Raw genomic sequence first — 57,671 nt, forward strand, 5'->3', positions numbered from 1 at the left:
CAGGCTGTCAATTACTTTCTTTTAAAATTTAATTTTATTTTCCATAGGGTCAAATTCTTCATTAAAAATCTAATCTTGAATTTGATTTCTTTCTAACCAAATGATTTTAAAATCCTTTAAGTAAATTTTGCATTTTCGAAGAAGTCTTTTTGGCAGAAAAAATCTTATTCCCCACCTCTAACATCATTTTTCAATGTAGGTTTGACAATAGATTCGCCATAGACATTGCATTCCAATTCTTTATGCCGCCCACACGTAGATTGATAGAAATATTAAACGCTATTATTTAAAAATCTCCTGAATGAGAGAAACTGATAATTCCATGCCCTTCCTCAACAAGGGGAAAGCCTTCGATGTTCAAACACCCAACCGATCCAAAATAGGTCAGGAGTAGACTCAAAAAAGGAAAAAAAGAATTCCCTTTGCTACAAAAAATCCACTCAATTTCATGTTCCAGGGTAATGAGCCAACTGCATTACCAAGAGACCGAAGAATTGGAAGAATGAGGAGGGTTAAAAAACCTGACGTGAGGATGCTTGAAAAATCCAATCAAAATCATTCCAACAAGAAATCCACCGATGTGCGCAAAAAAAGCGACTCCACCACCTTGATTTCCAAGACTCATGCCGCCACTTAAGACCTGCATAAAGAACCATAAACCCAATACCATAGCCGCTGGAACATTAAAGGTGCCGATAAATCCAAAAGGAATCAAAACCAAAACCCGCGCATGAGGATACAGCAATAAATACGCCCCTAAAATCCCTGAAATTGCCCCGCTAGCACCAACCATTGGTATGGTTGATTCGGGATCAATTAACGCATGACTGAAGGCAGCCAATACCCCGCAAATTAAATAGAACAAGACAAACTTTGTATGGCCCATCACATCTTCGATGTTATTTCCAAAAACCCACAGATAGAGCATATTCCCGATTAAATGCATCCAGCCCCCGTGGAGAAACATACTTGAGAGAAGCGTTCCATAGGCTGGGAGACTCACCAGCTCGGATGGTAATTGAGCATGCCCCAACACGACTGCAGGAATCGCCCCATACATATAGAAAAATGCTTCATTGCGTGCCATCGGGAGAGAGAGTTCATACAGGAATACCAGGGAACAGGAGACAATAAACGCCACAGTCACCACAGGCGTAATTTCAGTAGGATTGTCATCCCGAAGTGGGATCATGGATTCACCCTCAAGAAGCTTCTATTGAATTGTCAGAACTGAGCAGAGGCAGGAGAACAATCAGCCAGACCCAAAACGGGGTTAAGAAAATCCTGAGGATCATCGTCTAAAGGGATCGAGAAACCAGCAGCATGGGTGTGCCCACCTCCACCATATTTCGCCGCAATATCAGACACAGAAATCCCTCCGGTTTTTGACCGAAGTGAAAAATACCGGCGGCCATCTTTTTGATGCCAAATGAGGCAAAATGGATGTCTTTCAGAAAGATGCTCACCAATCTGGCTAGTTAAAACAGCTGAGTGAACAGCGGGAACCAGATGCCCTTCAAACGACACCATGGTGACTTCGTTTGCCATCTTTTCAACTAATGCCTTTTCGGATCGCAAAATACCTGTGCCCTCAACTTTTAATGTTTCAAATTGAAGAGATTCCCACCGTTCAAATCCAAACGGGTATGACGCCAGCGCCGCACTAATTTCCCGACTACAGGGAAGTTGCCACTGCCATAAATCCTTATCCTGCACATATTGAAGAAGCCAGGGAACCGGTTCCGTGTGAGCCCATTCCCATGCCAGGACCGCGCCACTGCGATTCATATCGAAATACGCAAAAGGCAAATCCTTCAGAGAATCCTGCGCGGTAATGTGATGATCTAAAATGTACAGACTGGCCACTTGATCCGCCAACTCCAATATGGTTTCGCGGTGATAACTAAAATCAACCATCACCACATGCTGGTTTTGCAATCCGTCCGGAGGGGGATTCCCATGCTTGACCGCCACGTAGCGAGCCTGTGGAAACCGTTTCCAGAGAGCCCACGCTGCCCCAAATCCATCCATGCAATCGGCGTGATACAACACCACGTCCGGTGGGTTCTGATTGGGCAATTCGTCAAATTTTATCATCATCACGCCTCTTGGACTGAGCTTATCAGTTTTCAATAAATCCGGACAAACCTTCAGCACACTTCACAAAATAACTATATGGCTGTTGCTCGCGCATTGAGCCAATCAATGCAGTGCCGAAGACGTCCCAACTCTTTCCAATTGAAATGTAACACCAGACGTGACAAGTGAGAAAGGTGGGGTTCATCCTTTTCCTCGGGCAACGCCGCAACTTGCCGAAACTCTCCATCGGTCAAGAGGTCCGAAAATTCCTGGTTTAACTGAATCATCTCCGCCTGCGTGAGCTGTTGATGAATTCGGATAACCATCATATCTCTCACCATCCGCAAAGAATGATACACCCGGAAAAATTGCTGAATTTCCTCAACCGCTTCCTCTGCCGAATACACGACTTTGAAGAGCGCTAAATCGGATCGATGAATAAACCCACGAGACAAGAGTTGTTGCTCCAAAAACTTCATCATTCTTTTCCAGTAATTACCACCAGGGGATTCGATACACACGACGGGAATCGGGTGGGTTTTCCCCGTTTGAATCAGTGTTAAAACTTCAAACGCCTCATCTAACGTCCCAAATCCTCCAGGGAAAAGGGCGACGGCATGGCTTTCCTTCACCAACAACAATTTTCGCGTAAAAAAATACTTGAGATGCACAAGCTTTTTATCATCCGCAATCATCGCATTCGGGGCTTGCTCAAAAGGCAGCATTATATTCACCCCAAAACTATTCTCCCGACCAGCCCCCTCATTCCCGGCTAGCATAATCCCTGGCCCGCCACCAGTGATCACCATAAAGCCACGTTGACTGAGGAGTTTCCCAAATCGGGATGCCAGCTTATAGTTGGGATCATCCACTGGGGTCCTGGCTGAACCAAAAATACTGACTTTTTTCACCTCGCGATATTGCCGAAATACCCGGAAGGCGTAGCGAAGCTCTTTTAAGGCTCGATGAAGAATCTTGACATCTATGACATCCGTATCTAAATCACGTAGCCTAACCACACTTCCTAGCATTTCTTTTAATAAGGCCGTCCGCACATCATTGTCAGGTCCTGTCCAAAGAGATTTGATTTCGCGTACAATCTCCTCTTCCATCACATTTATTTTTGCGCAATGGTTCACATCAGATGGCATTTCCAAAAATGTATTTTTACGTAATGACATCCACTACCCTCCAAATTCATCAACGACAAAAACAAGTATGTACCAACTGGGCTTTTCCAGAAGCTTCCCGTCAATGGTCGGTCGGCTGTATAAGAAGTAAAGGTGTAAGATTTAAAGGAACACCTAGACGTTTTCGGTAAAATAACCTCAGAACTCAAGCATCCGATTTCATTCGCACAGCTCATGACTCACTCCCCGCAAACCGTTTCCACACTATGGCGGTCCCTCCCTCAACCAATTATTGGATTGGCCCCCATGGATGGCGTCACTGATTCGGCCTTCCGCCATATCGTGGCAATACACGGGAAACCTGATGTGGTCTTTACGGAATTTACCAATGTCCATGACATCTGTTCCGGGAAACTTAAGGCCCTCGACAGCCTGCGATACTCGGAAGCGGAACGTCCCGTCATTGCCCAAATTTATGGGAAGGAACCTGCCTTATTTTACCAAGCGGCCCATGTGGTCTGTGAATTGGGGTTTGATGGGTTGGATATCAACATGGGCTGCCCTTCGAAAAATGTCGCTTCCTCGGGAAGTGGCGCCGGATTGATCCGCACGCCAAATCTGGCACTGGAACTGATAGAGATGGCCAGAAAAGGCGTCCAGGATTGGGCCGCTGGCCAGACCCTGGCCCAAATCGGGCTGAAGGCCAAAGCCTTGGAAGCCATCGGCCAGCTTCAGAGCGAGCTACACCACTCCTCAATTCGCAAAACCATTCCGTTATCCGTCAAAACCCGCATTGGCTTCGACCGGAATATGATCGAAGAATGGAGCTCCTGTCTTATCCAGGGACGCCCAGAGGTCATCTCCATTCACGGCCGTACGCTATCACAAATGTACCGGGGGCAATCCGATTGGGAGGCGATCGCCCTCGCCGCAAGCCGAATCCAGCCGCACGGCATTCTTGTCATGGGTAATGGCGATATTCAGAGTCTGGGAGAATCTGCTGTCCGCATTCGGGGATCCGGCGTTAACGGCGTGTTGATTGGCCGTGGCTCACTCGGCAATCCATGGGTTTTTCAGGGGATTCCAAAGATACGAGAAATGTTGCGGATCGGACAAGCCTGCATTCCACCACAGCATGCTCCAACCCTGGAAGAAAAATTCAGGATCATGATCCAACATGCCTCCCTGTTTGAACGGGTCCATGGGCCAGAGCGTTTCGTACGCATGCGCAAACACCTAGGCTGGTATTGCTCCGGCTTTCCCTACGCCGCAGCGATGCGCGCACAACTCGTTCGTACCCATTCCACAACAGATGTGGTCAATTTGGTCAACCAGTACCAAGCCCGTACTCTGGCCAACCAGAACCTGGAAATACCGGCCACCATCCCCGCCTCCTAAATGCCCGATCCTCACCTCATCCTGGCCTCCTCGTCGCCTCGTCGAAAAGAATTGCTGACCCTCTTGGGAATTCCCTTTGAGATCATTCCGCCCGAAATCAATGAAGAAGTCCTCGGCCAAGAAACACCCGCCAATCATGTCCGACGCCTGGCCCTTGAAAAAGCCCAATCCGTGGCGAGTCACTATCCGAACAGCCTCGTCATCGGCAGTGACACCGTCATTGAATTGGATGGCCAGATCCTTGGCAAACCGGCAGACCTCGAAGATGCCCACCACATGCTGACCCGCTTGCGCGGCCGATGCCATCTCGTCCATACCGGTTTGGTTTTGGTAGGCAAGGCTAAACAGATAGAGGAAACATGGGTAGAAACCGTCAAAGTCTTGATCAAGAACTTCTCACATGCCGACTTGCAGGCATACCTGGCGACACAAGATAGCCTGGGGAAAGCCGGTGCCTATTCCATTCAAGGAAAAGGAGCACATCTTATCGAAAAAATTGACGGAGATTATCCCACGGTCGTGGGATTACCACTTGGGAAGCTAGCTCAACTTCTAGAGCATGCTGGAGTTGAACTTCCCGTGAAGGCAGAAGCCATTTACCGAACAAAGCCATACGCGAATTGGAAGGATTTTGCTTAATCTTTATGCTGGGTTACGTCCCCGAGCAAGGGTGTCCTTTTGCCGAAACAAAAGGACCTCGTCGGCAGGAGCGAAACCCCGCACATTTTTGAAATGTAAGACAAGACTGGATTTCCACTTTCGTGGGAATAACAAAAAAGGCGACTCCTTTTCAGGAGCCGCCTTTGTGAAAACACAAATATCAATCGAGATTTACATAAATTTCATAAACTTTTCTTTGGCTTCTTCCATGACTTCAGCTGTAATTTCCGACTGTCCCCGCTCCTTGACCAGACGTTCGATTTCCCGCCGCGCCATGGGGCGAATAAAGTCGGGAATATTATCCAACCGCTGTTGCGCCTCCGGCGTCCACTTTATCCCCTCCGTAGAGGCATTCTTGGAATCGTCCATCACCTGAAGAGTCACGGTGGTAAAACCGCTCTTCCGGGCATAAGTCTCTACGCTGCTTTTGACCATCGGCTGCACAAACGATGGCAGTTTGGCCAGCTTCTCTTGGGCATCCGGCGACCAGATCAATTGCACTCCAGCCGAAGGGGCTGGGGTGCCTGTGGCGTCCGTTGAGCCCAGACCCATTTGGGCGACCATTGCCGAAAAGGGACATCCGCCGCCTTCCGAAGTAGTACCTGGTGCTCCGGCACTAGCCGGGGCGGCAGAAGCGGCTGGGGTCGAGGGAGCCGCGGCCGGTTGGCCACCTTGAATTTTTTCGTTCAAATAGGCGGCCATCTGTCCCATGCCAGCCGAAACATTGTCCTCTAACCCGCCCCGAGTCATTTCTAACGGTTTGGGCGCTTCGGTTCTCCCGCCCAACTGAACACCCAAAGAGGAGACCATCTGGGTCTCGCCGGGATTGGTCACCATCGAAAACCGCGATTGGCAGGAAGGGCATTCAAAAAACACCCCCAATGAGCCTTCAGCAGGTTTTTCGACTTTTTCAAAAGTCATATAGGTTTCGCATTTGAGACAAACAAACTTCATATCGTTTCCCTTCTGAACGTCGGCGAAGGCCAACGATCGCTTCGAGACGTTACACTTTCCCGTCTAAAACATGTTGATAATCCAACAATGTATGAACCTTTTTGGCAATGTCCTGATATTTCGCCGCAGTGGGATTGCCTCCATCCAGGATCGGTTCCCCCTTATCAAAGGTGCGGGCAAAATTCCGATCAAAGGGAATGCGTCCTAAGAGAGGCAAACCCAAGGCCTCACACATGGAATCGGTATCCCCCTCAAACAAGGGACTTTCTTCCCCGCAGGAGGGACAGCGGTACTGGCTCATATTCTCGACCACCCCCAAAATCTCAATACCCAGCTCCTGGGCATAGGCAATGGATTTTTGGACGACATTCGAAGCCACCTCGGAAGGCGTCGTCACCACCACCGCCCCCGCTAAATCAGGAATGAGTCCGGCCAGGAGGGGTGGCTTATCGGCTGCCGCCCCTGGGGGCAGGTCGGCCAACAAATAGTCCAATTCTCCCCAGACCATGTCGGAGAGAAATTCCCGAATCACATTCATTTCGGTCATGCCCAACCAAACCGGGCTGAGGTCCATGGGACCTTTCCACCGCACCGGAGCGTTTTCTTGTAGGAGAAAATCCATCGACGCCACTTTAATATTTAACGGACCGGTCGGCGGCACCGCCCCTTCCGGGGTATCCAATAAGCCCTTCCCGCGCATGCCCAACATTTGCGGCACACAAGGCCCATTAATATCCACATCCAGTAATCCCACCCGTTGCCCCATCCGCGCGAAGGCCAACGCCAGATTCACGGTGGTCATACTTTTCCCTACCCCGCCTTTGCCGCTCATCACCACCACCTTGCGGCGAATCCCCTTCATTCGTGCCATGACCAGTTTGGTCTGGGCCGAAATCTGCGCCACCACCTTGGCATCGTCGGAATAATGAAGTTTATTCAAAATCGTTTTTAGGTCATTTTGTTGACTCATTGTCGGTACCTTACTGTGACAGGCAATAGGTAGAAACCAGCAACCACGGTACCACAGCATTTTTTCCAGCGTCAAACCAGCCAAAACCATTTCCATGAAAGTCAGAAGTCCTAAATTGTCCAGAAAGGGAGCTCATTTAGGTTGCAACGGGAAAAGGGGCAGGAAGAGCGAAAAAAAGCAAAATTAGATTTAAGAAAAATCTTGTAGAAGGGTCACGCCAAGAAATTGCAAACGTCTGAAATATTCACTCGTGGCTTCATTTAGGTCAGGGACGAGAGATTCCAGCTCAGTAAGACAATCACGTAAGATTTCAATCCGTGCTTCATCAAGATGATGCTCATCAAGGTAATAGGTCAAACATCCTCCAATGACTGTATCCAACGTCATGAGTTGCCCTTCATCACCCCCTAACCCGTCCGGCCAATCCATAGATTGATGAACCTGCCAGGTATCGTACAGCTTTTCTCGATCAATATCTTTCATATGCCCTCAATATCATGATGCTTTTGGCATAGCCGCATCAGATTGCTCTTATCATTTCAACAACCTAGGGTCCTTTGCCCCAGCCCAACGCATCTAAGAGCAAGACAGAAAGGGTACATAACGCCAGGCCCCAGATGCGATAATCGATCAGCTCCCGCTCTAAGCACCATTTGACGATCCGTAACCGCCAACGATCCGATCCGGCATACAGGAAAATGCCCTTCGCAACCATACTCAAACCCACGACGATCCAAAGAGGTTGGTAGGGGATGCCTCTGGTTCCGAATAACAGAAGGATTCCCAATAGGGCTGCAACGCCGCCCCATTTTATAAACCCTGGTGCCACAACCAGCGACTGTCGCAAGGTGGCAATCATGCGTTCCGGGGCAATCAACAAGGCCACACCATCGGCCATCCACAACCCTGCAATAAAGAAAAGGAAAATGACGACCATGATTCAACCAAACAGATATAAAGCAATCTTCTCCGGCAAATGATGACTTGAAATTGCGCTTTAGAGATTTCAACAAGGCGCTCTAGCTCAATTACAAATATCGATGGTCGGTTACCTCCCCAGATGTGGCCAATTCATACCATAATGGCGCACCCGTCGGAATATTCAATTCAAGCACAGCTTCTTTTGATAATTGCTCCAATTGCATAACTAATGACCGCAAACTATTGCCATGGGCCACGATTAAAACCGTTTTATCTCCCAATAGAGCCGGCCGGATTCGATTTTCATAATAGGGAAGGACTCGTTCAGCGGTATCCTTCAGACTTTCACCACCAGGGGGAGGCACATCAAAGCTTCGCCGCCAAATTTTCACCTGTTGGTCGCCATATTTTTGTGCCGTTTCTGTTTTGTTGAGCCCCTGCAGCTCTCCATACATCCGCTCATTCAGCGCCTTGTTTTCCTCAATGGGAATCGTCGTCTGTCCAATTTCTTCCAGAACCAATCGGAGGGTTTCCTTGGCGCGCATCAACACCGAGGTAAATGCACAATCAAACTGAAAGGACTTAAGTTTCTTACCAGCATCGCGGGCTTCCTGTTCTCCTTTAGGAGTTAATGGGACATCGACCCAGCCCGTAAAACGGTTTTCCAAATTCCACTGAGATTCGCCATGACGAATTAACACCAACTGAGCCATCTAGTTTTCCTCCCTCGCTCCCTTTCGTGGTTGCCTCTTTAACATTGTTCAGTGACCTATTCTTGCTTGCATTGCTTGGCACCGAATCGTACCATGACCAGAAAATTTTTTCCCTGCTTTCGATACGATATGGTCTCTGACGAACATAAATTGGAACAATTCGCACGCTGGTGGACCGCATTGGCTGGCCGACATGGCGTCGCAGAACGAACAGAACAGTTTTTCCGCCAAGGCCTTGGGCCGCAAAACGCCTTGGATCGAGCGGCTGACGAAGGCGGTGATCTGGACTATATCCTATTTACACTCATCCGGCATTGGATTCCCGCAGTCCTTCCCCCGGCAGGACAAGAACGAACGGCCAAAAATGATTCTGACTATTGGTTGGAGTCGGAACGTATCCTCAAGGCTGCAGTCGGTCGCCTCAGAGAACTCAAGCCCGTCATTGATATGCTCACAACACCGAGTCCGCTAGCCATGCCTGCGGACTCCCCTCGATCGGAAGTTGAGGTCGAATTGGCCAACATGTTAGAGGGTATTGCAGAATTGGTGGGAGAGTATGGAGGCCCCGATTATACCTCAATCATCAAAAACTTTGACCCGATTCCCCTTCGCCAAACACAACCATTTAAACACAACAAGAAACACAGTGCGGAATTATGGGTAGTCTTTTTATTACGGGAACATTTTCGAAATTTGGGTTTGGGAAAAGATCGAGCGTGGAAGCTCATCGCCCAGATTGTTGATGCCGCAGATATTTTTCAGTCAGACGATCAGCCCTCCTCACCGGAAGCCCTCAAATCCTGGTGGACAAAAAATTGGCCCAGAACCTACACCCTCTTGACTGAAAAAGGCAAACAGGGGGACGCCAAATCTACCGCCTACCAATCTGATTATGATTGGTTTCGAGCCTGGTTCAATTGGCAGACCGCCTCAAATCAATCCCAGGGCCATCCAGCCATCAAGAATCCCGATTCTCTCTCTTAAAAGAATTTTTGAACAGGACGTCCTTCCGTTCCACCAAGAGGATCCTCAACCGGAGGCCCTTGAACAAGGGTCGCCGCCAGTAAACCAAGCATCAGCATATGCAGCACCACCCCCAACCAGAGGACATAAGGTTGTACTCCACCTTCCTCCTGAATCAGGTGAGCACGACCAGTATCATCAAGACCGGGCATCGCCATAATTCTCTGTACCTTGTCTTTCACATGCCAATAGTACAAGTAATTCGCGCTGGCCCCTGCCAATATTCTTGACACAATTCCCACCATCACATCCCCAGTCATAAATATGGCCAGAGCCGGGGCTACAGCGTATAACAACGCAAACAGGTACATCTTTCGATATAAAAACCAAAGAAACGAATCAAACAGGGCGGCGGGCCAGTTCCAACTTAACGCAAATCGTGGACCTTGAGGGGTTTCAATGCTTTCAAATTTTTCTTTGTAGTACAAAAAAGCCGACCGCCACACCCACCCGGTCTTGACGGAAAATTGAATGGATTTACTTGGACCGATGAACGTTTCCCACAATTGGGATTGAGTTGGAGGCGTCCTGGCCCCAGGTTCCTCAGAATTGACCTCTGGGGCAGTCTCTGAAGATGGGGAACCAAGCGCTTTTCCGCACTGCAAACAAAAGTTCGCGGTATCTGGATTCTCCTGTGAACAGGAAGGGCAGAGGAGCATAGTGGTCGGTTATAGCATCCCAACTACACCCACACAAGTTCTGCCTAACGGCAAAAGATCACTGGACAGCACCTGAATCCTCTTCCCCCACAATGAAAACTTCGCATTGAACGTTTCGACTCATTCTTACTTTTCGATCAAGCATGCCATACACCATGCGCTTAAGGTCACCAAGGGGCATTTCTGTATAGTCGAGCTCATGTATGCTCCAGGATAGGCCACAGTTATGACATTGCGGTGGAACACCTGAATCCTGAACACGAACCCTCCCCACCAATCGCTTCAAACACCTCCGACAAAATGGTCCCTGCACCATGGCTTGAACTTGATCATCTTCTACATCTTCGTTCGACACCACTCCTGCATGGAACCAAATGGAATCGCTGAGGGTAAAGCGAAGACCTTTCCACATGATCGACCTGGATCGGGGGACGGGTCCGTCCATGACAGAGAGTGAGTCATCAATGGGTTCGAGGCAATCAACAGGGGAGTCCACTTTTTGAAAACATTCTTGAAAATGTTGGTCGAATTTTTCGCCCGTCGTCTCTGGAATCTTCCTAATATGGTCACGCTGCTCAAGACGATAAAAACTTTCTTGAATGTCCTTCAGCTCTCTAACGCCTACCACTCCCAAGCCAGATCGAATACGATCAGGAAGTTCCTTCAGAATCTGCAGAAATGACCCATGCGCTTTCCACAACACCCACAGTTGATAGCCTAATAGCGCCACCACCGTCCATAAAACAAAAATGGTTAATTCCATCTCACATCACCACATGTTTAATTTTTGTGATATCCGCCAATAAAAAATTTTGGAACATCCTTCGATCATTTTTCATGCCCAAAGCGCAGGAGTATTTGTATACCATATTGATGTTTCCATGGTCCCTCCAGACCCGCTTTTTGGACTGGACCCTTGTTGTCAATTTCGCTAAGGTTTCATTGTGACCTGCATCCCATGGATCCCTGTCAATTCATTTTTCATTTTCTGTTGTCTTTTCAAGGCATCTCTTTATGGCATCAATTGAAGACCGTCCCTTGCAGCCTCCTCTCAACGAAGTTGAAGATGACCGGGCCCTTCTTCTCCACACCCATCAGAATTGGAGACGCTCCCAGCAGGCTGGAATCAAAAAAGACAAACAATCCGAGCACGAACAGTCTACCCACACAGCTCCACCAAGTTCCCAAGATTTTTTTCAGATTGACCTTCGCGAGGCCGATTTCCGCCACCAGGATCTTCGGAATGCCAATTTTCAGGAAGCCTACCTCCCTGGGGCAAATTTTGAGGGGGCGAACCTGCGCGGCGCAAATTTTCAAGGCGCGAATCTGCGAAGTGTCCGTTTCAGGGGTGCCCAGTTAGCCTGGGCAAATTTTTCACAAGCCGATCTTATATGGGCGGATTTCCAGCATGCGAACCTTCAAGGAACCGAGTTCCAGCATGCGACACTTCGCGGCGCCACATTCGTCCGTGCTCAAATTCGGGATGGAAACTTTTTTTGCTCGGACTGCGCTTGGGCAGATTTTCAGGACACTGACCTGTATGGAAGCGATTTTCAGCAGGCCAATCTTAATGGAACGACCTTCCTCAATGCCCAGACAGCGGGTGCTAATTTCAAAAGTAGTCTGGGTCACCACGAATCTTCAACGACTGAATCCTCCCCACCTCTCGGTGATTCGCTTTTTCCTTAATGGCCTTTCCTAGATTGTACCATTCTGAAATCAACCACCTTTGTGGTTCGACATAGCACGTTCACAAAAAGAATCGGCCTATCCTAGGGCTGGACCGGATGGTTGAAAAAAATTACGCAAGACCACATTTCGTTGGGGTTCACGCAATTTGGCTAACGCCCGTTCCTCAATTTGTCGAATCCGCTCTCGGGTCACAGAGAATTCAATGCCGATCTCTTCAAGAGTGGCATCCTCAAGCTCTCCAATTCCAAAGCGTCGCCGAATAATATGTGCCTCCCGAGGGGTTAAAGTCCCTAATAAGGTAGTCACTTTTTCCTGTAGATCCACCCGTTCAGCAGAATAACATGGAGAAACTGCGGCATGGTCTTGCAAGAGATCAGAAAGAGGCGACCCGTCTTCATCGCCCATAGGAGTCTCCAGCGACAGAGTACCTTTTGTCGCTTCCAACATGGTGGATAGTTTATCCAGAGGAATATCCACAGCGCCGCTGAGCTCCTCCAATTTCGGCTCACGCCCCAATTGTACCGCTAAACGTTCCATCGTTCGTCGCACTCGAGTAAGCACATCACACACATGCACCGGAATCCGTACGGTCCTTGATTGATCAGCCAATGCCCGGGTTACCGCCTGTCGAATCCACCACGTCGCATAGGTGCTGAACTTATAGCCTCGTTGATACTCAAAACGATCTACCGCACGCATCAGGCCAATATTGCCTTCCTGTATAAGGTCCAGCAAATCGAGACCTCTATTCACATATCGTTTGGCCACACTAACAACCAGACGTAAGTTTGCCTCCAACATCGCCTCCTTGGCGAAATGCAAACGGATCTTGGCTTGGTCTAATTGCCCAACCCGTGCGAGAAAGTCGGAAAAGCACATGCGCAAAACTTCTTGCTCCAAATATATGAGGTGTTCTCCTGCTTCCAGGGCCAAGCGATGGGAACTTGAGGTGGCCTCAATGACAGTGTTTCTGGCAGAGAAAGATTCCCGACCCATCCCCTGTGTTGTCTTGCCACTATTAAAGATATCTTGGGAGGATATTCCTAACCGTTTCAACACCTCTGCAAGTTGACGTTCGGTTGCGCGTATGCGGCTTTCTACCTGTTTCGTAAACGCTGGATGCCAATTCACTCCTTCAAGACTTTGCCATAATTTTTTTCTTGCTTGCACAGAGGTCGAAGCGCCATGCTTGGCTGTGGAGTCATTGTCCTTCGTCATCATGAATTCAACGCAGTGACAAAGATGACTCAGTTGCTGAATGACCCGTTGACGAAATTCTTCATCTTCTAGCTGCTCGGCTTGGATGTCTGGAATCTCAGGTTCTTCCTCCGATTCGGCCTCTACATACTCCTCTTTCTCCTTTTGAACAATGTGTTTAGCCACGATTTCGCCATTCATCAACCGCATGCGTTGCTCTTGAAGATAGCTCAACGTCATAGGAAGGGAATAAAGAATATCCAGCATACTTCGCCGGGCTTCCTCAATTTTCTTACACAGACGAACTTCACCATCACGGTCCAGTAATGACACTTGCCCTATTTCCCTTAGGTATAGGGGAAGTTGCTTGTCACTTATTCCTGACGACCTGTCCACATCAGGGGAGCCACCGCCGGACAAGACAGGGTGACGGTCCTGCTTTTTCACCCGTTTAATGGAACCATTCCAGGAAGGCTTCTGTTCCGATACCGATGGGCTCATAGCTGGTCTCCCTTCTATTGAACGTTCTCAGGTCATCTGACCTTCTGGTTAAGAGGCATTGATGCCCCATGAACCGCATTGGTCACTTACGACCAATCAGCAAAGGGAGTGCCACTAAAAAAGCTTTTTCACATGCAGCACTTTGATAATCGTTAATGCTGCCTCCTCTCCAATACTGAGGACGATCTTCCCTCTAAAGAGAAAAGCCTCATTGAAAACGTCGATGCACTTTACGACCTCTGAGGTACATCATGAAAAAGTATGGCAGCATCTAAGTTTTCCAAGGTTTTCTCTGTAATGTTTTGTTAAGGAATCTGACAAAACTTTCAGCAGTCTTTTTCATGCCTTTACCAAAACAGACGAGAAAGGCCTGAATCCTATCACTAGTCACAGGTCTTTCGAGAAGTGGGGACGAGGAAAGAGATTGTTGGCTTGGGTAAGGGATTTTGTTACAGTCCGCTCGGTTTATCCCTGAAATAATTGAAGTTATTCTGTATTACTGGTTTATTTTAAAGTTCTAATCACTAGATGAAGTGGACTGGTTCCACCTACATCTTCAAAAAGAAGCTTTTGGCATGAGAGGAGAAACGATGCGATTGTCCATCTGGGTGATACTATGCCTTACCGTAGGACTTAGTGGATGTGCAGGAAATGCCAAATCCACCAAGACCCAGGGTGGCATGGAATCAGAGCCGGCTATTCAAATGGTTGAATTTGAGGACGGACTCGACTCGGAGGGCGAGGAGAAAGAAACTGAATTTTTTGATCCCTTTGATGAATCCGATCAAGCCCAGGGCAAGGACTATGACCCTCTAGAACCTGTTAATTCCGCCGTCTTTGAATTTAATTACCGACTGGACAAATATGTGGTGAAGCCGGCTGCCAAAGTTTATAATTTCTTTATCCCTCCCGACGTTCAGCAAAGCTTCTCTAACGTGTTTCAAAATATTCGATTTGTGCCGAGACTTTTCAACAACCTTTTCCAGGCAAAGTTTCAGGGCGCCGGCATTGAGCTGAGCCGGTTCCTCATCAATTCCACCCTTGGGGTGGGAGGGTTGTTTGATCCGGCGAAAATCATGTTTGATTTGGATACCCCCCAAGAGGACATGGGACAAACCTTAGGATCCTATGGAGTGGGGCCGGGACCCTTCCTCATGATTCCATTTCTGGGACCCTTCACATTGCGGGATGGGATTGGTTTTATCGGCGACTCCTTCCTTGACCCTTTTAATTGGCTGGTCCTTCCCTTTATTGAAATCGCTGATGCCCCAAGATTGGTCCAACACGATCCGACCGTCACATTTTCACGGCTTGGAATGGTTGCTGGCGAAACCGTGAATCTCCGGGCACTCACACTTGAAAAATTTCAAGGCGTTGAGGAAGGCACGCTCGATTTATATGGAGCCGTCCGGAATGCATATCTCCAGCAACGAAGGAAGGCCATTCAGGAATAGCCCTCAAGCCCCTCATCCTGGACTCCGCCCCAACCACAACTCTAAGAGCATAGAGCCTCTTGAAATTTCATTTTCCCGCTGCCTCCTTTTCATAGCACCAACAACTGTTCTCGAAGACAGGGAAGGAAAGAAACGGGTATCATACCTGAAAAATGGAAGGGTTTTTCAGGATTCAATTTTCAATTATGCCCAAACCAGCAGAAAACTCAACCACTGACTTCCACCCATCTCCCAATTGGGCCATTCTTGCTAACTCCCCCAACATTTGTCATTGTTGTGGATGGGATACGGACGGCAGAGCCTATCCTCGCCCCCCTTATTGTATCGATTTTTCTTGCCATTATTATGGCATCACCACTGGCGATGTTTGGTGTCGTCCTGAGAGTTTTTGGGCTCGGGGTTGTGTTTCTGTCCTTAGTGTTTTGGAGGTAGGTGTGAGGACCGGTTGGAATATTTCTTTCCTTTCCCATGACCATGGTGGTGAAAATTGCCAATCTCATGAGACTCAACTGCATGCTTCTCCTTCTGAGTCACACCAGGTAGGTGCGGTTTCACTCCATTCCTAACTCAAATATGGTGAGCATGCCCGGTGTTTCCTATTTTCCTTGGCTCGACCAAACACCATGCAATTAGCGATTTTTCACCCAATAGAAAACATCACTTCCTACACCCACACAACAGTCAAATCAGTCATGATCGTAGGTCAACTCCGTCCTTGCATAGTCACCACATCCTAAGAATGTCACCGATTCAGATTCCAAAATAGCTCCAGTCATGAATTCGAGAGCCGCATCAAAGATTTTATTAATCCAGGCGCTGGAACAATCAGACCCGCAGGCACGTTACATCTCACATTCCACCAGACAATGGGCCACCCAACAAGCAAAAGCACGCTCGTCTCACCAGCCAAACCCATCTACTGAAAGCTCAATACAATTTCTCATAAATCGGGCTGAATCCCTCTGGAATTTTCTCTCCACTTCTTACCCCATCATCACGGAGTCATTTCGAGGTGTTCAGGTCACGATTCCATTCACTTTCGTGGCGATACCGGCCTTAGCTGCCGGCCTTCTCATCAATGGACTAGGAACATCTCAACAAGTCAATCTCTTAAATTTTCCACTCTTGTTTCTGCTTTTATGGAACATTGGGACCTATACCGGTAACATTCTGCTGCCGCTCCTTGGAAACGACCCAAGCGGGCCACTTCTCCGGCACCTGTCCAAAGGATTGGCCACCACAAACAAATGGTTGGGGAAAGGACCATGGCCAAAGATTGCTTTACCTGAAGGTGCCGGCAGAGAGTGGATCCCTCAGTCTACCGAACGATTTATGAACCTATGGTGGAAACACTGTCATCCCATCATTATCAGTCGCGTTCGTCATCTGCTGCATATTGGATCAGCCTGTCTGGCGCTGGGCATCATCCTCAGTATGTACGTTCGTGGACTAGTTTTAGATTATCAAGCCACCTGGGAAAGCACCTTCTTATCAGCGACACAGGTGCATACGGTCTTACACCTACTCTTGGGACCTGCAGCCTGGCTTCTGGGTTTTCCCTTTCCATCAACTATAGACTTTGCAGATCTTCAAGCTCCCAACCATGGCTCTGCTGCTCCGTGGATGCATATGTGGGCACTGACGGCCTTTGTGGGAATCGTCATACCTCGGGTAATCCTGGCCTGGCTATCCGCACGTTTTGCACATAAAGCCGCGGAATCCATCCCGCTCAATCTCAATGAGCCGTACTATCTGCAGTTGCTGAGTACTGAACGCGGACAAGGCATCCAAATTGACATTCTGCCGTACAGTTATCAACCCTCCCCGGCCACTTTGGATTTCTTGGGACAATGCCTCCTGGACCTCCTTGGCAATCAGGCGACTTTGCATTGGAGAGACCCGCTTCCTTATGGACAGACAAGTGTTCCCTGGTTGCAGACAAACTCCTCACCCCAAACGATGGTTCTCGTTTGTAATCTGGCGCAAACCCCGGAAGCGGAGGTGCACGGTGAACTATTCCATATGCTTCAAACCTCAATCGAACCCTGTAACGGACAACATCACTTACTCCTTGTTCTGGACCAGGAACCCTATCGCCACTTGGCTGATCAGGCACAAATGACAGGACGGCAACAAACCTGGCAACGACTCGCCAACGACCACCACCTGCAAATCGTGATGTTCGATGCAAAGAACACCCTCCGCGACCAGCTTCTTGAGAAAGCACAAGCTGCTCTTTGGCCCCCAAAAGGTGAGATGACATGACGGCGCCTTCCTCCATCACTCTTTCACTCATTTCCCACACGAATATCGGGAAGACCACCTTGGCCCGCACTCTGTTGCGTCGCGACATCGGACAGGTGCTCGATCAGGCCCATGTCACACTTCAAAATGAACACTTTGTTTTGCTGGAGACTTCTGATGGCTCACAGCTCAACCTGTGGGATACCCCAGGTTTTGGAAATAGCCACAAGCTCTTGGGCCGACTTCAAGGACTCACCAACCCGATTGGGTGGATGGTGTCTCAAGTCTGGGACCGTATAGCAGACAAACCGTTTTGGTGCAGTCAGCAAGCGATCCGAAACGTCAGGGATGAAGCTGACGTCGTGTTATACCTCGTCAACGCTGCAGAGGACCCGTCCATGGCGGGCTATCTTCAGCCTGAACTAGATCTTCTCACGTGGCTCGATAAGCCCGTCATTGTGCTAGTGAATCAAACCGGCCTGATCCATCCACAAGAACAGCGACAATTGGAATCCCTTTGGAGGCAACATTGGGTCAATCATCGCGTCATTAAAGACGTGATGAGCTTGGACGCCTTTACGCGTTGCTGGGTTCAAGAAGGTGTTTTATGGGATCACGTCACTCAGGCCTTGCCCCCGGAAAAACATCACACGATGAAAAAATTAGAAAAGGCCTGGTATGCCACCCACCGGCAGATCTTTGATGCATCCATGACCCGTCTCGCTCAACTCTTAGCCGAGACCGCCCTGGATGGAGAACGCCTTTCCCAAGAGCCGACGGGGCTCTCAAAAAAGCCGCAAATCAAAAATGCCATTCACGCCCTGGACCAACGATTAGCCCAACGTATCTCAGCCGTCACGGCAGACCTGATCGAGTTACATGGGTTAACCGGCAATGTCCCACACACACTCAAGTCCAGGATTGAAGATGTGACCGTGCCGGGTGAAAGAAAACCATGGGAAGAAGAAACGTTCTGGGGAGCACTAGCCAGCGGAGCCGCCGCCGGATTGGCTTCAGACTTAGCCACCGGAGGACTCTCTCATGGCGCCTTTACCATTGGTGGAGCCATCCTTGGAGCATTAGCCGAACGGACCTATGCCAAAAGTCAGGAAACAGAAGATTCCAATCGAATATCCTGGGTTCCTGCCTTTCTCGACCGGCAAACACGCGATGCGTTGCTACGCTATTTAGCGGTGACCCATTGCGGGAGGGGAAAGGGTGACTACACTGACCCAAGAGAGTTTCCCCTCTTTTGGCAACGCGCCACGGAAAAAGCTCTTGAACAACGAAAGGACGATCTTCACCAACTCTGGAAACTGACCCAATCTCCACAACCCTTAACCGGAATTACCGATCGCATCCGGACTAACCTCGCTCCTCTACTCTCAGGGATGAGCCAAGAAATTCTAGGCCAATTTTACCCGGAAGCCAAAGGCTGGTTAATACAACAAGCTCGCTAATCTGCACTCATTCCACGATCGAGTTGGGAAAACCTAAGCCCAATCTCAAATGGGGGAGTTTCCAGTTCCAAACTTAAAATCAGCTTGGTAGAGTGGACTCCCGTGAATCCAGATCAAATCGAGCGAGACTATCAACAAGCTCTTCGGCGCATAGGAGAGGCCAAAGACACCCTGGCCGCGTCGCTGGACCTGTCCTGCCTCATCTGGGATCGACTCCCGCCGGAGCTCTTCGAGCTGACCTGGCTGGAAGAGCTAGCCCTGCAACAGAGTGTGGAATCTTGGAAGGGTCCAAAGGGAACCATTCCTCTTCTTCCGCAGGAATTTGCCCAGCTTCCAGGGTTGCGCCACGGAATATTAGTAAGGTAGGCGTTCAATACCTGGCACCCCTGACCGCCATGGAACAGTTGACTACCCTCCACTGCAGCAACAATCGGCTCACCGACCTTACACTGCTCGCACCACTGAGTCTGGACGGAAGGGATTTTGTGGCGCTTGCGGTTTTGGAGCAAGCCCGGCAAAAGGGAAAGCCGCAGGTGATTTCCCGTGCACAAGACATTGTGGAGGGTCGGCCCTATCATGGGTTTCTCCAGTTACCGGAGCTTGATATGGATCAGAAAATCTTTCCCGACCCGTCCCGCCCGACCCGGCGCGGGCGGGTCTTCATTTCCTATCCCCACAAGAATCAAGATCCCTATTTGGAACGGATGAAAGTGTGTTTGAAAATTTTAAAACGAAGTTTTTCCCCTCGAGTTCGGGCACGACCGGCAATTGTATCCCGGCGAGCCTTGGGAGGCGAAAATCCTCCAACAATTAGAACAGGCCGATCTGGTCTGTTTGTTGATTGGTCCGGATTTCATCGCCTCGGATTATTGTTTCTCCAAGGAAATGGAAAAGGCGCCTTTCAGGGGAAAAATCCTTCCGGTGAGAACCGCAGGATGAAATTCCGGTTAGCTTTATTCGGAGCCAAAATATGGTCGGCGTTGGCGTCAGAATTTTGTATGAAGAATTTCTTTTTATCCATCGACATTTCGAAGCATAACCCAAGGCCATCCCGATACTAGACAGTGGTTAGAGACAGACTTCATTTCTGAAGAAAATGTATCCGGCTCCACATCAACTCCGGTTCACACTTCAGGGTGGGTTTGGGAGATTACCGCCGCCGTCTGCTGTTGAACGCCATGGTTGTGGGTTCGGTCGCATGCACAAACATGGCCATTCGACGGGGACTCAAATACACTAGGGCATTCAAGGGTACATCCTTGACATGGAGAGCTTGCTTGATTTCCAACTCAGGCTCTTGCGCCAAATTGACCAACATTCCATCACTTCGGCAAATCCAAGGCGCATACAACAACACTGTCGGTCTTGTGGGGTGATGAATATTGATCCGAGCCACGACCCCGAGAAATCCGTCCGTTAATTCTACCAGGCTCCCTGGCGGATAGACCCCAATGGCCTGCACCAGGGCTTGCACCACCTCCGGACAGAATCTGGACAATTCTTCCTTCATGACGACGTGGCGAAAGAGACGGGACAGGGCCGCATGGGGAGTGAGACTCGTTTGCAGATCAGGGGCATTGCAGAGTTCATCATAATGATCTGCCACCATGACAATTTTGGTCGGCAACGAGAGGGCACCTGCCCTCATGCCTTTGGGAAACCCCGAACCATCCAGTCGTTCATGATGGTGACCAATCATTTCCAATACTGCCGGACTGGTATCCGGGAAGGCCGCCATGAGCTGTCGCCCTACCTCCGTATGACGTTTCCCCAACTCCGGATCCGATTCGATTTTCATGCCACCCGCACTAAATCGTACGTTCATTGGTAACGCGCGATAACCCACATCATGGAAGAGGGCTCCACGCCCGAGATCAAGCAATCCTTCGGCTTCCAAACCCAATTGACGGCCAATGAGTAGGGACAAGGTGCACACGTTGAGGGCATGTTCGGACAAGCCCCACGTGGCACCGTTACTACCGACAACATCAATTAAAGACATTGCCGTGTGGGGATGTTGTATGGCGGTAACAATACTGGTGATCATCGCATCCGCGGTTTTACGTCCAGACGGTCGGCGTTCACTCAGTTGCCGAAACAATTCATTGCCCTGTCCAAGGGATTTTTGATACGCCCCTTCGACCTTACGCAAATGATCCTGAAATTCATGGTAATCCTCCCGCCGATCCAGGATTGTCGATAGAGAAGATTCTTTAATAAGTGGTCCGCTGTCTGCAGGAGGATCCAATTCTGATTCAAAAATGGCCTCCGTATCTTCCTCCCTGCTTGCATCCTCCTCGAAATTCAAGGGCCGCCGGTTTTGATCTGAATCCTCCTCAGCCTCTAGCAAGGCGGACCGGTCGGGATCTTGGAGAATGACGACATTTTTGAGGGCTTGAATGGTGGCCAGATCATCAGAGGATTTGATTTGAAAGGTGTTCGTGGGAAAAGGATGGCTGAACCAGGACCCTTCCAGTTTGACAAACGTCCCGACACAAAGATCCCGGGTATCTTCAACTTTAAAGAACGGCATAGAACAATCCCTTTTTTAAGAAAAAAACAAAATAACCAGTTAGGGAGCGACCGCAAAACACCAGGCGCCTAAATAGAAATCTCCTGGCTTTTTCGGATTTTTTTGCTTTTTTGTTAAGCTTTTGTAGCCTGGTGTGTATTAAATCTTCGCTCTTCCTGCTGAGTAATATTCATCACAACAATCTGCCGCTTTTTTAGAGTCGGTTTCCGCTACCCAAGTCTTGTCTTGGAACCATGCCCCCATTCGGGTAGACTTGCTTTTGCATCTTTTCTTGGCATCCCTTTTAGGAGACTCAAACGATGCAGGCTCCTCTCATCGCTCCCACTCACCTTCCAGATACGATTCCTGAGGCGTTTTTCGCACTCTCGGCAATCGCCGCCGATCATGTGGTCCTGCAAATAAAAGAAGGGGATGACTATCGACAACAGACCTACGGGGAAGTGTCGAAGCTTGTTCGGGGACTGGCAAGCAGTCTTCATGAGCATGGACTTCATCCGGGGCATCGCGTCGCCATTGTGGCTGAAAATTGTCCGGAATGGGTGATCGCTCATCTCAGCATTCTCACCGTCGGCGCCACAGCCGTTCCCCTGGATATTCAGATGCCACAGGAGCAACTTCTGTCCTTCCTCACCACGTCCAACAGTCGGTTTGTCTTCGTGAGCTCAAAAACCGTAGACCTGATCCGAAACCTTCCAGCCACCATCACCGTCGTGAACATGGATTCCCTTACAGAATCTCACCACCTGTCCATGAAGGACCTCATGGAACAAGGACAGGAAAAACCCTCCGTTGACCTGCGAGTGAATCCGGACGACGTGGCTTCGTTACTTTATACCTCTGGCACAACCAAAAAACCTAAAGGCGTGCTACTCACTCACCGGAATTTTATGGCCAACGCCAAAGACATTATTGGAAAAGACTTAGCGGGGCCGGAAGATAACTTCCTAGTGATGCTCCCGCTACACCATGCCTATCCCTTCATGATCGCCTACCTCGTTCCCATATTCCTGGGTGCAAGAATGACCTTCCTATCATCACTCAAGGGGCCGGATCTGGTGCAATGTATTCATGAGACCGGGATCACGATCGCCGTAGGGGTCCCACAAATTTTTACCATGATTCGTCGATCGATTTTTGAAGAACTCGACCGACGTCCGGGATTGGTCCGTTGGATCATCAGGCTTCTACTCAGCCTGTCGGATTTTGTGAGAACCCATACCAGATGGAATCCCGGACGACGGTTTTTTGCTCCTGTTCACCGCCGGTTTGGGCCCTCGCTTCACCTTTTATGCAGCGGCGGAGCCAAACTCGATCCACAAATTTCGAAGGATTTAGGCAATCTGGGATTTACGGTTCGTGAAGGGTACGGGCTCACGGAAACGGCGCCCGTGGTTGCCTTCAGTTCCTTGTCTCGCCTGAAACCGGGCTCCGTCGGCCCACCACTCGCCAGCGTCGAGGTGCGAATCGATCAGCCGAACGAATCAGGAATTGGCGAAGTGGTGGTACGAGGACCCAATTTGATGAAGGGCTACGACCAAGCACCAGCTGAAACAGCCGAGGCTATTCGTGATGGCTGGTTTCATACCGGAGATCTAGGCTATCTGGACTCAGACGGATACCTGTTTCTCACCGGACGAATCAAGGAACTGATCGTCACACCTGGAGGGAAAAACATTCTTCCCGAAGAATTGGAAGAAGCCTACAAACAGAATCCTGCAATTACCGAACTCTGCATCCTTGGGCTCCCCCGTGCTGGTGGGGAAGGCGAACATCTTCATGCCGTGGTCGTACCAAATTTTGATTATTTACGAGAACACAAAATCCATGACTCCGCCACCTACATCAAAGATGCACTCAATAGTGTCGCCGCAACCCTTCCCCCATACAAACGGATTAGTGGTGTGACCTTCATCAAAGATCCCCTCCCCCGTACACGTTTAGGGAAAATCCAACGGCATCTTGTTCTTGCCATGACTCAAACAAAACAGACTGCAGTTGAACCCGCACCGGAGCAGGAACCTGAGACGGACCAGGAGATTCGCGAAACAACCATAGGCCAAGCGGTTATTCAAACGCTTAACAGACTGATTTCGGCAGACCGCGCCCTACGATTGGACGATCACCTGGATCTGGACTTGGGATTCGACTCGTTGAAACGCGTCGAATTTCAAGCCGCCCTCGAAAGCCGGTTGGGGCCGGTCCCGGAAACGTTCATGGGAGAAATCGTCACGGTGCGTGATGTTATTACCAAGCTCATGGCCCTCCAGCAAATTCCCGCCGCACAGACAGAAACCACCTCCTCCTGGCATCAAATCTTTGAAACCCCACTCCCTCCAGCCCTGACAAAAACAGTCCTCGCTCCGCTTTCCAGAGGGAATAAAATCATCGGACAAATAGGAATGGCTATCGTAGGAAGCTTCTCCCGCATAGTCTTTCCATTGACTGTCAAAGGCCTCACACATCTACCCAAAGAGGGACCTTTTATCCTGGCGGCCAACCATCTGAGTTTTATTGATCCCTTTATTATTTTGGGGACTGTGCCACCATCCACCTTTTCACAACTTTACACTCTTGGCTGGGAACCCTTTTTTCGATCACCGTTTCGTCGATGGGTCGCACGCGTGGGTCATGTGATTCCCGTGGGGCCGGAGACGCCCATGGTGACAGTTCTCAAGGCCTCAGTCGCCCTTCTCCGGAAGGGAAAAAGTCTCCTTATTTTTCCGGAAGGAGAGCGAAGCCTTGATGGACGACTCCTACCCTTTAAAAAAGGTCTCGGGGTTCTTGCCTGTGAATTACACATCCCCATTATCCCGGTCAAAATTGATGGAAGTTTTGAGGTCTGGCCCCCAGATGCTAAGACCCCTAAGCGTCATCCCATCACTCTCACCTTTGGGCAAAGCCTATGCATTACACCATCCATGGTTGAAACATGGACAACCAGAGGGGAAGACCCTCACCTTCGCGCAACAACACAAATCCGGGATGCCGTGGCATCTCTTTAACAATAGAGGGGAATCATTCAACCTGGTCTTGCCCGAACATGACTTCTGCCTCCAAACATCAGGCAACAGAAAGAGACAACCACGCAACACATGAGCCAGAGTAAAAGGGCAGCACCTGTCCTTAATCACTCAAGAAAAGAGAGCCACTTGAGATTTTTCCTCCTCAACTTTGATGTGCGACCGGCCAGGGAGAGCGCGGGTTTCGTAGCCGAAACAACATGCTTCTACTTGAGAAGCGAAGGAAGCTCGAAATAACCTCCATCCAGAGCAGACGGCTTTTTATCTGAAAGAGGCTTGGCCAATAGCCCGTGCAACCGGGAAATGGGTAGATTCCAATCAGCCTTTAAATCCGCAGATTCCTGGTACAGGAGGCGCGCTTTCTGTAGCTCTCCCTTCCGTTCTTCAAACAGCCCGAGATGATATGCAACCCGCCATCGAGGGGCCCCGAGTTGTTCGGCCACCGCCAATTGAGTCCTGGCTTCTTCAAGTCGCCCGGAAAGAAACAGGGTGGCCGCATACACCTCCCGGAGCTGAGCATGGTCAGGAGACAGCTCCATGCGCTGTTTCAGGAAGGTAAGGGCGAACGGAAGATTCCCTTCTTCCAGAGCAATCCGTGCCCGTAACACCGCGGCATCCGGATGCACTTTGACCAAATCCAAAATGGATGTGAGCCGTTCCCCGGCTTTCCCCAAGTCCCTGTCCTCATAGGCCAGAACAGCCGTCGTCATCAAAGAAGGAATGTGGTTTGGACAAACAAACGCAATTCTTTCAATTTCACCGCGCAGCGCACGGCAACGATCCATTCCGCGGGCATCGCGGTCGCATCCGCCAGAGGTCGATCGGGCTTCCTCCAGCAAGTCCCACGCTTCGGCCAGTTGAAGATCGGGTAACGTGCAGGCCGTTTCGTATTGATTTCGAAGATAAGGGGCATCGGCGCACGCCGAACAGACAAGCAGACCAACTATCAACCCAGAGGCAGCCCACAACTTCACGTCGACTCCTCTGCTGTGTAGGGCCTCACAGGCCAGACCATTACCGAATCCCTCCCGTCATCCCGCTCACAAGGTTCACCAGTTGATGTAACGAGGGACCGAGCGTGGACACGAATATTCCCGGGAGAAAGCAAAGAATGAGCGGAACCACCAATTTGACGGGAAGGGCTTGAGCAAGCATCAAAGCCTGCTCTCGGCGACGGTTCCGGAGATCGTCGGCCTGACGGCGAAGCGTCGTGGCAATACTTGCCCCTACTTGTTCGCTTTGAATCAATGCGGAAATCAGGAACGAGACGGAAGTCACTTCCAAACGGTAGGCCAGCCGTCGAAGACCCTGCAATCTGGACACACCCAGCTGCAGTTCTCGATGGTAGGTACGAAACTCCTGCGACAAAGGCCTGGTGCGAAACTGGGCCCCGAGTATTTTATTCAGGGCCGCATCAAAACTCAGTCCCCCTTCTGTCAGCGTGGCCAGCAATTCCAGCATCAAAGGAAGGTCATGGTCGACATCCATGACCCGTTGGCGACGGGACGCACGAACCACCAGCAATGGAATGCTGGCTAACAGGGAAAGCACGATCCAGGGGCCCGCATAGGCCACGGAAATAAAAGCCTCCCCGATTCCTCCTGGAATACCCTGCAGTGGCACCACCATCACATCGACCACTCCAGACCGGTTCATGATATATGCACTCGCGATTCCCAGAGCTAGCGCTCCTCCGGTAAGTCCCATAAAGATCACGGGCGCCAATCGCCCTCGAAACCCCGACAAAAACAACCACCGGCGCAGCCACCACTCGGAGCGTGCCCGTCCAAGTTCCAGAACAGAACGTTCCGACTCCAGAGTGTCCCGCACCCGCTCAACACTCCGGTGACGACTTGCCCAAGAAACCATTCCGAACAACAGCAGAAGAAGCGCGACAAACATACCCGCCCAGGGCGTCAACATGACTGATGCCACAATCGCGACAATAATCAGGCCGAAATACCACATTTGATTCATGACGACCTCACCTAAAATTTGACCTGACTGATCCGGTTAATCCACACGATGCCCAACGCTTGCAATCCGATAGCTGCTCCCGCCAGCAAGGATCCGATGTCACTATTGAAAAAATTCTCTAACGGGCGGGGATTCGCCCTCCACATGATGAACGTCAACACATAGGATATGGCCAACACCCCGATCACCGAGGCTTTAGCCTCTACGGCTTGGGTCCGAATACGCCGGGAGAGTTCAATCCGGTCCCGAATCGTTCTTCCCACAACGGACAAGGTGGGGGCCAAACTCCCTCCTGTCCACCACTGGGCCGAGAGCGTCAGCGAAAACAGTTGAAAGGTTTCCAACGGAACCCGCTCTCCCAATTCTCGAACTGCAGTTGCGGGGTTTTCTCCCAGACGGATTTTTCGCACAAGGTTATCCAAATACGGCCGTAGAGGCGCGACAGACTCCTGTCGAGCAGTATCCAGCGCCTTGGGGAGTGATAACCCCGCCTGTAAGGCCCCCACCATTAGATCGATCGAATCGGCCAATTGGGTTTCAATGCGGCTCAAGCGCTTGCCGGCAATAATAGACTCCAGTAAAAATCCTAACACTCCAAGCATCAGCCCTGCGGCTCCGGCAAACGGGGGAGAGAACTCCACGAAATAAAATAGGCCAACACTTGCCCCCACTCCTAGACACGCGGGAATGATACGATAACGGGGAGGGAATACGCGCCGGACCGACCGACCGGTCTGAGGGGATTCCCGCCCTGCCCCATCCTGCGCAAGCCTGGCCTGAGTGGCCACCCGAAAAGAGAAGTTTCTCCACCACCAAACGGACAGCCCGACAATCAGACCAATCGCCATCAACCCCGCAAATTCACGAAAACCCATGGAGATCTCTTCCTCCGGTAAACAGGGACAGGGGAATGTCGATATGCTGTTCACGCAATTCTTCAACCACTCTTGGAACGATACCGGTCGGCACAAATTCTCCGGCCACACGCTTTCCCCGAAACCCGCGCCGCCGGAACTGAAAGATGTCCTGCATGAGAGGGGTCAGGCCCTCCATGCCGGTCATTTCCGCAATCGTTTCGATCCGGCGCACGCCGTCTTCATACCGCCGGACCTGAATAATAAGATGAAGGGCAGAAACCATTTGCTCTCGAATGGCGCGGGAAGGCAATTCCGTGCCCGCAAAAAGCACCATGGTTTCCAACCGCGACAACGCATCACGGGGGGAATTGGCGTGAACCGTGCTCATGCTGCCTTCATGACCGGTATTCATAGCTTGCAACATATCCAGGGATTCCGGTCCACGAACTTCCCCGACGATGATCCGGTCCGGCCGCATCCGTAAGGCATTCACCACCAGATCCCTAGCCAAAATCCGCCCTTTGCCCTCGATATTCGGCTGGCGGGTTTCCATCCGGACCACATGTTCCTGATCCAGGTGTAATTCCGCGGTATCTTCAATCGTAATGATGCGCTCGTGAAAGGGAATAGCCTCCGACAACGCCCCCAACAAGGTGGATTTCCCGGCCCCCGTTCCACCTGAAATCAGAAGATTTTTCTTGCCACGAACCACAAGCTCCAGAAACGTCGCCATATCCGGCGACAGCGTTCCCAGTCCCAGGAGATCATTCCGCCGGAGCCGACGGACGCCAAACCGCCGAATGGAGAGGGTCGGCCCATCGATCGTCGCCGGAGGCAGGGTGGCATTAACCCGCGTGCCATCCGCCAGGCGTAGATCCACCATTGGAGAGGCCGTATCCACCCTCCGGCCCATTTGCGCCGCAATCCGCTCGATCACCCGAATCACATGATCGTCGTCCAGAAACTGAACGTCAGTTTTTTCCAACCGGCCATACCGCTCCACATAGACTGACTGGTGGCCGTTGACAAGAATATCCGTCACAGCCGGATCGGCCAACAGCGGAGTCAAGGGCCCCAAACCAATGGCTTCCTCGGTCAATTCTTCGGCCAGCCGTCCCTGCTCCGCCTGATTCAAGGGAATGTGCTCCGATTCTAAAATCCGCGCGGTAAACTCCTTCACTACGGCCGATACATCCTCATGATTGAGTCCAGCGGCCAAATGTTCTCCGATTTCATTCAGGAGTCGCTCCTGAAGGGCGCTTTTTATCGACAGAAAATCGGCATGCTTGACTCGCGCCAGTGGATCATCCAGCAATGCTTCGTCTTTGACCACGTTCATCGCCGGACGTTTCAGCGCAGCCTTGAGCCTCGAGGCCGTATCCGCACTTAATGATTTTCCAAACGGAACGGGCGGCCGGCTCTCTGATGACGAAGGTAATGGAAAATCCTGTTCGCTCATGGTAATGGAACGGTCAGGCCGGCTCCTCGTTCATCAGTTTCGCCAAGTGATCAATTTCCGCGGCAACCGCCCGGTCCGCTAACTGCTCAATTTCCCCAACCAACAGATAGGCGCTACGTCCGAACCCGAAGTATCGGGTAGTTTGGAGAATATACGGTTCCCCGAGATTGGCGCAGGTTAACAGTTTCTTTTGATAGGGAAAGGCATAATGAAATTCTCTCATCAACCGCTCCTCAATCTCCGTTTGCGTCAAATTTCCGGCAAAATTCCGGTAGTTCTGATTCAGAACCAAACGCTGACGCTCGACCGGACATCCAAGCCCCTCCAAAATTGGAAGCAGTTTGGCCGTGCCAATGACATTGGGCGCCGTTCCCTGCATCACGACATAGGTAAAGGTGGACAGATCCAACACCGTCATCACGACACTATCCAACATGGGGAACGTATCAACCACCACGTACATGAACGTTCGCCGCGCTAAGTTCAAAATACGATACATGGATTCCTCATCCACCTCAGACGCTTCGGCCGCATCCCCCGGCGCGGCCAGAAGCGCCAACCCGCACGGATGAGACACGGTCAATTCGCGAAGCAACGTCTCATCAAGACGTCCTTTTTCACGAACGGCGTCCACAATGGTCGTTCGGGGATTCAGATCAAGCATCACTGCGGCAACGCCCAACTGCAAAGACGCATCCACCAGCAACACCTGGCCGGGATGGCGACTGGCCAGCAAACACGCCATATTGACTGAAATCGTCGATTTCCCCACTCCCCCTTTGTTGCTGACAAACGAGACGATATGGCCGAGCGGGGACAGGCTGGATTTGGTCTTTCCCTGCACAAAAACCCGGTCGAGGACCTGTCGAATTTCGGTGCTGGAGAGCGGGTGCCGGAGGAAATCCTGAATACGCGCCCGGACGCCTTCAAGAATAAATGCGCTTTCCGATTGATCGGATTCAAAAAGATCGGGCTTGTACAAGCCGGCGATAGCGGTTCCCGGCAACATCTGAGACACATCAATCGTAAACTCCTTCATGCCGCGAAGATCTCCATTCATCTCGACACAAATCAATTGAGGCCGGCGGTTCCTGGCTAGCTCTTCCGCATGACGGAATGACTCGGCATAGACCGTGACGCATCGGTAACTGCCCACACCCTGAAGCGCGGAATCAAATTCCGCGCGGAGTCCAGGGGATTTCCCTACCACGAGGATATGGAGATTCGTTTCCATTGCACGTTTGCTCCTTAACGAACCAGCGCCGGAGCCAGCAGGGCTCCCTCTTTCTGAATGTCACGATTAACATAAAGCAACAATGCCAATTCGGGTTCCGGCAGAAGGGGAAACGCAGGCAGGAGAGAGACGGTGGCATTTTCTACAGCCACTTGACCCGGTCGCCTGATAATCTGTACCGAACCGGGCGCGGTGCCGGTCATTTCAACCCGCGCAAATCCCACCACCCGTTCCGTCCCCAAAAAATCTTCGTAGAGAGGCGCATACCCGTCGATCGTCACCCGTCCTCCCTCAGGGAATCGAGCATGAACAGGTTCGCCAATGCTCGTGACCGGAAAGAGAAACCGACCGACAACTGTGGACCCAACCTCCACGACGCCTGAAACATTCACAGTGCCCGAACTGGGAACATCCACCACCAGAGAATCCCGCCAGGCTGCACGGGCAAGCGCAAACGGGGCAACACCCAGACGGGGAGGCTCGGACAAACTATCCGGCAGACCCACTCCTCGAACAGGGCGGGCATCGGCAATGGCTGTCGCCCGCACGGTTAGGCCCGTAAAACGAATTCCAGGCGAATCGATTTGGGCCTGGAGAGGTGAGCCAAGTCCTAACACCAGCGGCAGGGTCGGGCCGGCCGAACTCACTCCCGGCACATTATCGACGCCGGCCGGACCTTGAAAGGGTTCCGGTTTTATGGAGCGCCGCAATCGCACGAGAAAGGCATCGGCCATCGGACTGGCGTTCACTTCAGCCGGGACGAAATCGATCCGGGTATAATTTGCACATTCCCGGCGCGGGGCTTCCACCGAACAACCGGGATCGGGAATCCCAAACGTCCCGCTGACCATATCGCCATGTCGGGCATTGGCTTCATCATTCCATTGCAATACCGGTTTGTAGACGGGGGCCGGCGGGACGTCTAATGTCTGCATCGCATTGAGGTCGGTTTGTCCTCCAGTCAGGAACACATCAGGCCCCGCACCAAACTGCAGGAGATCGTCGGTCAGATCAAAGTCATCATCATATGTCCATGCGGCCAGCTGGCTCACCGCCACCCGGCGGTTGAGATCACTGGCAACCGGATCCTCTGGGGCCACATCACGCAGACGCAAGCCTTCCCCCGCCGCAGCATCTGCAACATTTTGCATTTGCACTCTGGTGAGATTGACATACCCCCAATCGATCACTAAGGAGCCAATACCCAGCATTCCCCAAACCAGCAAGACGAACAGCACCAACATAGCCTGACATTCCTAAAGAGTACCGTGTCGCGTTCAAGCATGAACGCGCATCGTGTATAACATCGCACTATTTCTCCTGATCCGACGCAACAGGCACGGTAATTAACTCCCGTTCTCCCGATCCGTTCAAGGTTTCCACAAACGTGAGCGAAGATTCCGTATTTCCATTTTTTGAAATCCCGCCAGACGACTTCCCTAAAGCCAACGTATTCCCAAAGGGGCTCCAGGGTTGGGATTCCGGTGTCTCGCTGTCCCCGGGATCGTCCGGATGTCCTGAACGAGGAATGGTCGTAATCTCGGCCTTCACAGCCACGGCTTCGGTCAATGAAGCCACTTCTTCCGGGTCCACCGCGATGACGATTTCTTGAACAGGCTTCTTTTTGACCACAAGACCCTGGGTCAGCGTATTCATCGAGAGAGGAATTTCCCGGGTCGTCAACGGTTGAACCAGCACACCGTTTTGCACCAGCACCCGCACGGTGGCTTGTTTGGCCCAATTATGTAAATTCGCCTGGAGCGCTAATTGTTGACCATAGACTCCTCCCATGGTCAATGAGTTGTCCTTCCCATCCGCGTCGATCGGCAATGTCGCGATCAGGTCGAAGCGATCTCCGGGATTCAGGCCATATAACCCGCTGACCTGACCGGCTTCGACCCGCACCGCCCGCTTCCCTGGGGGAATCCCCCCGACTAACCCAGGACGGGAACCACGCGGCAGAAAATCGACTTCCGTGAAAACATATCCGGCAGGCTTCTCTCGCCCAAGGACACGACCGAGAATGTCCGTTAAATTGGTTTTCATTGCCTCGGTCACCTGTTCCGGGGGAAGCAGCACGACAGCCGGCTGCCCTTTTCCGGCATTCCACACATGTTGACGGTTCAATTGGGTGAACGCCGGAATCGTTTGCGCGCTGACCGGAACGGCAACCAGCCCCTCCGTGGAAGGCCCGCAATTCACTCCGAACCAGCAAGGGTTCACCAGGCCGGACACCCACAATCCCCCTAGAATCACGACAAGCATGCCCGCCAAAAAAAACGGGGACGACACGAATCTGACCCACGGCGATCGCGGATGAAACCCGGCAGTTTTCATAAGAACACCTCCCGCCTGGAAATGGCTTGAGCGGAAAGAAGCTTCCTGTAGGGCCTGAGCGTTTCACCGCCAAAAGCCAATTGTCCTCCAAGGCCAAAACGTCCGCCGTACACGCCTACTTCAGGCAAGTCACCAACCCCAAATGGAGTCCCCCGTGGCGGAGCATTTATGGAATCGTCTACGCTTTCATCGTCCGCTTGAATGCGATTGTCCAGGTTCGGTTCAAACGGGCCTCCCGGACCTTGCTGAAACCCGCTCAACATCGCCGCTTGAAACGGATAATTGATGCGAACCGCCACCAGACCCCGTTGAGGAGGCGGATTCTCGGGGTCAAGTGGCACCAGACTGAAAGAGCCGTTCGTGATTTCTTCAAGAACCGGAACCCATCGAATGGCTTCCACGCCATCCGCCCCGCGGGATTCCACCCGTGGAATTCCCACTCCCAGACCACTCGGGGCCGAAGGATCATTCAACAGCGCACCGGGAAACCTCAGCAATCGACGGCTGGAACCTTGTATTTCAGCCTGTTCGAAAATCATGAGCGGTCTCAACATTTTATTGACCATGGGCAACTGATCCAGAAACGCTTGAAACGCCACATCGTCATCGCCAAACGTGTCGAGATCGATGACCAGCAAGGCCGGATCGAATACCTGAGCCAGGACCGTTGGATCCTCCAACGCTTGCTCAAAGGTCATGGCGGCGGGAAGGGGGACCAATGCCAATTCGCGGGCGGCCACACGGGCAGCATCCTGGAGCACTTGAGCGGCAAATACCATTCTTCCGATGTCCACAACCAACGCAACCAGCACATAGAACACCAACGACAGAAAGGCAAATTCAATGAGTACCCCGCCACGTTGTGATGCCACCGGACCGAAGGATGGATGAGCCTTTGTCATCAAGGCTTTTACACTCCACTTCACAAGCCTTTCTCCTCAGGTGCCGGCCATGACTTGAATTCCCAAGCCGGTCGATAGTCGGTGAGAGCGGGAAAAGCCCAGAGGCCCACCTCGGGAATCGGCTCCCTCATAATGACAGGATGAATGACAATAACCAGTTCAACCTCTTCGTCGTTTTGCGTAAACCGTCGAAACAACCAACCCAACCCCGGGATGTCACGAACTCCAGGAATAAAGTCCTGCTGATCTGATTTGTCACGCGAGAGGAGGCCTCCAATCAGGATGGCCTGGCCATCCTGCATGCGTGCACTCGTCTGCATGGACCGGTTTTTGAATGCTGTCGTGGGTTGATTGGTTCCCGTGGCCTCTTCAATGCCCGCCGTCAAGGTCAAATCAGGTGTCACCACTTGCGGAACCGCATCGATTGTGAGATCCCCGTCTTCCCCCACCAGCGCGCGAACACGGAGGGAGATCCCGAATTCACGAAACGTGACAAACTGAAAAACCCCTGCCGCACCAGTGATATCTCCACCGCCGAAAAACGGGGAAAATGCCTGCTCGATCGGGACTTCTCCTCCAACCAGAAAGGCGGCAATTTCTCCAGACAGCACGGTGAGCGAAGGAGAAGCCAGGCTTCGCGCCAAATCCAGACTCTCCAAATAGGTGAAGACTGATCGAATGGCAAACTCGCCGCTTCGAATAAACGTGTCGGCTACAAGCGTACCGGTCAGAAAGCCCAAAATGTTTCGGGCCCCGGACTCGGGGGCTGACCCGAAATTGTCAAAGGTCCCGACAAAATCCGAGCCATAGGATCGCAGTTTTGTCCGATTGACTTCATAGAGTTTAATGTTGACCCGAATTTGCGGAAGATCCCTCACATGAAGAAAAGAAATAATGCGCCCATTGGCCGCTTCGATCACTTTGGCCCGGCCCAGATTCGATTGCACCAGGTTACTGACGCGCCCCGACCTACCTGCCCCTCCAAACAGCTGGCCAATTCCACCGCCGCCCCCACCAATCATCATTCGCCCTTGCTGCCCTTGCTGCCCCCCTTGCTGTTGTCCCAATCGACCGGCCAACGCCCCCGCTTCATCACCCACCACGCGAATACTATGTCGCGTGGCGCCGTGGCCGGTCAGCATTCGGGAACCCACCTCCAGCACACGCAAGAGGGCCACTTGATTTTTCACCGACCCCTCCAGGACAAAGACATCCTGCTCATCATCACGCACAATACCTCGTTTGACTCGCCGCACCGTCACCTGCTCACCCCCAAGATTCCGAATTGCCTCTTGCATGCGCTCCTCGGGAGTAGCCGGCAACGTATCCAATTGAATCAGATTGATAATGGTGCCGCCGACCGGGATGGCCTCCGCGACTTCAATGTGGGCGGAGGAATCGCTTGATGGGGATTCTCCATCCCCCTCATCATCGGAAGAAGAGCTGGATGATCCCGAGGATTGACTCGAACTTCCGGGCTGAGATTGATTTGCCCGCTGCCCGTCGGAACTTTTCACAAAGGGCCCTTGACCTGCCTTTCTTTCTCCCGTTCTGGCATTCACATATTTCTGCGCGATTCCCTCCGCCGCCTGAGAATAGGTCACATCAGGAACCTTTCCGGTCAGGATCAAGGCGTCACGGTCCGGAGCGCTGGTCACACCGATGCTGGGATGAACGTTATGCAAAGCCGCATGCAGAACGGAAAGATCCAACTGCACATTGCATTGATAATGACGAATCGCTCCTGACTGAAGCCAGACAATGACCGAGGTGCGTCCGGGCCGCTGACCAAGAAACAAGATTTCCTTATTGTTAATCAACTGAGCCGAAACGATGGACGTATCGCCCACCGCAACCCGCTGCACCGGATCATCAATCAACACACGTCGGTGTTGGGCCACAATCACGGGCAAAGGGGTAGGAGACTCCGGGGATTTTTTAAGAACTATTGTCGTTGGGGATAGCTTCGAAGAGGGCGTTTGGGCTATTGCGGTGGGAAGAAGAAGCAGAAAAATCCCGCTCACCAGGAGGCTCATGCGCCGGATATTCTGATAGCCCAGAGTGACAGGCTTTGGCAATCCAGCTGGATTATCTTTCATTTTATTCGTTATACCCTCGTTCATCTACACACCGGTTCTATCTTGCTCCAGGCCCAATCCGCTCTTCCCCCACATGTCCTGCAAGGGCTTGTATGGTCCGACTGTAAAGGTCTTATAGGAGATTGCTTCGCTCGCCCACGAGGTGATTCTTCTGGACTGTCAGAGTCATCCAATGAACGGCTATTTTTTACCAATGGACGGCTCAAACAAAAAGCCTTCCCGGCCTGACTCGACCGGGAAGGCTTTTCACTCGCGTGCATACACAAACCCTTGGGAGCTTACTCAGCTTGAGCTTCGACAACCAATGTCGAAATACTCGTAGTGGTCCCAAGATTATTTCCTAGCCGTTCGGTGCCGGCGTTGGCAACAATGCCGCCAATATCCAAGGCAATGGCATCGCCACCGGGTCCACCATCTACACTGGTTTCAATGATTTTTCCTGCGACAATCGGGGCATTATCGTCAGCATGTGCCCCGGGCAACACCGCAGCGACCGCGGCCATCATATCCGAGGTTTTGTGGCCGAATACCGACACGGCGGCAGCTCCGATCAAGGCAATTCCCGCGACGAGAAGGCTATATTCCACCAACGCCGCGCCCGCTTGACTACGTAACTTTTTAAACATACGAAAACCCTCCTTGTAAGTGATATTGACGCCTTAAGGACCCTGGAGGGTCAAAGAGGACCAATCCTCCTTCAAGCGTCCGGGCGCTCGCCCAAGACCCGGTAATCCGGAATTAGTTTTTGACTGAATGGGTTAATGGAATTTTAGAAGGCACCCTTATCTGTTCACTTATAAGGTCGCCATCTCATGCATTCCACTTTCTTTTTTTGAACAGTTACATTCATGTCATGAGCAGTTAATGGCCTATATGACTGGATTGAAGTGGTGGAGGGGAAAACCGGTGAGAGAGCGAAGAACAGTGTAGGTCTCTTACAAACTCTGGGTTTGCCCAACAAAACGGGACTGGTTAACGCTAGCCCTAAGCAATTGGTATGTAACCCGGGTGGGGTGACGTATCACCCTCATATGCTTACAACATTCGGATTGGCCTGAGTTGTGGGCGTTAGTCATTTGGTTGTTGAATCATCTCTCAGGGCAACCTGAATGTCGCTACATGCTCCGCGATCCCATAACCCTACCGATATGGACCCGTTTGAGGCAGATTACGGAACAACTATTTTTGCATGCTGAAAGCGACAGAGGGAGCAAAGTTTCAAACGACAGAGATGACGCAAGCAGGATGCTCAGAATTGCCCCGTTTTGGCTCGTCCACCACGACTTGGTTGGCGCGCCTTTCGTTCTGCGGCGCAGGCTAGGAACGCCGTCTGAGGACTTCTCCGGGATCCTATTAGTGCCTCGAGACGACTTCACTATCATTAATTGTCAAAATGACTTGCATCCCCAACCTTTTGAATGTGCTCGACAGACAACAAAAAGCCTTCCCGGCCTGACTCGACCGGGAAGGCTTTTTACTCGCATGCATGTACAAACCCTAGGGAGCTTACTCGGATTGAGCTTCGACAACCAATGTCGAAATACTCGTAGTGGTCCCAAAGCTATTTCCTAGCCGTTCGGTGCCGGCGTTGGCAACAATGCCGCCAATATCCAAGGCAATGGCATTTCCACCAGGTCCTTGACCATCTGCGGTTTCAATAATCTTACCGCTGACAATGGGGCCATTATCGTCAGCATGCGCCCCGGGCAACACCGCAGCGACCGCGGCCATCATATCCGAGGTTTTGTGGCCGAATACCGCCACGGCGGCCGCTCCGATTAAGGCAATTCCCGCGACGAGGAGACTATATTCCACCAACGCCGCGCCTGCTTGACTACGTAACTTTTTAAACATGGGAAAACCCTCCTTTGAGTAAAGTTGACACCTCATGCACCCTTCTGGGGCCAAAGAGGACCAATCCTCCTTCGAGCGTCCGGGCACTCGCCTGAGACTTACGATTTCCGGAAACCTGTCACTGAACGGACTACACGGCTTTCCATAAACTTTCATTTCGAATACCAGTCAATTTATAAAGGCGGGATGCGCGTAATCCACAGTCTTTTTTTATGAACGGTCATATAATTTCATGAGCGGTTGATTGGCCTGAATGAATGGATTACGGCAGAGGGGGAAGGGAGAACCGGCAAGGGACCGGTCCTCAAGGCAGGCTTCTTATAACCTCAAGATTTGGTGCCGTAAAAAACGTGACTGACTGCGACTGACTCTGAGTTGTTGGGTATTGGTCAAGGTGACGACATACGACCCTCCCGGCATAGTAGCCACCCGGCATATCGACTCCACATTGACCAAAGTCCCGCGACCCAAACGCACGAATCGTCTGGGATCCAGTCTGGCCTCAAGAGCCTTGAGCCGATGGCTGATGGTATGACGTTCCTTTCGAATCGTGGTGATATGCATCAACTCTCCATCCGAGACGATAGAGGCAATCTGATTGACCGGCAGGAAAATGATCTCTTCCTTCTTTTTGATCGGGAGACGGTCCATGTAATCCGAATCCTCCGGAGGGCTCCCCTCCTGGCCGCGCGGTCGAGCTTCCAATTCATTCGCCATGACATCATCCCGTTCCAAACGCTCCTTTGCCCGTTTGATGGTTTTTCGCAGTCGCAAGCGATCGACCGGTTTCAACAAGTAGTCGATGGCCTCGATATCAAACGCTTCAATGGCATATTCATTGTGAGCAGTGACAAACGCAATCAACGGAATATGCCCCTTTTTAATGGCCTTGACCATAGAGAGGCCATCCATTCCAGGCATTTGGAGATCCAGCAATGCCAGATCGGGTTGTTCCCGTTGAATGAGGCTGATCGCGTCCTCACCGTTCTCCGCTTCGCCCACAATGTCGACATCATCCAGGGTCTTCAAGGTTGTCGCCAGAAATGACCGTGCCGGCCGCTCATCATCAACAACAATGACCCGGATTTTTCCGCTCATTCTTTCGCTCCCTGGACGGAATGAAGACATTCGGATTCTTCTGCCAGGAGATCGCTCGAACGAACAAGAGGAATACGGATGTGGACAATCGTGCCAAGCTTCGGGTTTCGATGCATGGATAACGTGGCATGATCGCCATAATGTAATTGCAAACGTTTCTTGATATTGGCCAACCCGATCCCAGCTCCCCAGGCAGCCTCCTGCCCCTTCCCTGACAGACCATGTCCCGTATCCTGCACCGTAATTACGAGCTCAGGAGTTATCCATGCTCCGTGATCATTTTCGTTTTTCCGCTGTTCCACTTCGGCCTCGATTTTAATGACCCCTCCCTTGGCACACTTTTGAATACCGTGTTTCACCGCATTTTCCACCAGTGGTTGCAACACCAGAGCCGGCACCCGTAGATCCCGTAAATTTGACGGCACATTGACTTGATAGGCCAACCGCCGTTCGAAACGTGCCTGTTCAATCATGAGATAAGCCTGGACCAAATCCACTTCCTGGCCCAAGGTGGAAAAATCCCCCTCAAGATGCTTCAACACGCCTCTCAGCAACTCCGTCAGCCGCATGAGCGTGTCCAGCGCCCGCGCCGGTGCCGTTTGAATAAGATAGCCAATGGTGGTTAAGGCATTAAATAAAAAGTGAGGATTCAATTGGGTGCGCAGAGCCCGGAGTTCCGCCTCAATGGTCAGTTTTCTCATTTCCTGCTCTCGAATGGCGACGGCACAGCGCTCGTGGGCCGAACGCACCGCATCGATCCTTCTGGCAATGATATGGGCCACGGCTTCCAACAGGACCAGATCGTCCGAAAGCAATCGCCTTCGATGGAAAAACCCCTGGATCACCAGAACGTATTGAGGCAATTCCATCGTTGGAATAACCACGAGGAACTCTTCTCCGCAAGGCGTGGCCAAAGAAGACCCTCTGCTCCCTTTTCTGACCAGGCTTCCAACGGAGACCGCTCCACTGGCCAGAGATTCTTCCTCCCGATCCCCGTCAAAGGAGCCGACCTGGCCCGGCCATTCAGACCCGGCCTCGCCGTCCAGTCTCCAAGGCCTCCAGGTAATCTGTCTGGCCAACAGAGCTGGCTGGAGTAACGCGCCGACATGGGACAAAATCCGTTCGGGCTCTTCCTCCTGATTAACCTCGATCGCCACCTCCTGCCTGAGCTGATCGTAGTCCGGACGCCGCAACACAACGACATCCACCAGCCAGATCACCGCTTTTCGCAAATGGGGATAGGCCAACGCAGTGATGATCCAAAGTGCAAAAAAAACACCAAGCCGGGATAGGTTGACCATTTCATTGTCCGGGTCGAGCCGTAACACCGGAATCCCAACGGTGATCAACGCACCAAGCGTCACCAGGGCCAACACCAAAAACGATAACGCCCGCTTCAAGAAAAGGTCTCCCAGAGCAAAGCGGTAGTCCTGATAGAGAATGGCCAAGGCCAACAGGAGGTTGGCGTGATGACCGACAACCTCCATGCCCCAGGAATATTCCCCGGTCTCATGCTGACTAAAGGGAAGGACCGCAATGGCCAATCCGGAGAGCACCACGATTCCCCCCATATAATCCCACCCCTCAGCCCTTAACCTGACAGCAAGAAGCCAGATCAAAAGCACGAGAAAGCCCCAGACCATGGCCTGGAGCGCTGCTCCGGACATGCTCCCCGATTCCCCGCTTAGAGCAGCATGCAGGTGCATCAGGGATGCCCACCCGCTTAACACAAATCCGGATGCAGAAATCAATCGACGAATCCAGGCAGGCAGGCCAATGGGCTGCGTTTTAACCATAGCCAGAACAACGACAGCGGGAAGAAACCCCAAGGCGGAGACCGCCAGCGCATACAACACCGGAAGCGGTTCGGTCAGGTGTAGATTCGGAAGCAGAAAGGCCAGCAGGGCTCCAACATTCCACAGCAAGCCTAAAATTGCCGTCCAACATGCAAGCCATCTGGGTGATTGGGCAGAGGGTTCGCTCTGACCCTTTTGGGTCGATTCCTGCAACGCTTGGAAAACCAGCCACAACAACATGGCATACAAAATCATGCCGATGGCGTACCCGCTGACATGCGCGATAAACGAGACAGAGAAATCGGACACTTCAGTCAACATGGCATCGTTCCATGACATCCATTTCCTTTCCTTCCCAAAATTGGCGCCTCATCATAGAGCCGATAGATTATTTCCACGAAGCTAACCTGACGAGTGGTCGTTTTAACCAATCAGTGGTCGTTTAATCCCGGTATTGTGGCCAGGGTTTTTCCGGATCAATCTCTTTGTCCACTCTCAAGCTAGGCCCAGATTCGGCCGAACATATCAATATGTCCTCAGCCATCGCCTCTACAGACCAACCCATGAGAACACACACGACAATGACTGTTTTTCTGACAATGCTGCTCATCTTTTCTATCGTGAAGCCGGCCCTTGCCTGTGGAATGGTCGGCATCGTCTTTATTCACACCAGCCTCCACTTACGCCGGCTCCGGCACCTGTCATCCTCTTATCTGGATCGTCAACTATCTGCCTAATAGCCTAAATCTCGCGAGGCGGGATGAAGACGCAAGCTAGAGCAGAGACGCCCGAGATCCCGATATCGACAGAACGAAGATCCGCGTCTGTCCAAGATTCCTGAAGGAACTCAGGGGTAGTTTCAGCTTTTCGAAATACGGGTTGAGAAATTCTGGAAATTACGATTGGGGAGGAGCTCGAGGTGAACAGGAGGAAATAACCGGCTGGTTATTGAAACATGAGGGTGCTTGGACCACCACATCGCCGGATCGAGACAAACAAAGCCATGAAGAATTCACATCGAACGACAGGGAACCTGTCGTCTGAATATGTACCCAATCACAGAGATCGAAATCCGAGTGGGCATGGCCGCCGAGGTCTGCCCCGGCCAGGACATGCTGGACGCCCAATGCCGAAGAAAGAGGCAGGATAGCCAGGATGACGGCAAGAAGAAATCCAATAATTTGGTGTTGTGTTTTCATGCCAAATTCAATAATAGAACAATAGAAGCACTTTAACCAAGGCACATGGAGTATTTCAATTCATCGGCGCCTGTATCTAGGGGCGGATCCGACCCTCTCCACCTGATGCGTGGTACTGCTTGGCAGATAGTAAGAACAGCCGCGGCTTTGGGGAATATGCTCAAGGAATCCGACGCAGTTCTTTTTCGAGCGTATGTTATAACCAGCTGTATGTGGCAGGGTCTTTGCGAAGGGCTTATTCCCCGCTGGATTTACCATAATGCTCCGCATGGTTCTTAATCCTCTCGTTCTCTGGTTGCCGGCACCCTGACCCAAAAGGACACAATTCCCGCATAGAAACCGTGCCCTGTGTTTATACTCCTGTTAAGGGCACCCTATGCAACGGCAGAGCCGCCGGTTCCAAAATCCAGCCCATGCGATAACACTTGCCCCCGTAATATCCAGGGCGATCTCTCCGAGACTTTGGTGATCCATCCACACACGCGAGATCAACAACAACCCCACACCGATTCCGGATACGCAAGCAGGCCGCTTGTCACGATGAACGGAATAGGTGGTCAACAATCCGAATCCTGCCAGAAGCCCGATCGTTCCAAAGAACAGCCATTCTGTACGTTCACCAAACATCATTTCCAGAATCCCATTCCATTCCCCGGACGAATGCGCAAGAATGAAGGGCAAACTTAACAGCACTATCGGCGTGAGGGCACAATGGATGGCGCAAACCAAAGAGGCCAAAGACCCGATCTTTGAAAGATGAAGACCAAGGGATTTCATGGCTTCATTGACAGTCGGGGCACAAGCCGTTGAATTCTAAAGACTGGTCATTCACCAGGAAACTGGTCTTACTTTTAATAAGGGATTTGAGTCGTTTCAACGAGGGAAGACAAAGCGATTCAATTCTTCCGCATTTCTGACAACGCACATGGTAGGAGAGAGCACGCCCATCCCGCCATTCGTAGCGGAATTGCCCCTCCTGGGCAAACGCCAATTGCGCCACCAATCCCAACCGGGACAGGACCGCTAAAATCCGGTATACCGTGACCCGATCGATAGATACATCATCTCCCTGCAATCGCCTAAACACCTCCAAGGCACTCAAAGGATGGTCGGCTCTTTGTAGCACCTGCAGGACCGCCTGCCTCGGGCGGGTAAACCGGTAACCCGCTGTCCGTAAGGCTTCCTTATACGTTTTTGGTAGTCGGCTCACTTGCATCGCATTCAATTGACGGCTTTCCTCCCATCGATTCATAAAAACGGAAGCCTAATGAAAAAAATTTTCATCTGCATGAAAATAAAAATGGATGGTCATTTACGGCCGACCATCTGCCAATCCACCTCACTTTCCAACGACATGAACCAGCGATATATGCCAGAGCCGGATCAAGTCCGTCACAGAGGACCCGATATCATGTAAAGATGGGGAGAGCAACGTTAAATCATGTTTTCATCCTGCTCAGGCAAACCATTCCCTAATGTGAAACCCGTCCTGCCGTGATCATGAGGTAAACCTACGCTTTTCTCACACAGGAACAATTGATGAACACACTCGAAGACAAACTTGCGCGCGCGGGAATGACCGCCTCATTCATTTGTGCCATCGAATGCTCATTGACGCCTTTCGCAGTCTTAGTTCTTCCTCTTGTCGTCGGATCACAGCCTGAAATCTCAGCCCGCTTCCTTCCGGAGACCTCGCATATATTCGACTGGATTCTTATGGGAATCGTGGGTTGCCTGGCCCTGGGAAGCCAAATACTCACCATCCCTCTCCATCGAAATCCGGCCCCGCTCATCCTGTCCGGAATAGGATTCCTCCTAATGATATATGGTCGCGTTGGGTGGGAAGATGGTCAGGCTGGCGAATCCCTGTTCGTGATCAGCGGCGCAGTTGTGTTGATTGGAGCGGGGTGGCTGAATCGACGATTGCATCACCAGGGCTGCAGACTTCATACACACACCTGTTCGACCGCGGACAAGCCTGCGTCACACCGGCCTCTTTCTGTGCTCCACACCCACACGTCAAACGGTGACTTCCTTGGCCAAGGAAAGAATGAGTGTTCATAAATGGCCCTGATTCGTCAGGTTGAAGAAAAAGAAAGATTCGCTCCGCAGTAAAGTTCTTAAACCAGCTATATTTCGCGTAAGACATACATTTGTTTATGGCAAATGTCTGACTCCACGCAAAAGCGCTTATGACGGCAATAAAAAACCCATCTCTCTCCCGCGTAAATCATCCAAATCACAAAAATCCCCGAATTCGGAAAGTTCCGTTTCCAGGCCCTTTTCAGACAACGTAGAAGAGTGGCAAGGGTTCTATCAACTTGCTAAAGCCTCATTCAGCAGGGCATTCCGCTGATTTTATGTTGACTTTTGACTTTAAGAGCATCCCTCTTTTTTAAGGTTGATGGTCCGTTCGACAATCATGGCCACAACCCTGAATCCCCAATCCCCCTCCAAAGATATTTTGTTGGGTAGCGGGAGGAGCTTGCGATTCCGCTGGAGGATTGGCAGCGGCATGACCATACGCCAGGATATCCGCTGCCGCAGAAAATGTGGACATCACCCGCTCCAGTGGGGCTCCGCATTCCTGACATTCGGAAACGGGAGGGTCAGACATGTTCTGCCAAAAGGAGAACCTCTTGGTACAGAATAGCGATTGAAGACAATAGGAAGCTTGATATTCATAAATGGGCATGAAGTCTCTCCTTATCAGTCAATTACCGTTCCTCCCGAAAGTACTTCTTGCCGGTTAGGTTTACCTCAGATTTCAAATCCCGTGCGCCACCCAGAAAACATCGGAGGACCGCAAGAAAAATGGCAAACGAACATTCGCGGTCAGCTTACTCGTAACTCGATTTCAACCAGTCATCAACAGAAATCCCATGAAATGATTGAGTAAGCCATGTGTAGTCAGCCACGACGAATGACGGGGCATAACTCTTTCTACACATCCGGCCTCGCCATGACCTTTAAACAACATGCGCCTTTTTCTCCTTAAGAGAAGACTCTACCAACGAAAGCAAAAGCAGCTCATTGTGATTGCTGATCCGACACCTGAAAAACAAGGGTGCCCATGGGCGACAAATCCTTTGACAATCCTTCCAGGTTTTTCTAAGGTGGGATGTGAAATTTCTCTGGAATTACGGGTTCACCGCAAATAAAAGGAGGCATCATGAGCGACCATCGTATTCATGACGAACATCCCCACACACACGGTCCCGATTGTGGCCATACCCTTATCCGACACGCGGACCATCAGGATTACCTTCATGATGGACATCTGCATTTCCCGCACGATGAACATGTGGATGAACACACCTTATCTGTAGGGACTGCGAATCCCGCCGATTGTACGCCCAACCACGATTGCGAGGCACATGAGTCATCTCATCGCCATGGACCTTCGTGCGGGCATCAATCGATTCCGCACGGCGACCATATCGACTATCTGGTTGACGGCCATTTGCATTTTCCGCATGGTGCCCATTGCGACAACCACGGCATGGTCCAAGTGGGTTAATTTCTTCACCGAATCAGTTCCGCCTGCCCGATAAAGCAGGCGGGACTCACACGCACCAGACGTCCGAACAACAATTGTGTCACCACCGTCTTCTCGTTTGACGTGGGCATCGCGTGGCATTATGGGCCATTTTGACGGCATGTTCATACGCCTGAATGACAGCCTCTTCACCATTCATGACAAATCCTCGAAGAAACGGTCATATGTAAATACGAACTCTAATACTTTAATCGGGCTTCATGCTTTCTCAGCCGCACACTCCATCCAAAAAATGGCAGAACGACCGGTTTGCTACCTGCAGGATGTATAGAGCGAAGAAAGAAACCCCTTTCATTGAAGTTTTCTGAATGTGAAGGAACCCAATATAGTGACTTGGGAATCAGCCGCAATCGAATTTTGATGAACTGTCCACATTCGCTCCCATTCTGATTTTGACATACGGTGGATGGCATGCGGAGCGGTGAGGCGGCGTCAAAACAACAGGTAAAGGAGCGCGCCCACGCACATTGTTGCTGAACACACCTTTCGATCATGAGATTTCTGATGACGGGTCTGCACAAAATATTGATGGGAGTGTGATGAAAGAAGACAATCTGAAAACAGGGATTTCAGATTTCACCACAATTCTGGCGAGTAAACTCCCCACACACCAAACAGAATCCGGAAGCAATTTCACACCACCCAGAACGACAAAGTCACATTCGGCACGTCATGAATCAAGAACATCCCGAAGAGTCCGCGCTAGATCCTTGATCAACAGCGGCTTTAAAAGGAAAGCACGAATGCCCATGGCTTTGGCCTTTTCCTGGGTCATACTGTGACTAAACCCCGTACACAGAATAATAGGCACGTCGGGTCTGAGTTCTAACAATTGACGGGCAAGAGCTTCGCCGGTGATATGAGGCATCGTTTGATCGGTTACAACCGCATCAAATCGATGGGGATCAGCCCGAAAGACTTCCAGAGCTTCAACGCTGCTCGTGCGTACCATGACTTCATACCCCAACCCCTTCATGGCCTCCTCCCCAAGCCTGGCGAGCGGCTCCTCATCTTCCACAAAAAGAATATGCCCTCGGCCCATAAACACTTCCTGTTGCAATGGCGTATCTTCCCCCGGATAACTCGCCGCCTCCATCTCCGGGAAATACAGGCTGAAAATTGCTCCCTGTCCAGGTTGACTCTCCACCTTCATGACACCCCCATGACTAATGACGATTCCATGGACCACAGCTAATCCCATTCCCGTCCCTTCACCAACCTCCTTCGTGGTAAAGAAGGGATCAAAGATGCGCTGGACCACCTCCGGCGTCATACCCGATCCGGAATCTCGAACGGTCAGGCATACATAGGAACTTCCCTGTAGATCAGGATGTGTGCCGATCCCATCAGGTTCACCAGTCACATGCTCCAACTGCAATTCAAGAATACCTCCGCTTCCCCGCATCGCGTACTCGGCATTGGCACACAGGTTCATCAACACTTGGTGCATTTGGATAGGATCTCCTAATATGATCGAGGTGGCCCCACTGAATTTTTGCCGAATGTCGATGGTCGCCGGGAATGTCGCTCGGAGGAATTTGCACACTTCTTTGACCACCAATTGAAGATCTAACGGCTGCCGGCTCTGCTCGGTTTGACGACTAAATGCCAATATCTGCTGGACCAATTCCTTGGCGCGCTGCCCGGCGACCAACACCTCATCAAGATTCTTTTGGGCACTGACATTTTCCCTGGCGCTCTGTTTAGCCAGTTCCGTATAGCCAATGATTGCCATAAGAATGTTATTGAAATCATGGGCAATACCTCCTGCCAGTGTCCCAATCGCCTCCATTTTTTGGGATTGTCGAACCTGATTTTCCAACTCTTTCAATTGAGTGATATCGGTATTCGTCCCAAACCATTTCACGACCTGATCATGTTGATCGAAAATGGGTAGGGCTCGACCCAAAAACCATCGAAATGTTTTATCTTTTGCTCTCAGGAGTCGAAATTCAATTTCATACGCTTGGCGGGTATTTCGAGCTTCCTCCCAGCGTTCCAGACATCCAGGCAGATCCTCCGGATGTAGAAACCGCTGCCACCCATCCCCGATCATCTCCTCAAAGGGACAGCCAAAGTATTCGATAACACGTTGATTGACATAATCAAGGGAACCATCAGCCCGAGCCGTCCAGACCTGCTGCGGAATGGCCTCATTGAGGAGCCTAAAACGCTCTTCACTTTCTTGAAGAACTTTTTCCGCTTGCTTGCGTTGGGTGATATCTTGAAACGCGACGACGGTCCCTTCCAGCTTTCCCTGATCATTTTGGATAGGGGTCGTGACATATTCGACCGGGAAGCTCGATCCATCTTTTCGCCAAAATACCTCTGTGTCGATATGATAGACGGAGCCATCCCTTAAGGAGTTATGGATTAGGCATTCTTCCTGGGAATAGGGGGCGCCATTGGGCTTTGAGTGATGGAGAAGCACATGCGTGGAGTGCCCAAGCAGTTCGTTCTCCTCATACCCCGTCATTTCTAACACCGCCGGATTCACAAAAGTCGCATTTCCATCAAGATCCAAACCATAGATTCCTTCTTCCATTGATGCCAAAAGGCGCTGTTGGAACAGTGCAAGTTTATTCTTTTCATCTTTTGTGACCTGACGTTCAAGAGCTACGGTAATACGATCCGCAACCATCCCCAAACTTTTGAGCGTGAACTCCGTCAACGGGTGCCGAGCAAATAACCCCATCACTCCTAGCACCTCCTGATTGCTTACCAATGGGTAGCCAGCGAAAGCCATCATCCCTTCTTGCTTGGCCCACTCCTGGTCGGGGACGCGTGGATCACCGATGACCATATTGGTCAGTATGGGTTTGCGCTCAGCGGCGATGAGGCCGATTTTGAATTTCCCCATTGGCACACGGCTGTGCGGCCCGTCTAAATGGGTATATAGCCCGGAGCTTGCGCACAATTTCAATACCCGGTCTGATTCATCAAGGCACCAAATACGGGCAAATGCTGCACCAAGATGTCTTACCAGAGCGTCGGTACAGCCCTGAAGAAGGTCCGGGATGGTTTCCTTTTGGTTGATGACGGTGGTCACTTCAATATCCAACTCAAGCAGGCGATTGCGCTCCATCAGATCCAATTCGGCCTGTTTACGTTTCGTAATGTCGTGTGTGACAGCTAAATGTTCCACTTCGTTCGTGATGGGATTCTTGAATGGCACCGCATACGTTTCTATCCAAATTCTGGTGCCTTTGATGCTCTGGACCTCAAATTGAAGAGTCCGTTTCTTCCCCTGTATCACCTCCTGATGCATTTGCTTAAAGGCATCCAAATGCTCAGGGACGACGAGGTCAAAGACGGAATGTCCCAGCACCTCGCTTGCATGTTCCGCATCGATTAAATCCAATCCCGCAGGGTTGATGTGGAGCAGGGTCCCATCCGCGGCGACCCGTTTTATGCAACCAGGTCCTGTCTCGAAAATGAGATGTAACAGGATTTCTCGTTCTCTGCGCTCCAACTCCGCCTGTTTCTGCGCAGTAATGTCATCGGAGATCCCTAGGAGATAGAGCGGATCACCGTTGGCATCCAGAAGCGGAATTTTTTTGGTATGCAGATATCTGGTCCCGTGTGATTTGGTATGAATAACTTCCTCAGGAACATCCAGCAGGGTTTTGCTTGCCAAGACTTCTCGATCTTTTCCTGTAAAGAAGTCGGCTTCCGATTTGGAGAAAAAATCGTAATCCGTCTTTCCAATCAACGCCTCGGTAGGATAGCCAACGAGTGCCTCTCCAGCTTTATTAAAGCGAAGATATCGAAGGTCTTTGGCCTCTTTGACAAAAATCGTATAAGGAATATTTTCCACAATGGAGTTTAAAAACAGTTCACTGTTCCGCAATTCGATATCTGCCTGTTTCCGTATGGTGATATCCTGAACAGTGCCAAGCATTCGCTGCGGATGTCCTTGCTGATGTTCAACAACCTGTCCCTTGCAAGCGACCCATCGGACCTCCCCTGTCGGCCACACAACACGATGCTCGACTTCGTAGGGCGCATCGTTCTCTAACGTTCTTCGAATGGATTCCCCCAACAACAACCGATCCTCAAGATGAACACAATTCATATACGCTTCATTTGTCCCATCAAATTTCCCTGAACCCAACCCAAAAATCCGAGAGACTTCCTCGGACCAGATGAGGTGATTGGTTGGGATATGCCAATCCCAAATCCCCATATTCCCTGCCTTCAAGGCCAGATTGAGTCGCCGTTCACTTTCCGAAAGCAACGTGTGGGTACGTTGCTGTTCGACCTGACGTTGAGCTTCACTTGACGTGAGCGCCTCTTCCGCCTGCACGGCTTTCCAAGCCAGATGTTTGACCGCTACCGCCCTATGCACCATTTCGACCACCTCATGCCGGTCATAGGGCTTGATCAGATGGGCAAAGGCATGATGTTGCAAAGTGGCGATTTTTTCCTTTTGATCGCCATGCGCAGTGAGAATGATGACGGGGAGTGTGGCATCCTGACTATATAACCGCTGCAGGACGATCAGGCCATCAAGGTCCGGCAGACCTAAATCCAGAATAACCGCGCTGTAGGGATGAGGAAGGAGTGCACGACGGAGGGCTTCGTTTCCGGTCTCCACCGAATCCACCTGATAGCCTTCGTTGCCCAGTAAATCGCTTAGGGCCAGACAAATATCCGTCTCGTCATCCACAACAAGGATAGTTGGTGGGGTGGTCCTCGCAGCTTCCATATTTCTTCCTTTATTGTCCTACTCATTCCGTTAAAAAGACGCATTTTAAACGGAGGATTTTTGACGGAATCAGAGAAGGTATTCTACCCCTTTTAGAAAAAGGTTCAAACCACAGGTCAACGACTAGGATGCTCCTACATTCTTTCTCAATCATTTCTCCTTTTATTTTGAGGACCAACTTGCCGAGGCAAGAGGCATTCTTTGCCCAACGCCCTTCTCAAGGTTCCCAAACATTCACAAAATTTCCATTATTCTATGAGTTTCTACTTGGTTTAATGACGGCACGAAACTTGAGACTGCCGTATCTCATTTGGACAATCAACAACTCTGCCATGCATAAGCCGTGGACAATACTTACTGAAAGGCTGAGGACAAGGTGACCTCAACGTTTGGTCTATGGGAGTTTTTGAGCCGTGACGTGACCTTCCTGGGAGGCCCGCACAGCCCCCTGCTGAGTTGGCTGGGGTCTGGTGGGATTCTGCTTTTTTTTCTGTGGCACCTCCTCAAGATGCGAAGGGAGACGGCTTCGGTTCAACGGGCGTTCGAGCGAATCCATCCAAAGTTACAGACTCTGGCCAATGAACGAAGGAAGATGGATCGCGATCGCTTCACTCACCACCACGGAAAGGGGTACTCAACCCATGCTGACCGGGCTGCATCTTCTTCAAACCGGCTGGACAGTGAGGACATCCAAACGCTCGATGCGGGAATGCAACAGGAACCCATCTTTCGCAGCCCGTGGGCGCAATATCGAATGACTCTGATTCTGGAACAGGTCCCTTGGTTCGTGGACCCGCGTATATTCAGCACCAAACCTGCTGCAGAGGTATTTACCCAAGAAACCCTCATCGCCAAGCACGTAAATCTTACTTTCTATAGGCAATTTCCTTCACTTGTCAGCAGCCTCGGGCTTCTCCTGACCTTCCTCGCTTTGTTTATCGGCCTTGGCAAGCTTCATGCGGATGGGAGTGAAATTGTAGGAATTCAGGGTCTAATTAACGGATTGGCCGGAAAGTTCCTGACGTCCATCGTTGGCTTGATCGTGGCGAATATCTTCTCCTTTCTTGAAAAACCAATAGTTGCCCGCCTGATGAATGCCCATCACGCATGCCTCGATCTCATCGATCAACTCTTCCCTCGAAAAACTATGGAACAAATGTTGGAGCAACTCACAGCTAAGCAAGGCCAATCCCCGAAAGATCCTTCCCCCTCAAGGGAGGAAAACCGCGAACACCTTCTTGGATGGGGGACAAACGGACTTATCGGTCCTACCGCGGATTTGACAGCGGCGATTCAGACCTTAATGACATTGCAGAAGGAGGATCATGCTGAAATTCGACGAACGGTATCGGAACTTCCACGCGTCATCACGGACACACTGCATGGTCCCCTGAACGAATTGACTGGGGCCATTCAAGACCTCACCATATTGCTTAAGGATAACAGGCCTCATCGCGTGCAAACGGAAACATCGTTCGAAGAGCGCCCACCTCTCTGGAAACCCTCTGCCAACTCCCGTGGTCCTTCCATGATTAACTTTTTTGATAAAATCGGCTCCTGGTCAAAACGGCCGGGGTTAGCCCGACACCGGCGGACGGGATGAGTTCCCCGATGGAGGATAACGCCAGTTCTCCCACGACGGGCGGGGTCATCGATCTCATGACTTCACTGGCCATGATCTTCATTCTGCTCTTTGCAGCCTTTATCACTCAGACCTCTTCCGAAGCCCAATCGGAATTACAAGAGCACAAAGAGAATGTGCAGGCAGCCCTCCGGGACCACCTTGAACGTTTAGGGCTTTCGCTGGATTCCGATCCCCAAGACCCGCTCACGCTTCTCATCGTCGTCCCCGACAATAAACTCACCTTTGAGTTCGGCCAAAGTATTCTTTCTCATGACGCTGTTCAGTTTGTACAGGAGGCGATGCCGTTCTACGCGGCAGTCTTATGCGGTCCCTTACGCGACAAGATCGATTCCCTGGCCATCCAAGGCCACACCGACGATCGCGGCGACGATGCCTTTAATTTAAAATTAAGCCAGGAACGATCCCTGGCCGTAATGGTGAAGGGGTTAGAGGCCATAGAAGCTCAAGAGCCGTCCGCCTATCAGTGCTTCCAAACCATGACGTCGGCATCCGGCCGGGGCAGGCAAGATTTGATTTACGATGGGAATAGCAGGGTGAATCGCGAGAAGAGCCGCCGCGTCATCTTTAAAATCCGCCTTCGTTCAACTGAACAACGCCGTATGGTTGAGGGCCTGCCGCCCGTTCTTTCATCTTTGGAATCTCCGATTCATCTGCCAATGTGATCACCGACTTCACACGGTCACCACGATTTTGCCTTTTTGCTGGTTAGACACCATGTAGCGATGGGCTTCCGCAATTTCCGCTAAAGGAAACGTGCGATCGATAATCGGCTTTAAAGCGCCGGACTCCAATCCCTGGTAAATGTATTCTTTCCCTCGCTTCAGCATTTCCGGGCTTTTGACGATCTCAAACAGCGTATAACCTCGTATGGTTAACCCTTTTGCCAGTGCGGGGAACAAGGGGAATGGAGTTGGATGTGGAGCCAATGCCCCATATTCGAAGATAATACCGCCGGGTGCGGTGACGGCGGCGAGTTGTTCCAACAAAGGTCCCGCAACCGGGTCGAACACCAACCGGACGCCTTTCCCAGAGGTCAGCGCCATCCCTCTTTCCACCAGATCTTCTTCATCGGTCACGATCACATGATCCGATCCCGCCTCCAGCAGAAAGGCTTTCTTGTCCGCACCACGGGTCGTCGCAATAGCGACCCCTCCCGCGGCCTTGACGATTTGAATGGCCGCCAATCCCACGCTGCTACTCGCTGCTGTAATCAAAACGGTATCGTCTTTTTTCAAGCCTCCGTATTCAATGAGTGCCCCAAAGGCCGTCATGTATTGCATCCAGATGGCAGCACCTTCAATGGCGGATAACTTGTCGGGATATTTCGCGGCCGCATAGGCCGGTACGATGGCACTCTCACCATAGACGCCATATTGGCTCATGGGAAAAGACGGGATGGTACTAACGCGGTCGCCTACACAAAGACTCGTGACGTCTTGACCGACGGCATCAATGACTCCTGCCGCTTCATAGCCCAATCGGGAGGGTAGTTGAGGAGTCTCAAGATATTGGCCTTTTCTCAGCATGATCTCAGCGCGGTTAAGCCCGATAGCCTCCACCTTCATGCGGATTTCTCCCTTACCCGGTTCGGCCAGGGGTAGGTCTTCAAGTTTCAGAACTTCAGGTCCACCTATTTGATGAAAACGCACGATCTTTGGCATCAGCGACCTCCCGGAAAATAAAGAATGTCCATCAAGTTTTTGATCGATCCGTCACGAACTTCACAATGTAATCCACATCATCTCCTGCTTCCCGAATCACTTGTAGAAAATCATCGGGACCCACGTTGACCTTTTTTAAAAATCGACGATCGGCACCACAACCATACATAAGATCGGACGGCAATTCTCCATAAAGTTTGGCCCTGGCTTTCTCGATAATACGGGGGAACCACTCCAATCCGGCCAGTGAGGCTTCCCGTGGCGGGAACAAATCGGTGATTCTCACATATTTTGAATATCGTCCCTGTTGATCGTTCAAAAAAAAGTCCCGTCTTATCCTGGTGATGGCGAGTACGGTTTCCGGATCGGGTTCTCCGTCCTCGCACCAATCCTCCACAAAATCAAAAATTTCCTGAGTCGTGGCTCCGATCGATTGAAGGAAATCTTCTTCCTCCTTCGTAAACATCACGCCCACTTTACGTTCCCCGTTTTTATAGGCCGTGACTTTGCTTTCGAAGAGGGACCGGAATCCCTCTTCCCACTCTTCAGATTCATGATTCATCGTTCGATTTCCCCTTACTGCTCCCTGTTTGTCATCAGAAGCTCCTGTCGATCCAGGCATTGTTTCCTTAAATTGTACGGATGTTCTCATTTCCTTGTCTCCCATTTCAGCATAGCTGATTTACATTATTCTACTGACAACCGTTTATACTGACACCGGCAATTGTCTGCTTAATCTCTCAATTTCAGCTTCCATGGCCGTTATCCGGTTCTTAAGGGGCAACATCAAGCGCTCGACGTCTTCTTGCGAGTATTTTCTAGGAATGTGCTGTCGGCAATTGGCATCCCAGGCTTCAACATGAAAACGAATAACCCGTTCGGGCTTTCCCTTGTAGCGGGCATCCGTGAGCTGTGTGAGTAAGGCGGGATCATCCTCAATCACCTCTGCCGTTCCCCAAATCTTGATCCGAGATTGGGTGGCATAATCCATCAGGAACAAAAAGGCCTGCTTATTTTCGGCCAAATTTCCTAATGAGATGTATTGACGATTGCCCATGAAATCGGCGAACGCGAGCGTCCGCTCATCCAGCACGTGAAGAAAGCCTTTGGGTCCTCCACGATGCTGGATGTATGGCCGCCCGCCCTTACTGGCTGTGGCCAAATAGATGGAGTCCACCTCACTCAAAAAATCCGCCAGGTTCGGCGTGATGGTGTCCGACCATCCGTCTCCCTCTTCCATTCGTGCATATTGCATACGTGATCCCATCTTCTCTTGGACGGCCTTTACGGATGGGGTGAACGCGATATCACTGATTGGTGGTTTCATGGCTTAGTCTCCTTTTCCTCACTCAAGTGGTTGTTAGGCCGCCTGTTCATTCAGAGGAAGATAGTCGGTATATCCCTTCGTATCTCCGCCATAAAAAGTGGCACGATCATAGGGGGTGAGAGGTGAGGACTGGCGGATACGCTCCGGGAGGTCTGGGTTGGAAATAAAGTGCCTTCCAAACGCGACAGCATCAGCCAAATTATTTTCTACATATTCATAGGCTGAAACAGGGGTATGGCCTCCGGCGGAAATCAGGATGGTCTTAAGTGCAGGACGAAATATTGAGGCGGTGTGTGGTTGGTCTTCAAGGCTATCGTCTTGCATGCCCGCGAATGATGAACGTGGCTCAATTAAATGGACAAAGGCCACGCCTCGTGAATCCAGCGCACCAAGGACATACGTGAACAGCTTGATGGGATCGCTATCCTTCATGCCGTTAAACGCGTTAAAGGGAGATAAACGCACGCCGACACGATCTTTCCCCCAAACTTCGATGACGGAATCGACAACCTCCAACAACAGGCGGGCACGATTCTGAATGGATCCACCATAGTGGTCAGTGCGTGAGTTGGAACCATCCTGAAGGAACTGATCGAGTAAATACCCATTGGCTCCATGGACTTCCACGCCATCAAAACCCGCCGCTTTGGCGTTTTCAGCCCCTGCTTTAAAATCGCCAACAATTCCCGGAATTTCATCTGTTTCTAATGCGCGCGGAACCCCAATCGGCGTTTCCTGCCAATCGACCGTATACGTCACGCTGTTTTCCGCAGCAAGAGCAGAGGGCGCAACCGGCAACGCACCATCGGGTTGATGAGATGTGTGAGAAATACGCCCCACATGCCAGAGTTGAAGAAAGATCCGGCCGCCAGCTTTATGCACGGCATCGGTCACGAGTTTCCAGCCTTGGACCTGATCAGGGGAATGTATGCCAGGGGTACCAGGGTAGCCTTGTCCCTGTTGGGAGATTTGCGTGGCTTCAGAAATAATCAAACCGGCTGACGCACGCTGAGCATAATATTCGGCATTGAGCTCGTGAGGAACATTTCCTGGCTGCTGTGATCGCATCCGTGTTAACGGTGCCATGATGATGCGATTGGGTAAGGTAAGGGAACCTATGGTTAATGGCTCAAATAGTTTTGTCATGATCTGTTTCCTTGTGATGAAATAAATATTACGTGACCCGAGCTTTTCAATCATGGTGATCATTCACCGGTGGTCCACCATTCTGGTATCAAAGAAACGGCGTATATGACCGGCAATCACCTCTCCATCTTCCTCAAGAGCAAAGTGTCCGGTGTCCAGTAAATAAAACTCCACATTCGTGAGATCCCGTTGATACGGATATGCGCCTTCGGCAGGAAAGATATGATCATTCTTGCCCCACACGATTAACGTCGGTGGTTGATGTTCACGCAGATACGCCTGCCATTTGGGATACAACGGCGGATTCGAGCCGTAACTATCGAATAGCTGCAACTGAATGTCGTTGTTTCCCGTCCGGTCCAGCAAATACTGGTCCACCAACCAATTGTCCGGACTGATTGACTCCGCATCTCTCACGCCATGCGTGTACTGCCATTTGGTGGCTGCCAGGTTGAGAAATCCCTTGAGAGCCTTGGCGTTCTCCGGCGTGTGCTCTTTCCAGTAGGCCCGAAAGGGTTTCCAAAAATCCCGCAAGCCCTCTTCGTACGCATTTCCATTCTGGATAATGAGCGACTCAACCCGTTCGGGATGACTGACCGCCAGCCGGAAGCCTACCGGCGCCCCATAATCCATGAGATAGAGGCTGTACGATTGCAAGCCCACTTTCCGGGTAAATTTCTCCATGACAGTGGCGAGATGGTCGAACGTGTAGCTGAACTCATCCACCGTCGGCATGGAGCTATTTCCAAATCCTGGATAATCCGGTGCCACCACATGAAACCGATCCGATAATTGTGGAATCAGATTGCGGAACATGTGAGAGGAAGTGGGAAAGCCATGGAGCAACAGAATCCTTGGCGCATCTTTCGGCCCTGCTTCCCGATAAAAGATCTCCAGTCCATCCACCTCGATGGTTTTGTGGAGAGTCGGATAGCTGACCCTCACGGAAGTATCTTGAGCGGTGACCGGTTCCTTGTCTCCCGACTTGGAGCCCGTCGCCCCGACCACCAACAGACCAATGAGGCTAAATGGCATGATCGCTAAAATTCCAATCAAAGGCTTGAGGATTGTTTTGAATCGTTTCATGATGGCGGTTTCCTTTTATAGGGCGATAACATTTGGAGTATTCAGAATTGTGGTTTATTCATCCCCCGAATCCACTTTTCCCTCTCCCTATTCAAAGGGAGACGGAAAGGGTAAGGGCGTGAACTCCGGGACTCCCTTTCCTCACCCCAAATGGCCAAAGAAGTCCTCAAAATTTTCACGGGTTGTGATAATACCGTTCGTGGATGATCTGGCCGTCCTGCCATTTCGCAACCACCACCTGCTCCACATAGACCGGCGTGCCATCCGTGGCAACCCAATCCATGACGGTTTCATAAAAGGTGACATCTTCACCGACGCCTTTGGCCGTCACATCGAAGCGCTTCCACTCTTTCACCGTGCTCAGAAATTCCTTCTCCCGTTTCAAATTGGCTTTGCGGCCGACTGTCGGCGGGAGAGCGTTCTCCTGCATAACGGCATCTTCCGCATAGAACTCAGTGATCGCATCCAAAATGCGGCCTTCACGAATGTACGAAAACAGGTCTTCCAGTCTGTCTTGAAGCATGATCGTGGTTGAGGTGCTCATGGGTATTCTCCTTAATTAAAAAATGAATGAATCATGATGAAGTCAAATCAGGGTTGCCGGTGTTTCACACGCGAGCCTCAAGTTCCGAAACCGCCGGGAAATCTATTTCCGTCGCGGCTATGTGGTTGAAATAGTTCGTGAACAGCGTCAGAGAGATATTGGCAATGAGTTCCACGATATCCCCTTCTGAGAATCCGGCTTTGCGGAGCTTGGCTACCTCCTCATCGCTGACCCACCCACGGTTCGTGACCACATTCCGGGTAAAGGCCAAGAGGGTCGCTTCCTTCGGGTCGGGGGACTCCCCTCTCCGGCTATCCCCGAGAGCCTCTTCGCTCAGCCCGACCGATCGTCCAATGGCCGAATGCGCTGCCAGGCAATACTGACAGTCATTGGCTTCCGAAACCGCCAAAGCGATCTGCTCACGAAGCTTCGGGGAAAGACTCCCTTTGGAAAGGGCGCCAGAGAAATCGAGGTAGCCCTGAAGGACCGAAGACGAATTGGCCATCGTCCGCATAATATTGGGGGCAAACCCAAGTTTGCTCTCCACACCTTTCAGTAATCGTTGGGCCTGGCCG

The 57,671-nt window shown here is 51.1% G+C and carries 53 protein-coding genes (1 of these 53 running past the window's edge); 15 read left to right on the plus strand and 38 right to left on the minus strand.

What is annotated here, in order from left to right; translation table 11 throughout:
* Positions 1 to 475: 475 nt before the first annotated feature.
* From ACWHYD_RS20075 to ACWHYD_RS20085, 3 genes are all read right to left on the minus strand, one after another.
* On the minus strand, positions 476 to 1,192 hold the full coding sequence (locus tag ACWHYD_RS20075) for a rhomboid family intramembrane serine protease (RefSeq protein WP_447963770.1): 717 nt from the start codon (positions 1,190 to 1,192) through the stop codon (positions 476 to 478).
* A gap of 32 nt (positions 1,193 to 1,224) precedes the next feature.
* Positions 1,225 to 2,100 carry a DHHA1 domain-containing protein gene (locus tag ACWHYD_RS20080; RefSeq protein WP_447963771.1) on the minus strand — a complete coding sequence of 292 codons (876 nt, stop codon included), beginning with the start codon at positions 2,098 to 2,100 and terminating at the stop codon, positions 1,225 to 1,227.
* A gap of 71 nt (positions 2,101 to 2,171) precedes the next feature.
* Positions 2,172 to 3,260 carry an LOG family protein gene (locus tag ACWHYD_RS20085; RefSeq protein WP_447963772.1) on the minus strand — a complete coding sequence of 363 codons (1,089 nt, stop codon included), beginning with the start codon at positions 3,258 to 3,260 and terminating at the stop codon, positions 2,172 to 2,174.
* Positions 3,261 to 3,515: 255 nt separating this feature from the next.
* On the opposite strand from ACWHYD_RS20085, the gene ACWHYD_RS20090 reads away from it, so the two are divergent.
* Both ACWHYD_RS20090 and ACWHYD_RS20095 read left to right on the plus strand, forming a co-directional pair.
* Entirely contained in the window at positions 3,516 to 4,607 is a 1,092-nt protein-coding gene (locus tag ACWHYD_RS20090) for a tRNA dihydrouridine synthase (RefSeq protein ID WP_447963773.1), read from the plus strand.
* On the plus strand, positions 4,608 to 5,246 hold the full coding sequence (locus ACWHYD_RS20095; RefSeq protein ID WP_447963774.1) for a Maf family protein: 639 nt from the start codon (positions 4,608 to 4,610) through the stop codon (positions 5,244 to 5,246). It abuts the gene before it with no gap.
* Positions 5,247 to 5,438: 192 nt separating this feature from the next.
* Here ACWHYD_RS20095 and ACWHYD_RS20100 read toward each other — a convergent pair whose 3' ends face one another.
* The 5 genes from ACWHYD_RS20100 to ACWHYD_RS20120 all read right to left on the minus strand — a co-directional run bounded on the left by ACWHYD_RS20100 (position 5,439) and on the right by ACWHYD_RS20120 (position 8,825).
* Entirely contained in the window at positions 5,439 to 6,221 is a 783-nt protein-coding gene (locus tag ACWHYD_RS20100) for a PCP reductase family protein (protein WP_447963775.1), read from the minus strand.
* Positions 6,222 to 6,270: 49 nt separating this feature from the next.
* Complete coding sequence (locus tag ACWHYD_RS20105) at positions 6,271 to 7,191, minus strand: P-loop NTPase (protein WP_447963776.1); 921 nt, start codon at positions 7,189 to 7,191, stop codon at positions 6,271 to 6,273.
* A gap of 189 nt (positions 7,192 to 7,380) precedes the next feature.
* A complete protein-coding gene (locus tag ACWHYD_RS20110; RefSeq protein ID WP_447963777.1) occupies positions 7,381 to 7,674 on the minus strand; it encodes a hypothetical protein in 294 nt (97 codons plus the stop codon).
* Between the two features lie 64 nt (positions 7,675 to 7,738).
* Positions 7,739 to 8,128, minus strand: coding sequence for a hypothetical protein (locus ACWHYD_RS20115; RefSeq protein WP_447963778.1), 390 nt, complete (start codon positions 8,126 to 8,128; stop codon positions 7,739 to 7,741).
* Between the two features lie 91 nt (positions 8,129 to 8,219).
* The gene (locus ACWHYD_RS20120; RefSeq protein WP_447963779.1) at positions 8,220 to 8,825 is read right to left on the minus strand and encodes a 2,3-bisphosphoglycerate-dependent phosphoglycerate mutase; all 606 of its coding nucleotides are present in this window, start codon (positions 8,823 to 8,825) and stop codon (positions 8,220 to 8,222) included.
* Between the two features lie 93 nt (positions 8,826 to 8,918).
* On the opposite strand from ACWHYD_RS20120, the gene ACWHYD_RS20125 reads away from it, so the two are divergent.
* Entirely contained in the window at positions 8,919 to 9,809 is an 891-nt protein-coding gene (locus ACWHYD_RS20125; RefSeq protein WP_447963780.1) for a hypothetical protein, read from the plus strand.
* Here the strand turns inward: ACWHYD_RS20125 and ACWHYD_RS20130 are convergent.
* Both ACWHYD_RS20130 and ACWHYD_RS20135 read right to left on the minus strand, forming a co-directional pair.
* Positions 9,806 to 10,507, minus strand: a complete 702-nt coding sequence (locus ACWHYD_RS20130) for a DUF2628 domain-containing protein (protein WP_447963781.1) — start codon at positions 10,505 to 10,507, stop codon at positions 9,806 to 9,808. The two genes, ACWHYD_RS20125 and ACWHYD_RS20130, sit on opposite strands and share 4 nt — an antisense overlap.
* 58 nt (positions 10,508 to 10,565) lie before the next feature.
* The gene (locus ACWHYD_RS20135) at positions 10,566 to 11,270 is read right to left on the minus strand and encodes a hypothetical protein (protein WP_447963782.1); all 705 of its coding nucleotides are present in this window, start codon (positions 11,268 to 11,270) and stop codon (positions 10,566 to 10,568) included.
* 251 nt (positions 11,271 to 11,521) lie between these two features.
* Here ACWHYD_RS20135 and ACWHYD_RS20140 point away from each other — a divergent pair, with 251 nt between their 5' ends.
* Positions 11,522 to 12,196 (plus strand): pentapeptide repeat-containing protein, encoded by a 675-nt coding sequence (locus ACWHYD_RS20140; RefSeq protein WP_447963783.1) that lies wholly within the window; start codon positions 11,522 to 11,524, stop codon positions 12,194 to 12,196.
* A gap of 78 nt (positions 12,197 to 12,274) precedes the next feature.
* On the opposite strand, the gene ACWHYD_RS20145 is transcribed toward ACWHYD_RS20140, so the two are convergent.
* Positions 12,275 to 13,897 carry a sigma-70 family RNA polymerase sigma factor gene (locus tag ACWHYD_RS20145; protein ID WP_447963784.1) on the minus strand — a complete coding sequence of 541 codons (1,623 nt, stop codon included), beginning with the start codon at positions 13,895 to 13,897 and terminating at the stop codon, positions 12,275 to 12,277.
* A gap of 590 nt (positions 13,898 to 14,487) precedes the next feature.
* Between ACWHYD_RS20145 and ACWHYD_RS20150 the strand changes: the two genes are divergently transcribed.
* Positions 14,488 to 15,351, plus strand: a complete 864-nt coding sequence (locus ACWHYD_RS20150) for an MlaA family lipoprotein (protein ID WP_447963785.1) — start codon at positions 14,488 to 14,490, stop codon at positions 15,349 to 15,351.
* Between the two features lie 206 nt (positions 15,352 to 15,557).
* Here ACWHYD_RS20150 and ACWHYD_RS20155 read toward each other — a convergent pair whose 3' ends face one another.
* The gene (locus ACWHYD_RS20155) at positions 15,558 to 15,866 is read right to left on the minus strand and encodes a hypothetical protein (protein WP_447963786.1); all 309 of its coding nucleotides are present in this window, start codon (positions 15,864 to 15,866) and stop codon (positions 15,558 to 15,560) included.
* A 259-nt stretch (positions 15,867 to 16,125) separates the two neighbouring features.
* Here ACWHYD_RS20155 and ACWHYD_RS20160 point away from each other — a divergent pair, with 259 nt between their 5' ends.
* The 4 genes from ACWHYD_RS20160 (at position 16,126) to ACWHYD_RS20175 (ending at position 20,116) form a co-directional block, all read left to right on the plus strand.
* The gene (locus ACWHYD_RS20160) at positions 16,126 to 17,616 is read left to right on the plus strand and encodes a DUF2868 domain-containing protein (protein WP_447963787.1); all 1,491 of its coding nucleotides are present in this window, start codon (positions 16,126 to 16,128) and stop codon (positions 17,614 to 17,616) included.
* Positions 17,613 to 19,055 (plus strand): GTPase domain-containing protein, encoded by a 1,443-nt coding sequence (locus ACWHYD_RS20165; RefSeq protein ID WP_447963788.1) that lies wholly within the window; start codon positions 17,613 to 17,615, stop codon positions 19,053 to 19,055. Before ACWHYD_RS20160 ends, ACWHYD_RS20165 begins: the two co-directional genes overlap by 4 nt.
* A gap of 102 nt (positions 19,056 to 19,157) precedes the next feature.
* Positions 19,158 to 19,421 carry a hypothetical protein gene (locus ACWHYD_RS20170; RefSeq protein ID WP_447963789.1) on the plus strand — a complete coding sequence of 88 codons (264 nt, stop codon included), beginning with the start codon at positions 19,158 to 19,160 and terminating at the stop codon, positions 19,419 to 19,421.
* 29 nt (positions 19,422 to 19,450) lie between these two features.
* Entirely contained in the window at positions 19,451 to 20,116 is a 666-nt protein-coding gene (locus ACWHYD_RS20175) for a hypothetical protein (RefSeq protein WP_447963790.1), read from the plus strand.
* A gap of 89 nt (positions 20,117 to 20,205) precedes the next feature.
* Here ACWHYD_RS20175 and ACWHYD_RS20180 read toward each other — a convergent pair whose 3' ends face one another.
* Positions 20,206 to 21,588: an HD-GYP domain-containing protein gene (locus tag ACWHYD_RS20180; protein ID WP_447963791.1), complete on the minus strand. Its 1,383-nt coding sequence runs from the start codon at positions 21,586 to 21,588 to the stop codon at positions 20,206 to 20,208.
* Positions 21,589 to 21,887: 299 nt separating this feature from the next.
* On the opposite strand from ACWHYD_RS20180, the gene ACWHYD_RS20185 reads away from it, so the two are divergent.
* A complete protein-coding gene (locus ACWHYD_RS20185; RefSeq protein WP_447963792.1) occupies positions 21,888 to 24,590 on the plus strand; it encodes an AMP-binding protein in 2,703 nt (900 codons plus the stop codon).
* A 224-nt stretch (positions 24,591 to 24,814) separates the two neighbouring features.
* Here ACWHYD_RS20185 and ACWHYD_RS20190 read toward each other — a convergent pair whose 3' ends face one another.
* From ACWHYD_RS20190 to ACWHYD_RS20250, 13 genes are all read right to left on the minus strand, one after another.
* The gene (locus ACWHYD_RS20190) at positions 24,815 to 25,582 is read right to left on the minus strand and encodes a tetratricopeptide repeat protein (protein ID WP_447963793.1); all 768 of its coding nucleotides are present in this window, start codon (positions 25,580 to 25,582) and stop codon (positions 24,815 to 24,817) included.
* A gap of 40 nt (positions 25,583 to 25,622) precedes the next feature.
* Entirely contained in the window at positions 25,623 to 26,585 is a 963-nt protein-coding gene (locus ACWHYD_RS20195; RefSeq protein ID WP_447963794.1) for a type II secretion system F family protein, read from the minus strand.
* 11 nt (positions 26,586 to 26,596) lie between these two features.
* A complete protein-coding gene (locus ACWHYD_RS20200) occupies positions 26,597 to 27,460 on the minus strand; it encodes a type II secretion system F family protein (protein ID WP_447963795.1) in 864 nt (287 codons plus the stop codon).
* The gene (locus ACWHYD_RS20205; RefSeq protein WP_447963796.1) at positions 27,447 to 28,901 is read right to left on the minus strand and encodes a CpaF family protein; all 1,455 of its coding nucleotides are present in this window, start codon (positions 28,899 to 28,901) and stop codon (positions 27,447 to 27,449) included. Before ACWHYD_RS20205 ends, ACWHYD_RS20200 begins: the two co-directional genes overlap by 14 nt.
* A gap of 13 nt (positions 28,902 to 28,914) precedes the next feature.
* Positions 28,915 to 30,135: an AAA family ATPase gene (locus ACWHYD_RS20210; RefSeq protein WP_447963797.1), complete on the minus strand. Its 1,221-nt coding sequence runs from the start codon at positions 30,133 to 30,135 to the stop codon at positions 28,915 to 28,917.
* A gap of 14 nt (positions 30,136 to 30,149) precedes the next feature.
* Entirely contained in the window at positions 30,150 to 31,379 is a 1,230-nt protein-coding gene (locus tag ACWHYD_RS20215; protein WP_447963798.1) for a Tad domain-containing protein, read from the minus strand.
* A gap of 67 nt (positions 31,380 to 31,446) precedes the next feature.
* Positions 31,447 to 32,472: a hypothetical protein gene (locus ACWHYD_RS20220; RefSeq protein WP_447963799.1), complete on the minus strand. Its 1,026-nt coding sequence runs from the start codon at positions 32,470 to 32,472 to the stop codon at positions 31,447 to 31,449.
* The gene (locus ACWHYD_RS20225) at positions 32,469 to 33,398 is read right to left on the minus strand and encodes a TadE/TadG family type IV pilus assembly protein (protein ID WP_447963800.1); all 930 of its coding nucleotides are present in this window, start codon (positions 33,396 to 33,398) and stop codon (positions 32,469 to 32,471) included. The genes ACWHYD_RS20220 and ACWHYD_RS20225 overlap by 4 nt, the downstream gene beginning before the upstream one ends.
* Complete coding sequence (locus ACWHYD_RS20230; RefSeq protein WP_447963801.1) at positions 33,395 to 35,473, minus strand: pilus assembly protein N-terminal domain-containing protein; 2,079 nt, start codon at positions 35,471 to 35,473, stop codon at positions 33,395 to 33,397. The genes ACWHYD_RS20225 and ACWHYD_RS20230 overlap by 4 nt, the downstream gene beginning before the upstream one ends.
* A 278-nt stretch (positions 35,474 to 35,751) precedes the next feature.
* Positions 35,752 to 36,099, minus strand: a complete 348-nt coding sequence (locus ACWHYD_RS20235) for a Flp family type IVb pilin (RefSeq protein WP_447963802.1) — start codon at positions 36,097 to 36,099, stop codon at positions 35,752 to 35,754.
* Positions 36,100 to 36,979: 880 nt separating this feature from the next.
* Complete coding sequence (locus tag ACWHYD_RS20240) at positions 36,980 to 37,327, minus strand: Flp family type IVb pilin (protein ID WP_447963803.1); 348 nt, start codon at positions 37,325 to 37,327, stop codon at positions 36,980 to 36,982.
* Between the two features lie 318 nt (positions 37,328 to 37,645).
* On the minus strand, positions 37,646 to 38,425 hold the full coding sequence (locus ACWHYD_RS20245) for a LytR/AlgR family response regulator transcription factor (RefSeq protein WP_447963804.1): 780 nt from the start codon (positions 38,423 to 38,425) through the stop codon (positions 37,646 to 37,648).
* On the minus strand, positions 38,422 to 40,560 hold the full coding sequence (locus ACWHYD_RS20250) for a sensor histidine kinase (RefSeq protein ID WP_447963805.1): 2,139 nt from the start codon (positions 40,558 to 40,560) through the stop codon (positions 38,422 to 38,424). The genes ACWHYD_RS20245 and ACWHYD_RS20250 overlap by 4 nt, the downstream gene beginning before the upstream one ends.
* A 242-nt stretch (positions 40,561 to 40,802) precedes the next feature.
* Between ACWHYD_RS20250 and ACWHYD_RS20255 the strand changes: the two genes are divergently transcribed.
* Positions 40,803 to 40,958 carry a hypothetical protein gene (locus ACWHYD_RS20255; RefSeq protein ID WP_447963806.1) on the plus strand — a complete coding sequence of 52 codons (156 nt, stop codon included), beginning with the start codon at positions 40,803 to 40,805 and terminating at the stop codon, positions 40,956 to 40,958.
* Positions 40,959 to 41,117: 159 nt separating this feature from the next.
* Here the strand turns inward: ACWHYD_RS20255 and ACWHYD_RS20260 are convergent, their stop codons facing one another.
* The 3 genes from ACWHYD_RS20260 to ACWHYD_RS20270 all read right to left on the minus strand — a co-directional run bounded on the left by ACWHYD_RS20260 (position 41,118) and on the right by ACWHYD_RS20270 (position 42,672).
* Positions 41,118 to 41,420 (minus strand): hypothetical protein, encoded by a 303-nt coding sequence (locus tag ACWHYD_RS20260; RefSeq protein ID WP_447963807.1) that lies wholly within the window; start codon positions 41,418 to 41,420, stop codon positions 41,118 to 41,120.
* A 363-nt stretch (positions 41,421 to 41,783) separates the two neighbouring features.
* Complete coding sequence (locus ACWHYD_RS20265; RefSeq protein ID WP_447963808.1) at positions 41,784 to 42,197, minus strand: MerC domain-containing protein; 414 nt, start codon at positions 42,195 to 42,197, stop codon at positions 41,784 to 41,786.
* 4 nt (positions 42,198 to 42,201) lie between these two features.
* A complete protein-coding gene (locus ACWHYD_RS20270; RefSeq protein ID WP_447963809.1) occupies positions 42,202 to 42,672 on the minus strand; it encodes a Fur family transcriptional regulator in 471 nt (156 codons plus the stop codon).
* A 287-nt stretch (positions 42,673 to 42,959) separates the two neighbouring features.
* Here ACWHYD_RS20270 and ACWHYD_RS20275 point away from each other — a divergent pair, with 287 nt between their 5' ends.
* The gene (locus ACWHYD_RS20275; protein ID WP_447963810.1) at positions 42,960 to 43,484 is read left to right on the plus strand and encodes a MerC domain-containing protein; all 525 of its coding nucleotides are present in this window, start codon (positions 42,960 to 42,962) and stop codon (positions 43,482 to 43,484) included.
* A gap of 331 nt (positions 43,485 to 43,815) precedes the next feature.
* Here ACWHYD_RS20275 and ACWHYD_RS20280 read toward each other — a convergent pair whose 3' ends face one another.
* Entirely contained in the window at positions 43,816 to 44,115 is a 300-nt protein-coding gene (locus ACWHYD_RS20280; RefSeq protein WP_447963811.1) for an FmdB family zinc ribbon protein, read from the minus strand.
* Positions 44,116 to 44,592: 477 nt separating this feature from the next.
* On the opposite strand from ACWHYD_RS20280, the gene ACWHYD_RS20285 reads away from it, so the two are divergent.
* Positions 44,593 to 44,940 carry a hypothetical protein gene (locus ACWHYD_RS20285; protein WP_447963812.1) on the plus strand — a complete coding sequence of 116 codons (348 nt, stop codon included), beginning with the start codon at positions 44,593 to 44,595 and terminating at the stop codon, positions 44,938 to 44,940.
* A 709-nt stretch (positions 44,941 to 45,649) separates the two neighbouring features.
* Here the strand turns inward: ACWHYD_RS20285 and ACWHYD_RS20290 are convergent.
* Positions 45,650 to 49,687, minus strand: coding sequence for a PAS domain S-box protein (locus tag ACWHYD_RS20290; RefSeq protein WP_447963813.1), 4,038 nt, complete (start codon positions 49,685 to 49,687; stop codon positions 45,650 to 45,652).
* A gap of 376 nt (positions 49,688 to 50,063) precedes the next feature.
* On the opposite strand from ACWHYD_RS20290, the gene ACWHYD_RS20295 reads away from it, so the two are divergent.
* Together ACWHYD_RS20295 and ACWHYD_RS20300 are read left to right on the plus strand one after the other, a co-directional pair.
* On the plus strand, positions 50,064 to 51,290 hold the full coding sequence (locus ACWHYD_RS20295) for a hypothetical protein (RefSeq protein WP_447963814.1): 1,227 nt from the start codon (positions 50,064 to 50,066) through the stop codon (positions 51,288 to 51,290).
* Positions 51,287 to 51,994, plus strand: coding sequence for an OmpA family protein (locus tag ACWHYD_RS20300; protein WP_447963815.1), 708 nt, complete (start codon positions 51,287 to 51,289; stop codon positions 51,992 to 51,994). The genes ACWHYD_RS20295 and ACWHYD_RS20300 overlap by 4 nt, the downstream gene beginning before the upstream one ends.
* 9 nt (positions 51,995 to 52,003) lie before the next feature.
* Here ACWHYD_RS20300 and ACWHYD_RS20305 read toward each other — a convergent pair whose 3' ends face one another.
* The 7 genes from ACWHYD_RS20305 to ACWHYD_RS20335 form a co-directional block, all read right to left on the minus strand.
* Positions 52,004 to 52,993 carry a zinc-dependent alcohol dehydrogenase family protein gene (locus tag ACWHYD_RS20305; protein WP_447963816.1) on the minus strand — a complete coding sequence of 330 codons (990 nt, stop codon included), beginning with the start codon at positions 52,991 to 52,993 and terminating at the stop codon, positions 52,004 to 52,006.
* 31 nt (positions 52,994 to 53,024) lie between these two features.
* On the minus strand, positions 53,025 to 53,555 hold the full coding sequence (locus ACWHYD_RS20310) for a DUF5069 domain-containing protein (protein ID WP_447963817.1): 531 nt from the start codon (positions 53,553 to 53,555) through the stop codon (positions 53,025 to 53,027).
* Positions 53,556 to 53,699: 144 nt separating this feature from the next.
* Positions 53,700 to 54,320, minus strand: coding sequence for a pyridoxamine 5'-phosphate oxidase family protein (locus ACWHYD_RS20315; RefSeq protein ID WP_447963818.1), 621 nt, complete (start codon positions 54,318 to 54,320; stop codon positions 53,700 to 53,702).
* A 33-nt stretch (positions 54,321 to 54,353) separates the two neighbouring features.
* A complete protein-coding gene (locus ACWHYD_RS20320) occupies positions 54,354 to 55,466 on the minus strand; it encodes an alkene reductase (protein ID WP_447963819.1) in 1,113 nt (370 codons plus the stop codon).
* 63 nt (positions 55,467 to 55,529) lie between these two features.
* Positions 55,530 to 56,501, minus strand: coding sequence for an alpha/beta fold hydrolase (locus ACWHYD_RS20325; RefSeq protein ID WP_447965904.1), 972 nt, complete (start codon positions 56,499 to 56,501; stop codon positions 55,530 to 55,532).
* A 226-nt stretch (positions 56,502 to 56,727) separates the two neighbouring features.
* Positions 56,728 to 57,096 carry a nuclear transport factor 2 family protein gene (locus tag ACWHYD_RS20330; protein ID WP_447963820.1) on the minus strand — a complete coding sequence of 123 codons (369 nt, stop codon included), beginning with the start codon at positions 57,094 to 57,096 and terminating at the stop codon, positions 56,728 to 56,730.
* Between the two features lie 64 nt (positions 57,097 to 57,160).
* Positions 57,161 to 57,671 carry the 3' portion of a carboxymuconolactone decarboxylase family protein gene (locus ACWHYD_RS20335; RefSeq protein WP_447963821.1) on the minus strand. 38 nt of this gene lie beyond the right edge of the window, so 511 of the gene's 549 nt are visible here — the last part of the coding sequence; its start codon lies beyond the right edge, outside the window — the gene reads right to left on this strand; it ends in the stop codon at positions 57,161 to 57,163.

This window comes from Nitrospira sp. Ecomares 2.1, from assembly GCF_965152585.1.

Excerpts from the sequence above, each read along its gene's own strand:
- ACWHYD_RS20220 (WP_447963799.1), bottom strand. The coding sequence starts at position 32,472 with ATGAAAACTGCCGGGTTTCATCCGCGATCGCCGTGGGTCAGATTCGTG.
- ACWHYD_RS20145 (WP_447963784.1), bottom strand. The coding sequence starts at position 13,897 with ATGAGCCCATCGGTATCGGAACAGAAGCCTTCCTGGAATGGTTCCATT.
- ACWHYD_RS20110 (WP_447963777.1), bottom strand. The coding sequence starts at position 7,674 with ATGAAAGATATTGATCGAGAAAAGCTGTACGATACCTGGCAGGTTCAT.
- ACWHYD_RS20175 (WP_447963790.1), top strand. The coding sequence starts at position 19,451 with ATGGAACAGTTGACTACCCTCCACTGCAGCAACAATCGGCTCACCGAC.
- ACWHYD_RS20265 (WP_447963808.1), bottom strand. The coding sequence starts at position 42,197 with ATGAAATCCCTTGGTCTTCATCTTTCAAAGATCGGGTCTTTGGCCTCT.
- ACWHYD_RS20255 (WP_447963806.1), top strand. The coding sequence starts at position 40,803 with ATGACTGTTTTTCTGACAATGCTGCTCATCTTTTCTATCGTGAAGCCG.
- ACWHYD_RS20315 (WP_447963818.1), bottom strand. The coding sequence starts at position 54,320 with ATGAAACCACCAATCAGTGATATCGCGTTCACCCCATCCGTAAAGGCC.
- ACWHYD_RS20300 (WP_447963815.1), top strand. The coding sequence starts at position 51,287 with ATGAGTTCCCCGATGGAGGATAACGCCAGTTCTCCCACGACGGGCGGG.
- ACWHYD_RS20280 (WP_447963811.1), bottom strand. The coding sequence starts at position 44,115 with ATGCCCATTTATGAATATCAAGCTTCCTATTGTCTTCAATCGCTATTC.
- ACWHYD_RS20245 (WP_447963804.1), bottom strand. The coding sequence starts at position 38,425 with ATGAGCGGAAAAATCCGGGTCATTGTTGTTGATGATGAGCGGCCGGCA.
- ACWHYD_RS20215 (WP_447963798.1), bottom strand. The coding sequence starts at position 31,379 with ATGTTGGTGCTGTTCGTCTTGCTGGTTTGGGGAATGCTGGGTATTGGC.
- ACWHYD_RS20115 (WP_447963778.1), bottom strand. The coding sequence starts at position 8,128 with ATGGTCGTCATTTTCCTTTTCTTTATTGCAGGGTTGTGGATGGCCGAT.
- ACWHYD_RS20235 (WP_447963802.1), bottom strand. The coding sequence starts at position 36,099 with ATGTTTAAAAAGTTACGTAGTCAAGCGGGCGCGGCGTTGGTGGAATAT.
- ACWHYD_RS20135 (WP_447963782.1), bottom strand. The coding sequence starts at position 11,270 with ATGGAATTAACCATTTTTGTTTTATGGACGGTGGTGGCGCTATTAGGC.
- ACWHYD_RS20085 (WP_447963772.1), bottom strand. The coding sequence starts at position 3,260 with ATGTCATTACGTAAAAATACATTTTTGGAAATGCCATCTGATGTGAAC.
- ACWHYD_RS20195 (WP_447963794.1), bottom strand. The coding sequence starts at position 26,585 with ATGAATCAAATGTGGTATTTCGGCCTGATTATTGTCGCGATTGTGGCA.
- ACWHYD_RS20185 (WP_447963792.1), top strand. The coding sequence starts at position 21,888 with ATGCAGGCTCCTCTCATCGCTCCCACTCACCTTCCAGATACGATTCCT.
- ACWHYD_RS20250 (WP_447963805.1), bottom strand. The coding sequence starts at position 40,560 with ATGTCATGGAACGATGCCATGTTGACTGAAGTGTCCGATTTCTCTGTC.
- ACWHYD_RS20260 (WP_447963807.1), bottom strand. The coding sequence starts at position 41,420 with ATGAAAACACAACACCAAATTATTGGATTTCTTCTTGCCGTCATCCTG.
- ACWHYD_RS20270 (WP_447963809.1), bottom strand. The coding sequence starts at position 42,672 with ATGAATCGATGGGAGGAAAGCCGTCAATTGAATGCGATGCAAGTGAGC.
- ACWHYD_RS20095 (WP_447963774.1), top strand. The coding sequence starts at position 4,608 with ATGCCCGATCCTCACCTCATCCTGGCCTCCTCGTCGCCTCGTCGAAAA.
- ACWHYD_RS20155 (WP_447963786.1), bottom strand. The coding sequence starts at position 15,866 with ATGCAGTTGAGTCTCATGAGATTGGCAATTTTCACCACCATGGTCATG.
- ACWHYD_RS20290 (WP_447963813.1), bottom strand. The coding sequence starts at position 49,687 with ATGGAAGCTGCGAGGACCACCCCACCAACTATCCTTGTTGTGGATGAC.
- ACWHYD_RS20165 (WP_447963788.1), top strand. The coding sequence starts at position 17,613 with ATGACGGCGCCTTCCTCCATCACTCTTTCACTCATTTCCCACACGAAT.
- ACWHYD_RS20100 (WP_447963775.1), bottom strand. The coding sequence starts at position 6,221 with ATGAAGTTTGTTTGTCTCAAATGCGAAACCTATATGACTTTTGAAAAA.
- ACWHYD_RS20240 (WP_447963803.1), bottom strand. The coding sequence starts at position 37,327 with ATGTTTAAAAAGTTACGTAGTCAAGCAGGCGCGGCGTTGGTGGAATAT.
- ACWHYD_RS20130 (WP_447963781.1), bottom strand. The coding sequence starts at position 10,507 with ATGCTCCTCTGCCCTTCCTGTTCACAGGAGAATCCAGATACCGCGAAC.
- ACWHYD_RS20330 (WP_447963820.1), bottom strand. The coding sequence starts at position 57,096 with ATGAGCACCTCAACCACGATCATGCTTCAAGACAGACTGGAAGACCTG.
- ACWHYD_RS20150 (WP_447963785.1), top strand. The coding sequence starts at position 14,488 with ATGCGATTGTCCATCTGGGTGATACTATGCCTTACCGTAGGACTTAGT.
- ACWHYD_RS20080 (WP_447963771.1), bottom strand. The coding sequence starts at position 2,100 with ATGATGATAAAATTTGACGAATTGCCCAATCAGAACCCACCGGACGTG.
- ACWHYD_RS20320 (WP_447963819.1), bottom strand. The coding sequence starts at position 55,466 with ATGACAAAACTATTTGAGCCATTAACCATAGGTTCCCTTACCTTACCC.
- ACWHYD_RS20075 (WP_447963770.1), bottom strand. The coding sequence starts at position 1,192 with ATGATCCCACTTCGGGATGACAATCCTACTGAAATTACGCCTGTGGTG.
- ACWHYD_RS20310 (WP_447963817.1), bottom strand. The coding sequence starts at position 53,555 with ATGAATCATGAATCTGAAGAGTGGGAAGAGGGATTCCGGTCCCTCTTC.
- ACWHYD_RS20180 (WP_447963791.1), bottom strand. The coding sequence starts at position 21,588 with ATGCCGTTCTTTAAAGTTGAAGATACCCGGGATCTTTGTGTCGGGACG.
- ACWHYD_RS20160 (WP_447963787.1), top strand. The coding sequence starts at position 16,126 with ATGAATTCGAGAGCCGCATCAAAGATTTTATTAATCCAGGCGCTGGAA.
- ACWHYD_RS20120 (WP_447963779.1), bottom strand. The coding sequence starts at position 8,825 with ATGGCTCAGTTGGTGTTAATTCGTCATGGCGAATCTCAGTGGAATTTG.
- ACWHYD_RS20105 (WP_447963776.1), bottom strand. The coding sequence starts at position 7,191 with ATGAGTCAACAAAATGACCTAAAAACGATTTTGAATAAACTTCATTAT.
- ACWHYD_RS20305 (WP_447963816.1), bottom strand. The coding sequence starts at position 52,993 with ATGCCAAAGATCGTGCGTTTTCATCAAATAGGTGGACCTGAAGTTCTG.
- ACWHYD_RS20090 (WP_447963773.1), top strand. The coding sequence starts at position 3,516 with ATGGATGGCGTCACTGATTCGGCCTTCCGCCATATCGTGGCAATACAC.
- ACWHYD_RS20210 (WP_447963797.1), bottom strand. The coding sequence starts at position 30,135 with ATGGAAACGAATCTCCATATCCTCGTGGTAGGGAAATCCCCTGGACTC.
- ACWHYD_RS20200 (WP_447963795.1), bottom strand. The coding sequence starts at position 27,460 with ATGGGTTTTCGTGAATTTGCGGGGTTGATGGCGATTGGTCTGATTGTC.
- ACWHYD_RS20140 (WP_447963783.1), top strand. The coding sequence starts at position 11,522 with ATGGCATCAATTGAAGACCGTCCCTTGCAGCCTCCTCTCAACGAAGTT.
- ACWHYD_RS20275 (WP_447963810.1), top strand. The coding sequence starts at position 42,960 with ATGAACACACTCGAAGACAAACTTGCGCGCGCGGGAATGACCGCCTCA.
- ACWHYD_RS20205 (WP_447963796.1), bottom strand. The coding sequence starts at position 28,901 with ATGAGCGAACAGGATTTTCCATTACCTTCGTCATCAGAGAGCCGGCCG.
- ACWHYD_RS20125 (WP_447963780.1), top strand. The coding sequence starts at position 8,919 with ATGACCAGAAAATTTTTTCCCTGCTTTCGATACGATATGGTCTCTGAC.
- ACWHYD_RS20230 (WP_447963801.1), bottom strand. The coding sequence starts at position 35,473 with ATGAAAGATAATCCAGCTGGATTGCCAAAGCCTGTCACTCTGGGCTAT.
- ACWHYD_RS20285 (WP_447963812.1), top strand. The coding sequence starts at position 44,593 with ATGAGCGACCATCGTATTCATGACGAACATCCCCACACACACGGTCCC.
- ACWHYD_RS20325 (WP_447965904.1), bottom strand. The coding sequence starts at position 56,501 with ATGCCATTTAGCCTCATTGGTCTGTTGGTGGTCGGGGCGACGGGCTCC.